At 42.3% G+C, this 57,671-nt stretch carries 46 protein-coding genes, 1 tRNA gene and 1 riboswitch (2 of these 48 only partly in view); of the genes, 13 read left to right on the top strand and 34 right to left on the bottom strand.

The features are described 5' to 3' along the window. The 3 genes in view from ACXACN_RS00375 to ACXACN_RS00365 are tightly spaced (each overlapping or abutting the next) and all read left to right on the top strand, a layout consistent with a single transcriptional unit that may run on beyond the window. A protein-coding gene (locus ACXACN_RS00375; RefSeq protein ID WP_474961416.1) for a spore germination protein crosses the window boundary here: on the top strand, positions 1-975 show its 3' portion. It extends 507 nt beyond the left edge of the window; only the last 975 of its 1,482 coding nucleotides appear in the window; the start codon falls outside the window, past its left edge; the stop codon is at positions 973-975. After that, positions 972-2,078: a GerAB/ArcD/ProY family transporter gene (locus ACXACN_RS00370; protein WP_474961415.1), complete on the top strand. Its 1,107-nt coding sequence runs from the start codon at positions 972-974 to the stop codon at positions 2,076-2,078. Before ACXACN_RS00375 ends, ACXACN_RS00370 begins: the two co-directional genes overlap by 4 nt. Further along, positions 2,075-3,205 carry a Ger(x)C family spore germination protein gene (locus ACXACN_RS00365; protein ID WP_474961414.1) on the top strand — a complete coding sequence of 377 codons (1,131 nt, stop codon included), beginning with the start codon at positions 2,075-2,077 and terminating at the stop codon, positions 3,203-3,205. Before ACXACN_RS00370 ends, ACXACN_RS00365 begins: the two co-directional genes overlap by 4 nt. Positions 3,206-3,281: 76 nt before the next feature. On the opposite strand, the gene helD is transcribed toward ACXACN_RS00365, so the two are convergent. The 4 genes from helD to ACXACN_RS00345 all read right to left on the bottom strand — a co-directional run bounded on the left by helD (position 3,282) and on the right by ACXACN_RS00345 (position 7,935). After that, positions 3,282-5,564 (bottom strand): RNA polymerase recycling motor HelD, encoded by a 2,283-nt coding sequence (gene helD, locus ACXACN_RS00360; protein WP_474961412.1) that lies wholly within the window; start codon positions 5,562-5,564, stop codon positions 3,282-3,284. A gap of 293 nt (positions 5,565-5,857) precedes the next feature. Beyond that, positions 5,858-6,211 (bottom strand): hypothetical protein, encoded by a 354-nt coding sequence (locus tag ACXACN_RS00355; protein WP_474961411.1) that lies wholly within the window; start codon positions 6,209-6,211, stop codon positions 5,858-5,860. A 5-nt stretch (positions 6,212-6,216) separates the two neighbouring features. Then, positions 6,217-6,642 carry an ATP-binding protein gene (locus ACXACN_RS00350; RefSeq protein WP_474961410.1) on the bottom strand — a complete coding sequence of 142 codons (426 nt, stop codon included), beginning with the start codon at positions 6,640-6,642 and terminating at the stop codon, positions 6,217-6,219. A gap of 216 nt (positions 6,643-6,858) precedes the next feature. After that, positions 6,859-7,935 carry an undecaprenyldiphospho-muramoylpentapeptide beta-N-acetylglucosaminyltransferase gene (locus tag ACXACN_RS00345; protein WP_474961408.1) on the bottom strand — a complete coding sequence of 359 codons (1,077 nt, stop codon included), beginning with the start codon at positions 7,933-7,935 and terminating at the stop codon, positions 6,859-6,861. 110 nt (positions 7,936-8,045) lie between these two features. On the opposite strand from ACXACN_RS00345, the gene ACXACN_RS00340 reads away from it, so the two are divergent. Beyond that, entirely contained in the window at positions 8,046-9,407 is a 1,362-nt protein-coding gene (locus tag ACXACN_RS00340; RefSeq protein ID WP_474961407.1) for an MATE family efflux transporter, read from the top strand. Between the two features lie 612 nt (positions 9,408-10,019). Here ACXACN_RS00340 and ACXACN_RS00335 read toward each other — a convergent pair. From ACXACN_RS00335 to ACXACN_RS00245, 19 genes are all read right to left on the bottom strand, one after another. Then, positions 10,020-11,444, bottom strand: coding sequence for an aldehyde dehydrogenase family protein (locus tag ACXACN_RS00335; RefSeq protein WP_474961406.1), 1,425 nt, complete (start codon positions 11,442-11,444; stop codon positions 10,020-10,022). Between the two features lie 132 nt (positions 11,445-11,576). Next, a complete protein-coding gene (locus tag ACXACN_RS00330; RefSeq protein WP_474961404.1) occupies positions 11,577-12,764 on the bottom strand; it encodes a NupC/NupG family nucleoside CNT transporter in 1,188 nt (395 codons plus the stop codon). A gap of 365 nt (positions 12,765-13,129) precedes the next feature. After that, positions 13,130-13,753, bottom strand: coding sequence for a SafA/ExsA family spore coat assembly protein (gene safA / locus ACXACN_RS00325; RefSeq protein WP_474961402.1), 624 nt, complete (start codon positions 13,751-13,753; stop codon positions 13,130-13,132). A gap of 144 nt (positions 13,754-13,897) precedes the next feature. Beyond that, positions 13,898-14,395 carry a hypothetical protein gene (locus tag ACXACN_RS00320; RefSeq protein WP_474961401.1) on the bottom strand — a complete coding sequence of 166 codons (498 nt, stop codon included), beginning with the start codon at positions 14,393-14,395 and terminating at the stop codon, positions 13,898-13,900. 82 nt (positions 14,396-14,477) lie between these two features. Next, positions 14,478-15,599 (bottom strand): Ger(x)C family spore germination protein, encoded by a 1,122-nt coding sequence (locus tag ACXACN_RS00315; protein WP_474961400.1) that lies wholly within the window; start codon positions 15,597-15,599, stop codon positions 14,478-14,480. Continuing rightward, entirely contained in the window at positions 15,596-16,756 is a 1,161-nt protein-coding gene (locus ACXACN_RS00310) for a GerAB/ArcD/ProY family transporter (protein ID WP_474966774.1), read from the bottom strand. The genes ACXACN_RS00315 and ACXACN_RS00310 overlap by 4 nt, the downstream gene beginning before the upstream one ends. Beyond that, a complete protein-coding gene (locus ACXACN_RS00305; protein ID WP_474961398.1) occupies positions 16,686-18,326 on the bottom strand; it encodes a spore germination protein in 1,641 nt (546 codons plus the stop codon). The genes ACXACN_RS00310 and ACXACN_RS00305 overlap by 71 nt, the downstream gene beginning before the upstream one ends. Positions 18,327-18,961: 635 nt before the next feature. After that, entirely contained in the window at positions 18,962-20,257 is a 1,296-nt protein-coding gene (locus ACXACN_RS00300; protein WP_474961397.1) for an NCS2 family permease, read from the bottom strand. Positions 20,258-20,384: 127 nt separating this feature from the next. Then, positions 20,385-21,881, bottom strand: coding sequence for a PH domain-containing protein (locus ACXACN_RS00295; RefSeq protein ID WP_474961395.1), 1,497 nt, complete (start codon positions 21,879-21,881; stop codon positions 20,385-20,387). Next, positions 21,871-22,350, bottom strand: coding sequence for a PH domain-containing protein (locus tag ACXACN_RS00290; RefSeq protein ID WP_474961393.1), 480 nt, complete (start codon positions 22,348-22,350; stop codon positions 21,871-21,873). The genes ACXACN_RS00295 and ACXACN_RS00290 overlap by 11 nt, the downstream gene beginning before the upstream one ends. Before the next feature lie 90 nt (positions 22,351-22,440). Next, positions 22,441-23,256: a pyrroline-5-carboxylate reductase gene (gene proC, locus ACXACN_RS00285; RefSeq protein ID WP_474961391.1), complete on the bottom strand. Its 816-nt coding sequence runs from the start codon at positions 23,254-23,256 to the stop codon at positions 22,441-22,443. A gap of 214 nt (positions 23,257-23,470) precedes the next feature. Further along, positions 23,471-24,976, bottom strand: a complete 1,506-nt coding sequence (locus ACXACN_RS00280) for a potassium/proton antiporter (protein ID WP_474961389.1) — start codon at positions 24,974-24,976, stop codon at positions 23,471-23,473. Positions 24,977-25,112: 136 nt separating this feature from the next. After that, positions 25,113-26,276 (bottom strand): sporulation protein YhbH, encoded by a 1,164-nt coding sequence (gene yhbH / locus ACXACN_RS00275; RefSeq protein ID WP_474961387.1) that lies wholly within the window; start codon positions 26,274-26,276, stop codon positions 25,113-25,115. A gap of 781 nt (positions 26,277-27,057) precedes the next feature. Then, complete coding sequence (gene odhB, locus ACXACN_RS00270; protein ID WP_474961385.1) at positions 27,058-28,374, bottom strand: 2-oxoglutarate dehydrogenase complex dihydrolipoyllysine-residue succinyltransferase; 1,317 nt, start codon at positions 28,372-28,374, stop codon at positions 27,058-27,060. Continuing rightward, positions 28,361-31,228 carry a 2-oxoglutarate dehydrogenase E1 component gene (locus ACXACN_RS00265; protein ID WP_474961383.1) on the bottom strand — a complete coding sequence of 956 codons (2,868 nt, stop codon included), beginning with the start codon at positions 31,226-31,228 and terminating at the stop codon, positions 28,361-28,363. The genes odhB and ACXACN_RS00265 overlap by 14 nt, the downstream gene beginning before the upstream one ends. Positions 31,229-31,434: 206 nt before the next feature. Next, complete coding sequence (locus ACXACN_RS00260) at positions 31,435-33,534, bottom strand: RNA degradosome polyphosphate kinase (protein WP_474961382.1); 2,100 nt, start codon at positions 33,532-33,534, stop codon at positions 31,435-31,437. Positions 33,535-33,779: 245 nt separating this feature from the next. Continuing rightward, entirely contained in the window at positions 33,780-35,315 is a 1,536-nt protein-coding gene (gene ppx / locus ACXACN_RS00255) for an exopolyphosphatase (protein WP_474961380.1), read from the bottom strand. A gap of 83 nt (positions 35,316-35,398) precedes the next feature. Continuing rightward, positions 35,399-37,294 (bottom strand): PrkA family serine protein kinase, encoded by a 1,896-nt coding sequence (locus tag ACXACN_RS00250; protein WP_474961379.1) that lies wholly within the window; start codon positions 37,292-37,294, stop codon positions 35,399-35,401. Between the two features lie 387 nt (positions 37,295-37,681). After that, positions 37,682-37,861, bottom strand: a complete 180-nt coding sequence (locus ACXACN_RS00245) for a hypothetical protein (protein ID WP_474961377.1) — start codon at positions 37,859-37,861, stop codon at positions 37,682-37,684. A gap of 192 nt (positions 37,862-38,053) precedes the next feature. Between ACXACN_RS00245 and ACXACN_RS00240 the strand changes: the two genes are divergently transcribed. After that, positions 38,054-38,869, top strand: coding sequence for a lipoate--protein ligase family protein (locus tag ACXACN_RS00240; RefSeq protein WP_474961375.1), 816 nt, complete (start codon positions 38,054-38,056; stop codon positions 38,867-38,869). Positions 38,870-38,887: 18 nt separating this feature from the next. Then, positions 38,888-39,832 (top strand): lipoyl synthase, encoded by a 945-nt coding sequence (gene lipA, locus ACXACN_RS00235; protein WP_474961374.1) that lies wholly within the window; start codon positions 38,888-38,890, stop codon positions 39,830-39,832. Positions 39,833-39,889: 57 nt separating this feature from the next. Here lipA and ACXACN_RS00230 read toward each other — a convergent pair whose 3' ends face one another. From ACXACN_RS00230 to ACXACN_RS00190, 9 genes are all read right to left on the bottom strand, one after another. After that, positions 39,890-40,198 carry a hypothetical protein gene (locus ACXACN_RS00230; protein WP_474961373.1) on the bottom strand — a complete coding sequence of 103 codons (309 nt, stop codon included), beginning with the start codon at positions 40,196-40,198 and terminating at the stop codon, positions 39,890-39,892. A gap of 500 nt (positions 40,199-40,698) precedes the next feature. Continuing rightward, complete coding sequence (locus ACXACN_RS00225) at positions 40,699-41,226, bottom strand: transposase (protein ID WP_474966773.1); 528 nt, start codon at positions 41,224-41,226, stop codon at positions 40,699-40,701. Positions 41,227-41,552: 326 nt separating this feature from the next. Beyond that, a complete protein-coding gene (gene trmL / locus ACXACN_RS00220; RefSeq protein ID WP_474961371.1) occupies positions 41,553-42,029 on the bottom strand; it encodes a tRNA (uridine(34)/cytosine(34)/5-carboxymethylaminomethyluridine(34)-2'-O)-methyltransferase TrmL in 477 nt (158 codons plus the stop codon). 51 nt (positions 42,030-42,080) lie between these two features. Beyond that, a complete protein-coding gene (locus ACXACN_RS00215; protein ID WP_474961369.1) occupies positions 42,081-42,950 on the bottom strand; it encodes an amidase domain-containing protein in 870 nt (289 codons plus the stop codon). 86 nt (positions 42,951-43,036) lie between these two features. After that, entirely contained in the window at positions 43,037-43,585 is a 549-nt protein-coding gene (locus ACXACN_RS00210; RefSeq protein WP_474961368.1) for a methylated-DNA--[protein]-cysteine S-methyltransferase, read from the bottom strand. A 72-nt stretch (positions 43,586-43,657) separates the two neighbouring features. Next, on the bottom strand, positions 43,658-44,791 hold the full coding sequence (gene queG / locus ACXACN_RS00205; RefSeq protein ID WP_474961367.1) for a tRNA epoxyqueuosine(34) reductase QueG: 1,134 nt from the start codon (positions 44,789-44,791) through the stop codon (positions 43,658-43,660). A gap of 17 nt (positions 44,792-44,808) precedes the next feature. Then, positions 44,809-46,518: an ABC-ATPase domain-containing protein gene (locus ACXACN_RS00200; RefSeq protein WP_474961366.1), complete on the bottom strand. Its 1,710-nt coding sequence runs from the start codon at positions 46,516-46,518 to the stop codon at positions 44,809-44,811. Positions 46,519-46,651: 133 nt separating this feature from the next. Beyond that, positions 46,652-46,725: transfer RNA gene (locus ACXACN_RS00195), tRNA-Gly, on the bottom strand. Between the two features lie 1,017 nt (positions 46,726-47,742). Beyond that, positions 47,743-48,195, bottom strand: coding sequence for a hypothetical protein (locus tag ACXACN_RS00190; protein ID WP_474961364.1), 453 nt, complete (start codon positions 48,193-48,195; stop codon positions 47,743-47,745). 278 nt (positions 48,196-48,473) lie between these two features. Between ACXACN_RS00190 and ACXACN_RS00185 the strand changes: the two genes are divergently transcribed. The 6 genes from ACXACN_RS00185 (at position 48,474) to ACXACN_RS00160 (ending at position 53,709) form a co-directional block, all read left to right on the top strand. Next, on the top strand, positions 48,474-49,517 hold the full coding sequence (locus tag ACXACN_RS00185) for an IS1595 family transposase (RefSeq protein WP_474966771.1): 1,044 nt from the start codon (positions 48,474-48,476) through the stop codon (positions 49,515-49,517). Positions 49,518-49,693: 176 nt separating this feature from the next. Beyond that, the gene (locus tag ACXACN_RS00180; protein ID WP_474961362.1) at positions 49,694-50,113 is read left to right on the top strand and encodes an NUDIX hydrolase; all 420 of its coding nucleotides are present in this window, start codon (positions 49,694-49,696) and stop codon (positions 50,111-50,113) included. 47 nt (positions 50,114-50,160) lie between these two features. Further along, positions 50,161-50,802 (top strand): alpha/beta family hydrolase, encoded by a 642-nt coding sequence (locus ACXACN_RS00175; RefSeq protein WP_474961360.1) that lies wholly within the window; start codon positions 50,161-50,163, stop codon positions 50,800-50,802. A 53-nt stretch (positions 50,803-50,855) separates the two neighbouring features. Beyond that, positions 50,856-51,647, top strand: a complete 792-nt coding sequence (locus tag ACXACN_RS00170) for a methyltransferase domain-containing protein (RefSeq protein ID WP_474961359.1) — start codon at positions 50,856-50,858, stop codon at positions 51,645-51,647. A gap of 264 nt (positions 51,648-51,911) precedes the next feature. Further along, on the top strand, positions 51,912-52,340 hold the full coding sequence (locus ACXACN_RS00165) for a hypothetical protein (RefSeq protein WP_474961358.1): 429 nt from the start codon (positions 51,912-51,914) through the stop codon (positions 52,338-52,340). 898 nt (positions 52,341-53,238) lie between these two features. Further along, positions 53,239-53,709 (top strand): VOC family protein, encoded by a 471-nt coding sequence (locus ACXACN_RS00160; protein WP_474961356.1) that lies wholly within the window; start codon positions 53,239-53,241, stop codon positions 53,707-53,709. 242 nt (positions 53,710-53,951) lie between these two features. Here the strand turns inward: ACXACN_RS00160 and ACXACN_RS00155 are convergent, their stop codons facing one another. Continuing rightward, complete coding sequence (locus tag ACXACN_RS00155) at positions 53,952-54,464, bottom strand: hypothetical protein (RefSeq protein ID WP_474961354.1); 513 nt, start codon at positions 54,462-54,464, stop codon at positions 53,952-53,954. A gap of 118 nt (positions 54,465-54,582) precedes the next feature. Beyond that, complete coding sequence (locus ACXACN_RS00150) at positions 54,583-55,755, bottom strand: TraB/GumN family protein (RefSeq protein ID WP_474961352.1); 1,173 nt, start codon at positions 55,753-55,755, stop codon at positions 54,583-54,585. Between the two features lie 136 nt (positions 55,756-55,891). Further along, a riboswitch (purine riboswitch) is annotated at positions 55,892-55,993 on the top strand. A gap of 51 nt (positions 55,994-56,044) precedes the next feature. Between ACXACN_RS00150 and ade the strand changes: the two genes are divergently transcribed. Next, positions 56,045-57,671, top strand: the 5' portion of a protein-coding gene (gene ade / locus ACXACN_RS00145; protein WP_474961350.1) for an adenine deaminase. 110 nt of this gene lie beyond the right edge of the window; 1,627 of the gene's 1,737 nt are visible here — the first part of the coding sequence; its start codon is at positions 56,045-56,047; its stop codon lies off the right edge, out of view.

Here is a 57,671-nt window from a genome sequence, read left to right as displayed (position 1 = left end):
CAGTCGGAAGTTCGCATCGTGTATTTGAAATCTCTCGCTAATACTGAAAATGTGGATACAATGCGACAGAGGATCAGCGATTTGGAGGTGGCAGAAGTTGAAGACACGAGTGTTCTTGGACAACTGATCGAGGACTCTTCTAGTACGGTTTTCCCACAGTTGATTTTCACAGAACTGCCGGACCGATTTTGTAATGCGATTGCTCGGGGACGTGTAGGGGTTATGGTAGATAAAAGTCCTACGATGTTGATCGGACCCATGAATCTCTTCAGTTTTTTTGAGTCGACGGAAGATATGTATATGCGTTGGAATATGGGTAGTTTTATTAGGCTGCTTCGTTTTATTTCCATGGCTTTGTCCATTATTTTGACACCGATGTATGTGGCTGCGCTCACGTTTCATTATGAGATTATCCCAAGCACTCTGCTTGTATCCTTAGGACAATCCAGATCGACCGTACCCTTTCCACCCGTGCTGGAAGCACTTTTGTTGGAAATATTAATTGAATTGCTGCGCGAAGCAGGAGCCCGTTTGCCTACGAAGGTCGGACAAACAATGGGCATCGTTGGAGGAATCGTCCTCGGCCAGGCTGCTGTAGAAGCTGGATTCACGAGTAACATCCTCATCATCATCATTGCACTCAGTGCCCTGGCTTCATTTACAGCCCCTAGTTATTTGATGGGGACAGCTATCCGGATCATCCGCTTCCCAATGATCCTTCTGGCAGGTGCATGGGGGATCATCGGAATCGTCTTTGCCCTGTCTTTCCTTGTCATTCATTTATTAAAACAAAAATCGCTGGGTCGTCCTTACTTGTCCCCCATCTACCCATTGCAATGGAGCGATTTCAATGAATCATTGTTCAGAGTCCCTTTTCAAAAAAATGCAGATCGGTCTAAAAGCATCATGTCCAAAGACAAATCTAGGTATAGTGAAGAAAAAGCGACCAAGCGGAATGACGTGGACCGTTTATGAAAACGAATATCCCTTTTCACCCGGACCGCGCTGTTCAAGCTTTTTACCTTTTCTTTATCATTCACACATCTCAAGTCGGTGTTGGATTAATGGGAGTGCCTCGAATTCTTGTCCTTGAAGCGGGTGTGGATGCCTGGATTTCAGTTTTAATCGCAGGCCTCTACCTTCATTTCATCATTTTCATCATGCTTAAAATATTAAATTGCTATGAAAATGCGGACATTCTGGGGATACATCAAGACTTGTTCGGCGTTTGGATTGGGAAAACGCTAGGAACCGTCTATGTCCTCTATTTTTTCATGATCCTATTAACGATCATAAAAAATTACATTGAAGTGGTTCAAGTGTTTGTCTTTCCAGAAATGCCGATCTGGCTCATGGCTCTCTTCTTACTCTCACTCATGGTATATAGCATATTAGGCGGGTTCAGAGTAGTCGTAGGTACAAGCGTTGTTTTTTTCTTCCTTACCATCTGGCTTGCCTTTAACATTTATAAACCCATTACCCATATGGACTGGGGACATTTCTTACCGGTGTTACAGACACCGATTCCTGGTTTATTGAAGGGCGTTCAGCAAGTTAACTATTCTGTGCTTGGACTAGAGATTCTCTTTTTTGTCTACCCATTTATCCAAAACAAAAAAAGAGCAGCCCTACCTGCTCATGCGGCTGTCTTTTTTACCACGTTCCTTATTCTTTTAGTCACTGTTGTCTCTATCGGATATTTCAGCCCTGATCAGTTAAAGTCGACCGTATGGGCCACGTTGTCCTTGTTCAAGATCATTAGTTTCTCTGTTTTAGAACGATTTGATTTTATTGCTGTTGCGTTATGGATGATGGTGGTTATTCCAAACATCGTTCTATTTGGATGGATGATTGTTCATTCCTCAAATAGACTGTTCAACCTTCCAAAGAAGCCGACACTCTATGGTTTGGCGATTCTTTTATTCATCGCCTCGATCACCGCTGAGAAAAGGGTCAATCTTAACGAATTAACCGATTTGAGTGCACAAATTGGGTTTTGGATCGTTTTTGTCTATCCTTTATTGATCTACATCCTGGTTCTCTTGAAAAAACAGTTGAAAAAGAGGAATGCCTCATGAAATGGACATCACTATTGCTTGCTTTATGCTTACTTGCAGGGTGTCTGCCAAAGTCTTATATTGAAACCTTAGGAATCATTACAGCCGTCGGATATGATTTGACAGAGAGTGAAAAGATACGGGGCACCCTCGTCATGTACCAATTCGATCCTGCTGAAACGAGTACTTCCCAGGTCGTCACAGGGGAGGCTGATACATCAAAAGGTGTTCGCTTTGCTACAAGCAGACTCACAAGCCATCAACTTGTATCCGGACAAGTACGCCTGGAAATCTTTGAGGATCAATTGGCCGAGCGGGGAATGATGAAGTACATGGACACTCTTCAAAGGGATGCCGCAGTATCGGATATGGGATATTTGGCTACCAGTGCAGTCCCTACAGAAGAATTGTTGACATCCGAAAATGACGAGGACCGCCCTAACACGGGAAATTACATTCAAGAACTGTTAAAAAAGAGTATCAACGAAGAAACCATTCCCGATGCCATTCTTACCAGTTTCCTTCATGACTATTACGATGATGGAAAAGACCCTATCCTTCCCTCTCTTACCCTTGAGGAAGGGAAAGCCGTGATCAATGGGATCAGCTTATTCCAGGATGACCGTTTCATCCTTACTACCCCCCATGAACATACATTCTATATCATGCTAATGAAACAAGAATTCAAACACGGCCAGTTCCAGATTCAGCTGGATGATAACGCCATGAAGAAATATCACAAAAAGGAAAGCATTGATCCACCTGGGGAAGGGCCTTTACATGTTTCGATTCACGAGCTAAAAACCAATCGAAAGATCCAACCTTCTAAAGGAGATCCAACGAAACAATCACTAACTTTGAAGATGGAAGGACGCCTGCTGGAAATTACCCAGGATATCGATTTGAAACAGAAGGATGCAGTAAAAGCTCTGGAAAAACAGATCGAGAAAGAAATGAAAAAACACCTGCAGGAGACTATGAAAATACTCATCGAACATCAAGTCGATCCAGTCGGCTTTGGCGCCAAATATAACACCCAAAACAGGACCAACCGGGTAACAAAAGAAAATTGGCGTGCACAGATTCCCAATCTTCAAGTCGATTTTGATGTGCAGTTCACCCTCCTCCGGTACGGCATTACAGAATAAAAAATACCCCCCCTTGTGTAGAAAGGAGCATCTCTTCAACACAAGGGGTTAGTGTGGATCATCAAAATTTCAATTTTCATTTTGAAATTTCTTCTGAATCTTTGTTTCCGTGTGTCCAATGTTTCTTCTTGTCCGTTAATAAGAAATCATCCGGGTGCTTTCCAATCATGTACAAACGATGAAGAGGTCTCGTCATAGCCACATAAAGCATCTTTACATCCAGTTCGTTCTTATTATAGGATTGGTCATTACAATAAAGAAAAACGACATCAAACTCCAGTCCCTTGGCAAGGTATGCAGGGAGAATGACCCGATCCCCTAACTCGTCCCCGTTCTCTTCCATCATTTCGAACGAAGATAGTTCTTGAGCCAGCTGCTCGGCCTCTTGCTTTGTCTTTGTAACAAAAGCAAAATTGTTCATTCCCTCTGTCACTAAATCATCAATGAGGAGTTCAATGGTCACTTTCCAATGCTCATCCCGACAAAGGAATCGGGGCTTCTCCCCATGACGTACAACAGGTTCCGCTTTCGGCAGTGCCTCAGGCATTTCGTCCAGAAGACCATTAGCTAAATTCATAATCTCGATCGTTGTTCGATATGTCTTTTGTAAGGTGAGGTAGTTCGCTGTTGGGAAGATTTCACTTTGCAGCGTCTCCCAATTCTCCAAGCCTCTATAATGATAGATCCCCTGAGCTAAGTCTCCTACTATAGTGAACAAATCTGTTTGAAAAGCCTTCCTCAAACTGAAAATTTCCATAAAACTATAATCCTGTGCTTCGTCAATAACCACTTTTTTCGCACGATCGTCAGGATCCAAGCCCGTGATAAAAGTCTTCAAATACAAGAGAGGAGCCAGATCCTCCGCACAAAGCTTCCCACTCTCGTGCACCTTTTTGGTACTCACTCTTACTTGTTCCCAATCTAGAGTTTTTTCAGTAAGAACCTTTGAAAAAGTATTTTCATCATAAAGCTGTTGATAGATGGTCCATACATCTACTTTCGGGTATTTCTTCATATAACGATGAACGGCTGTTCGGGCAGCTTTTTTTATTTCATCCAATCTTTCTTCTTTTCTCGTAATCAAAAAGCTGACGCGGATTTTCCGCTTCTCCGCATCCTTCATCCCATAAAGCGCGTCATCCAAGGCTTCATCATACTTAGCAGCCATTTTGTCCAGGATTTGCTTCTTTTTTCTTCTTAATTCACCTTGCAATACGGCTTTAATTTTTACGACACGTACTTCATATGGAAAATAACTGTATTCCTCATAAAACAAACGATTGATCGCTCTTGCACTTTTGATCTTGAAGCCTGCGAGCGTAAAGTCATCCTCTACTTGGTAGGCTTTCTTCCATTTTTGCAGGTAACGATCGAGGATTTCTTTAAATGATTTTGATCCTTTTCTTCGTGCGCTATGAATGGCAAGGTGATCCTTTGGATTTTCAACTACATGGGTGAGCACCTCATGCTGAGAGATGACAGGGAGATGAACACCTGTAGCTTTTTGAACAAAATCAAGGAATGTCGTTTGTGTTGCTCGGTCCACCCCGAGTTCTGGTAAGACTTCAGATATGTACTGAATGAACAGGCGGTTGGGGGCGAGTATGAGCATCTCTTCCGGACGAAAGATATCTTTCATTGTGTAAAGAAAATAAGAAATGCGATGAAGAGCAATCGTTGTTTTTCCACTACCTGCGGCCCCTTGCACAATAATCGGTTTTCGCAAGTCTGCACGAATGATTCTGTTCTGTTCTTCTTGAATCGTCGACACAATTTCAGTCAACCGCTTCTCTGAATTTTGAGCTAGTGAATCCTGAAGCAGTTCATCCTTTGTCGTAAGGTCAATATCCCGGTATTCAACCAGTTCTCCTTCTTCAATCTGGTACTGTCTCTTTAAGGAAACATCCCCTTCGTATCTTTCTCCAAGGGCTTCATAACTCACTTCCCCGAGGCGTCCTTCATAATAAACGTTCGCAAGCGGGGACCGCCAATCCAAAATGATAGGAAACTGGGTTTCACGATCAAATAAGGACGTTTTACCAATATAAAAAATTTCACGGTCGGGTTTTTCTTTTTGATGAAAGTCAATGCGGGCAAAGTATGGTTTGTTTCGTAGATGTTTGAGGTTCTCTAACTGTTCTTTTGACATCTTCATGAAATTAGCGTGAGAAAGCATTTCCTGATATCTCAAGCTACTGTCTTTGAAACTCAGGTTTTCAAGCGTGTCTTCCTGCCGTTTTTTCAGTGCTTCCTGACCTGTTTCCTGTGAAGCGATGAGTCTGTCCATGTAAGTTTTCGTAAATGATAGACGATCTAATTCTTTTTCAAATTCCGGATGCCGTTCTGTCAATGGAGCCATTCCTCCTTCTTTTCGTTCTGAACTGTTAACAGAACTTCCTACTGGAATGACGTGTGAGCGCTGGGCCTTCATGCAGTTCTTCAAAGCAACGAATCATTAAAATACCACAACCTCGTTGGAAGCGCAAACATTTAATGAAATTTCCAATGAAGCTCACGATAATTCAAGACTAAGTTTCAAGGACTCTACCATTCTACCCAATCATCATCACCGTTCACATGAAAAACCGTTTAGTTTAGGTGTGCGCTTGTTCTTACGCTTCCACCTCCACTAAACGGCTGTCATATAGATCCTTAGGGTCTGTTTTTGTTTTCCACATATTTAGGCAGATGCATTTCAAATATGAAGAAGGAAAGAATACGTAATAGAACAGGATATAAGGCCAGGAATCCTACCAAATCCCCGATCCCCCCAAGAAGATCGGTGAACAGAAGGACGACTGACAAAGCAAGCATTAGAAAAACGGTAACAAGTCCTACCCTTCCATTAATAGGCGTCCAAGTTCCTGCGATTGTCTTCGTATCCTGCTCCAACAGTTCAAAGCAACGGTAGTGATAAGGGCGTATTCTAAACCAGTTGGATGCTGTAACAAGCTCGTCACGGTCCTGAATTTTTTTGTAACAATACCGACAGATGTTTGTGTTCACGACATCTACTCCTGATCAAGATATTTTTTCATCAGCAAACATTCGTTGCCCTTCTCATTATATCGTATCACATCCATAACTCTAAGCATTAATGTGATTCCACGCCCACCCTCTTCCAAGTCTTCCAAACTCGGAAACCAGTGCTTCACATCGCTTGTTACCTGATAAGGCTTCCAGTCGAAACCGTCTCCATGGTCATAGATTCTAACGATCAACCGTTTATGAAGAAAGTGGATCTTCAACATGACGGGATAAGCCTTTCTTTCCCGATGCCCATGAACCCAAGCATTCCATACCGCTTCTGTAATGGATGCATCCACGAGAAGTTGGTCGTTCCCGAAATATTTGGCCAGGTAGGGGGAATATTTTCTTCGGACATCTCTCAGTTCTCTCGGATGTCTGATATTGGCTTCAATAGATGCCTTCATCATTCAGCCTCTCCTCTTCTAAGTCGATGATGTACGATCATCGCGCTCAGTAAATGGATTTGTTGCTTACTTATTCCCTTTATGCAAATCACTTAAAAGGGGAAGTGATAACTTTTTACATAAAAATGGGAAACCCTTGCCGCAAAGTTAGGATGAGAGCATTGAATATTCCTGATGAGAATCGATTCGCCTATCCTCTTTGAGTGGAAAGAGCGATTTTCACTTGTTTCTTTCATGACTCTGGATGATGTCCATCACTTTTTCTTTCGTTCGTTCACTTTGATAACTTTGCATAGATGTAAGGATCTGGTCACGTTGGTCAATGAGTTGACGAAGATCATTGACTAATGTTTCATTCGTCAGTTCTTCTTCCTCTCTCTTAAGCGCATACCCCTGTTTAACAAAAGAGTCTGCGTTCAAAATCTGGTCACCGCGGCTCGCTTTTCTTGATAAAGGAATAAGAAGCATCGGCTTCTTTAAAGCTAAGAATTCAAAGATTGCGTTTGATCCTGCTCTTGAGACAATATAGTCTGTAGCTGCAAACAAATCCTTCAACTCATCCTGAACATATTCGAACTGCGCATATCCCCGCTTGTCTATTGTCGAATCCTTGTGCCCGTGCCCACAAATGTGAACGATTTGTACTTCTTGAAGCAATTCATCCAAATTGTCGCGAATCGCGTCATTGATTTTTTTGGAGCCTGTACTTCCCCCCATGACCATAACGACAGGTTTCTGTTTGTGGAATTCACACAAGGCTAAACCTTTGGAGCGATCACCTTCAAACAGTTCCTCACGTACCACTGCTCCGATATATTCTCCCTTTCCTTCAGGCAAGTGTTTCATGGTCTCTGGAAAAGTGGCCAGAATTTTTTTCGCAAATGGAAAGGAGAGTTTATTGGCTAAACCTGGCGTATAGTCCGACTCATGAATGACGGTTGGAACGTTCTTCAGTCGCGCCGCCATAACCACAGGTACGGAGACAAATCCCCCTTTTGAGAAAATAACTTGCGGTTTCCGTTTTTGAATGATGCGAAGAGATTGGGCTAATCCTTTCAACACCTTAAAAGGATCCTTGAAGTTTTCCTTTGACATGTATCTTCTCAGCTTTCCTGTTGAAATGCCATGGTAGGTGACTCCATCTAAAGGTTCAATTAAATTTCTTTCAATTCCTTGATAGGATCCGATGTAATCGACGGTATATCCTTGTTTTTGAAATTCTGGAATAAGCGCAAGGTTTACGATTACGTGTCCCGCTGTACCTCCGCCTGTAAATAAAATTCGTTTGTCACTCATATGTTATTCAACGTCCTTTCAGAGGGCTTCTTAAGTAGGTCTGGATGTGTTACTATGCTATAATCCTCGTATTCCTCTAAAGAGAATTGTACCAGAAAAGAGTGTGGCCTATGTATGAAACAAAGACATTAAAGGAAAAAATCAAATTGTTCGGCATCATCCTCATTCCGATCTTGATTACACAAATTGGAATGTACCTTATGAACTTTTTCGATACAATCATGGCTGGTCAATCCGGTCCCGATCAACTGGCAGGGGTAGCGATAGGGTCAAGTATATGGATGCCTGTATTTACAGGTTTGAATGGGATCCTCATGGCTATTTCCCCAATCGTTGCCCAATTAAAAGGGGCAAGGAAAGAAAATGAAATTTCTTTTTCCGTCAAACAAGGAATTTATTTATCCATCGTTTTAGCTGCGGGTATAGGAACGATTGGATTCTTTTTATTGGATCCCATTCTGGCTTTATTAGACATCACTCCAGAAGTCAGGCATGTATCAAAATATTACTTAGTGACACTTGGGATTGGGATTGTCCCCCTGTTTGTCTTCAATATCCTTCGTTCATTTGTGGATGCCCTCGGACAAACGAAAGTGTCCATGGCTGTCATCCTTATGACACTGCCGATCAATGTTCTGTTCAATTATATGTTCATCTTTGGTCGCCTTGGTGCTCCGGAACTAGGAGGGATCGGAGCAGGAGTAGCCTCTGCCCTTACCTACTGGGTATCATTAGTCATGATCGTTACCATCATTCACAAACTACGCCCACTACGAACCTATAAGATTTTCCAAACATGGATTTCCCCTGAATGGAAAGAATGGTGGGCCCAACTGAAAATTGGCATTCCGATCGGTTTTGCCATCTTTTTTGAAACGAGTATTTTCGCTGCCGTCACATTTTTTATGACCGCTTACGATACAAAAACGATTGCTGCTCACCAGGCCGCTATCAATTTTGCGTCTCTGCTCTATATGGTCCCTTTGAGTATCGCCTTCGCCCTTACCATTGCCGTTGGATTCGAAGTTGGTGCAGAAAGACACAAAGAAGCGAAAACGTATTCTTATTTAGGCATTGCCTCAGCGGTTTCTATGAGCGTCTTCGCAGGGCTGATTTTATTTTTGTTCGATGATACAATTGCAAGACTTTATAGTGCCGATGAAAGAGTTATTGAATTGACGAAGAATTTCATTATCTATGCTATTTTCTTTCAGCTGTCAGATGGTTTCGGCGCGCCTTTGCAAGGGATTCTTCGTGGATATAAAGATGTGAACATTACGCTAGTCATGGCGTTCATTTCTTATTGGGGCATAGGCTTGCCAAGTGGGTATTGGCTTGCAAATTATACGTCTCTCGGACCATACGGATATTGGTTAAGCTTGACGATCGGCCTGACCGCCGGAGCCATCACCCTCCTCATCCGTATGCTGTACATCCAAAAAAGAAACACCCAACTCAGCAGCACTTCCTAAAAACTAATATTAAACAATATGACAGTATTCTTGAAGACTCAGGTTCGAGACTTTTCGGGGTTCGATTGCTACGTGAGGAGTAAGGGATGGCTGGTAAGCAACTCGCTGTCCTGTGGGGGAGTGGTGAGCTTCCTCGGGCGGTCTGCCGCACTAAGGGATCTCGCCGATCTCCTTTCTTCCACGGGAGTCTCGGAGCTTCCCATCAACCCCATACAATAATGTGAGAAACGAACCCCTATACCAAGAAAGGACCATCTTCCACCATCACTACAATAGTAAAAAAGCGCTCAATAACAAGCGGTAGGAGTTCCATTTATAATGGAAGCTTTGTGTAATAGCGCCTAGTACTGTAAGTGGTTTCGAGATACTCATATGGTCAAGGGCGGAGGGGAATGGCGAGACTCCTGCGGGAAAAAAGTGCTTGGTGAGACCCCACAGGACTCAGTCCGAGGAGGCTCACCGCGCTCCCGCGGAAAGCGAGCTATTCCCCGCAGCCCCCATCCACCCAACAAACGTCTCGAAACTGAGTCTTCCATAAAAGGGAGCTTATCTTTGAATATGAAAAGAAGCGTCCTTGGTGATGGACGCTTCTTTTTTGTTCATTTTATGTGGTTACTGGTTTAAGTTAAGGACGATTAAGCGTTCCTCTGTCATGTCTTCGATTGTGTATTTTGGACCTTCTTTGCCCCACCCACTATCTTTCACACCACCATACGGCATGAGATCGACACGGTATTGGGATGAATCATTGACCATTAAGCCCCCAACTCTCACATGTTTTGCCGCATAAAATGCGGTATTGATATTTTGAGTAAATATCCCCCCTTGGAGGCCATAAGGAGAATCATTCACTTCCTTTATACAAGAAGAAAGATCCGAGAACGGAATGATGCTCACGACAGGGGCAAATATTTCTTCGCAGACAACTTTCATTTCTGGTTTTACATTAGTTAATACAGTAGGGTGAAATAATGCCGCCTCCCTATTTCCTCCGTGGATGACTTCAGCCCCGGCTGATTTGGCTTCCTCCACCCATTGTTCAGCACGCTTGGCTTCTTCTTCACTAATCATAGGACCTACATCGGTGTTGGGATCATTCGGGTCCCCTACATTCAGCTTTTCAATCGCTCGAATGAACTTGTTTTGAAATTCTTCCCGAACATCTTGGTGTACGTATAATCGTTGGACAGAAATACACACTTGTCCGGCAAAGGCATAGCTTTTAGCGGCTACATTTTCTGCTGCTGCATCCAGGTCTGCTTCTTTATCAATAATGACTGGAGAATTGTTTCCGAGCTCCAGGACCAGCTTGTTCAAGCCAGTATTTTGTTTCAATTTCAAACCGACTTCTGCACTTCCGGTAAACGTGTACAGGTTGATTCGCTCATCCTTCATCATTTGGCTTCCTACTGTAGAGCCAGAACCAACCACCACGTTAAGAAAACCTTTCGGAAGCCCTGCTTCTTCAAACAATTCGGCTAGTTTCAGTGCGGATATCGGGGTCTTACTTGCAGGCTTCAAGACCACCGCGTTCCCTGCAGCAATAGCTGGGGCGATTTTATGTGCGACAAGGTTTACCGGGAAATTAAACGGGCTGATGGCTCCGACTACCCCTACTGGCACTTTGATCGTAAAAGCCATACGATTTTCAGAACCGGGTGCCGCTTCTACCGGTACCCCTTCCCCATGGATCCGCTTTGCTTCTTCTGCTGCTAATTCAAAAGTCTGTGCCGCTCTATCTAATTCAGTTAATGCTTGTTTAATGGGCTTTCCGGCTTCCATTGTAATGATCTTGGCCATGTTCTCTTGTTTTTCTTTTAATAGGTCACTGACCCTTTTTAATATTTCAAAGCGTTCATATGGTGACATGGCATGATTTTGATAAGCATTTGTCGCAGCTTCAATGGCTGCATCTACTTCTTTCTCAGAGGCTTTAGCTACTTGGGCAAAAGTTTCCTGTGTGTATTTGTTCTTTACGTCCAGTTGGTCATTGGTGTCTATCCATTCTCCATTAATGTAAAGCTTATGACGATCCATGAACCTCTCTCCTTTGAAATAGAATTTTACGACTTTTCCTATTTCCTTCTTCGCCGAGAGATCGACTCGAACGTTTTTAAAAACAAAAAAAGTCTGAATGGAGGAAACCCTCCATTCAGACTTTTCGGTACTTTATAGGAATAATCCTGCAATCGTTGCAGAAAGCATAGAACCTAATGTTGCACCAATAAGAAGCTTCATACCGAAACCAGATACTCGTCCACCTTTTTCAGCATCAATACCTTGTACAGTACCAGCAATGATTCCAATGGAAGAGAAGTTGGCGAAACTTGTAAGGAAGACCGTTACAATACCAACCGTTTTCTCAGAAACGCTGTCAAGCATGTTAGAGAATTCAAGCATCGCTACGAATTCGTTCGTTACGATTTTCGTACCCATAATGGCACCAGCATCGACGACCTCAGCAGCCGGAATACCCATCAGTAAGCCGATTGGTGCAATGATGTAACCAAGTAGCTGTTGAAGCGTAAAGCCGTTGAACACTGCACCGAACAACCAGTTCACAAGTTCAAGTGAAGCGATGAAAGCAATAAGCATGGATGCAACGATCAGAGCAATTTTACCACCATCAAGGGCACCATTCCCCATGGCTTCAAAGAAACTTTTCGCATTAGAAACGTCTTGAATATCAACTTTGTCCTCTTCTTTAGACACTTTAACCGGTGCGATGATGGAAGATACGATCAAAGCACTGAACATGTTTAATGGAAGTGCAACAAGGATATATTGACTTGGGAGCATACCAAGATACGCACCTACGATGGATGCAGATACAGATCCCATAGCGGAAGCACTGACAATGTACAAACGGTTATCATTTAAGTTATGGAACTGTGATTTGATAGCAATCAAAGCTTCAGACTGACCGAAGAAAATACTGTTCACTGCGTTGAAAGATTCAACCTTCGGCAAACCGGTGATCTTAGAAAGTCCCCATCCGAGATATTTAATAATGAATGGCAAGATCTTCAGATATGTCAAAACAGAAAGAATGGTTGCAAAGAAAATGATGATCAATAGAACGTTGAAGAAGAACACGCCGTTCTCTCCTACTTCTACGCCACCTAGTACAAAGTTAACACCGACCGTACCAAATTCAATTAATTTATTGAACCCGGCAGAAATCCCGTCAATGATGAGTTTTCCGATGGTCGTGTTGAACATGAATGCCGTAATCAGCAACTGAACGACAATCATAACCGCTATACCTTTGTAGTTAATATTTTTACGATCATTGGACATTAGAAAAGCGATTCCAAGAATGATCGCAACAGCAAGAATACCTAATAGAATACCCACAATAAGTCCTCCCCTAATTGTTAAATAAAGTATTTATGAAAATGCTTTCATGAAGTAATTACAATATGGATTTTATCAGGTTGTCAGACGTCATGCAAGGTTTATTTGTATGTAATAAATAACAAATCATGACATGCTAGTCACCCTAAGGTCTAATATGGCTCTATTTGTAAGGGTTTATCCCTATTAAATATTATTAATAAAAAAATTGTCATATGGGTATACACATGTAATACAAGGAAAAGGTAATTCGATACAGTTAGAACGAACGTTCTTCTCTTTATTAATTAACGCCTTCGTCTTTCTTGATCATGATGGACATAAAAGAACTGCCGCCCTGAACAGACGACAGTCCTTCCACCCATTTATTGAGTAATAAACATTTGCGTCCAATAGTGGCCGTAGCTTCCACCTTTGGCATACCCTACACCGATTTGTCTCAGGTTCGGGTCAAGAATGTTCTTTCTATGTCCTGGGCTGTTCATCCATCCATTCACCACTTCCTGTGGTGTTCGTTGACCAGCCGCAATGTTTTCTGCCGCACGATTGTAAGAGATATTGAAATCTCTCATCATATCAAATGGTGAACCGTAAGTCGGTGACGTATGGGAGAAGTAGTTTTTATTCGCCATGTCTCGAGACTTGTACCTGGCTACCCTTGATAACTGCCAGTTCGCTTTTAAGGCAGGTAAACCTTTTTTCGCTCTTTCCTGGTTCGTCAAGTCGATGACTTGGCTTTCCACTGATTTAATGTCCGTTTTAAGAGGAATTGTCACCCTGTCTCCTGGATAAATCAAATCAGGGTTGTTGAACTGAGGGTTCGCATTGATGATTTCACTCAAACCAATTTTGTATTTTTTTGAGATCTTCCATAGCGTATCCCCGCTCTTGACTGTGTAAGTATCTGTTGCTGCTTGAGTCATTTGAGGGGTCTGCACAAACAAGACAGCAGCAAAAATAATGGCGCCTAACCACATCCATACTTTCAAGTGCTTTCACTCCTTTTTTTAGTGTCAGATGTAGTGTGGCTTTAAATAATAAAATTATGTATGTAGAGGAAAAGTTTAGAAATTAAAATGCACCCACCGGTGGTCAGTCGGTGGGTGCTATACCATAGGGGAGGTATAAACATTTTATGAATGAAACGAGCGGGCCACTTCAACCAATTGTTGACGTGTCACACTTCGTTCATTACCTTCTTCAGGCGCAACACTGGCGCGGTAGGTCATTAGATACGTCACACCATCTTTTTCCCAAGTCAACTTCTGTGAAAAACGGTTATCTTCATAGACTCCATTGATGTGCTCATTGATGGACAGCTTTTCAGGATCAATCCACGGAGTATCGATATCCTCTTGGGAGAATTGGATAGTTAACAGATCATTTGTAGGCGTGTAAAAACTCAAATCCATCAACTCTGTTCCTTCATCCTGGTAAATGTCTGAAACGACACTTATCATCGGTACAGGAATATACTCAGGCAGATCAGGTTGAAAGTCCAATTGTTCAACAGCCGAGGAAACCTTTTCTACATTGTAAGAATGGTATCCATTTGGGACCGCATGGGTTTTACTACTACAAGCACTGATGATTAACAAACAGAAAAATAAGACTCCAAACCTTTTCCACACGCTTCTTTCCTCCATCATTTCTATGTTTCTACTATAGAGACGAGGTGACTTCAAAAAAGGTTTCACCTGAGAGGAAAAAAATTTAATTAATGATGCCGTGTTGAATGATTTCTACTTTCACCTTTGGTTCTATTGATATTTCCGGATAGGCTTCATTCCAGTCTAACTCTTTCCAAACTTCCGGATGATACGCTTTCACTCTTCTTCCAATACCAAACACATCACTGTTCGCTTCTTGAATTTGAGCGATAATATCCACAGACTCTTCGGTAAGTTTCTCAGAAAGCTTTTTACCGATTTCATCTAACTTCCCTTTTACGTATAAATGATCAGATGGATATTCCACGATCTTTGCCTTTATATCAAGTTTGATGTCAACTGAAATGACTCCGTCCTTATTGTTGATTTTCATTTCCCTTTTATTTTTTGCCACACTAACCGTGACATAGTTCATAATTTCGTCTTCCCCATTAACATTAATCTTTTCGGTTAAGCGGGCTACTCTCCCTTTTACACCTTGCAGCAACATAAACATGGTTGTTTGGTCCGCTTTAATTTTTTCCCCTGTGTAAGATTTCCCATGGAACAACCCCATCCCGTTGAAGTTAAGAATTTTCCCCTCATCTTCGATTTTCAATAAAGGGACAGAGAAGTCAACTCCAGATTCTAGCAACTGAGCGAAAAGCATCTGAAAATCTTCTCCATTCGAATGAGTGGAAGCAACGGTTGCTTCCAGTAAGCCTCCGATATAGTTACTGATCCTTGTCGCTCCGCTATGCTTCATACTGATGACATCTTTTGCAGTCCCTTCCTCTACAACCGCTAGATAAGCATTTAAATTGCTGCGTGGATTTCTATACATATCATCGAGGATAGGATAGATGTTTGATTTTGCTAGTTCTTCCCCTAATACGATCACTTTCACCTTTGAAGGATCGTACGTGTCGGATATCATCTGGTCAATCTTATCTCTAGCTTCCAAAGCTGTGTGTCCAGTAGTGGACAATATTTGGAGCATCTCAATCCCCGGCCCCTCCGATCCTCTGCTTACAGAAGGAATGGAGACCGTTTGTAATACCTCTCCATCTTCCCCCTGATCATAGCCAAGGGAAAGGACAAGTTTGACATTTTTAAATTGTTTTTCGTCCCAGCAACCTGTAAGGAAGAAGAGACTCACAAGAATAACCACAAAAAAATTCTTCATGTCCTGCCCGCCCCCTTACCTTTGTGCCGCCTCAAAAAGCTTAAAGGAACCATAATTAACGGAAGAGCCACAGAAAAGATATAGCCACTATAGGTCACCACTTTATTGAAAGCTTCCATTTGTGAAATATCCAAACCGATGTACATGCAAATGGAAAAAACGATAACTCCAATAATAACGATGAATGCATTATTGGACTGTTTATTAAACAAATCAGACAAACCTATGCTGGACATGTAAAGATACGTCGCAAATGAGGTTGCCACATTAACCACCCATATGGAAATGAAAAACAAATCGATTCGCTCGATGACAGGTAATGTAAAGGATTTCAACATATATAAAACAGGTTCTGGCACTAATGGCATTTCACTGGTACTGAAAAACGTGAAGGTAGAAAAAACGGTCAATAAGTAGAAGGAAGTCACAAACCAGTGCGCAAACACCATTGTCTTTAACTTTTGCTTATTCGTTCCTTCCACCTTTGGGAAAATGACCAACGTCACAATAAAGCCAAAATAAGACAGAATAGCTTTGTCGATGCCGGCAAACACTTTCCCCCAACCCGCTTCTAAGACCGGGAATAGATACATAATCTCCATTTGTTTTGCTCCGGATACCATAAGGACCAACAGAAACCCCAAAAGAAGCGAGAGGACCGTGTACAACCTGCCTAAAACAATCCAACCACCACCGACCATGTACATACAAATCGTAATCATCAAAAAGGAGAGAACCCATAACGGGGTGTTCGGTAACACCCAGATACTGATCATCCGTGTAAACAGTAAAATGATAAGCGAACCGATTCCGATAAAATACAAGGTGTATAGAAAGGTTAGGGGTCTCCCAATCCATTTTGTAAACAATCGATCATTGATTGAAAACAATGTATCCTGCGGAAAGTTCCTTGCGATCACCCATATTCCAACAAGGAGTAATTGAAGAGCCACAGCCCCTAACAAAAGGGACATCCACCCATCCTGTTTAGCTGCACGATGTAGTTCATATGGAATAGAAAGCACGCCAACACCGATCTGAGTTTGGATGATGATGAAAAAAAATTGCCTGAGGGACAACTTTTGTTTATTTTCCTGTGTCGTCTGTTGAGGAGGGCTGACTGTCGGACCCTTGCTGCTTTGGTTGGTTCTGTTCATCACGAGTTTTCCACTCCCTTGTAGGGTCCAAAGTTACGGGTTTAACTGCATGGGCATCTTTAGGTCTGAGCTTCAGCATGAACATGGGCAAACGGACAAAGGTGTCTTTTAAATCAACCAAACTTAACGGTGCAAGCGGTGCAAAGTAAGGAACACCAAAAGAATGAAGACGTGTTAAGTGAACGAGAATAAATAGCATCCCGAATACGATTCCGATAAAACCAATCGTACCAGCGAGGATGATCAATGGAAAAGTCAACAGTCTAAGCGTCGTACTTAATTCGTTAGAAGGGACGACAAAAGACGCAATGGCGGTCAATGCAACCACAATGACCATCAAATTTGAAACCAGCCCTGCACGAACGACAGCGTCACCAATAACGAGACCTCCGACAATGCCAATCGTCTGCCCGATTGGAGCAGGCAGCCGTACCCCGGATTCTCTGATCAGTTCAATAATGACAACCATAACGAGTGCTTCTAATAAGGGAGGGTAGGCGATCTCATTGATGGAGGCCTTCACCGGTATAACCAGCTCATCAGGAATGACCTCAAAATGAAAGCTGACCACTGCGATATAAAAGGCCGGCAACCCTACGGCTATGATAAAACTGAAAAGACGTATTAAACGGACAAAAGTGCTCGTGAACCAACGCATATTATAATCATCCGGAGCCTGATAAAACATAAAAAACGTTGCGGGTACAATGAGAGTGGTAGGGCTCCCTTCCGACATGATGGCAACTCTTCCCTCGACTAAATTGGCAGCGACTCGATCTGGCCGTTCTGTATTTAACATTTGAGGGAACGGAGAATTTGACTGATCCTCAATAAACTCTTCTACATGTCCAGGACTATGGATCATATCCGAATCAACAGAATGTAGTCGCGTCTCAACCTCCTGAACAAGCGTAGGATCCGCGATCCCATCCATATAGATGACAGACACATTCGTGTTCGTCTTTTTCCCAAGCTTAAAATACTTGATGGTTAAATCCCTGTGTTCCACCCTTTTACGAACTAAGTTGATGTTTGTCATCATGTTTTCAATAAAACCGTCGTGTGATCCGCGGACCACTCTTTCGTTCTGGGGTTCTTCAGGTGATCGTCCAAATGAAGAGGTCACGCTGAACTGGGCAATCTCCCTTTTCCCTTCTTCCATATAAAGCGCATGTCCACGCAGCAGGGTACGTACAGCTTCTTCCAGGTCATTTGTTTGTTTTGCATTAGGGAGATCAAAAACGTCGTCTATATGCCCGATTTCGATTGGTGCAAAGATTTTTTCTTGAATTTTTTCGTGCTCAGCTAAAGATTCAAAATATAAAAGGGCCGCGTCTCCTTTTTTCAAGACGCGGATTTTTAAATCATTCGTTTGGTGAAAAGCATCCAAGAGATACTTAACATTCTCTGTCAGCCTCTTTGAGCTTGGCATTTCTTTCTCGTTTGAAGGTTCCGACATATGCCTGTCATGAAGCTTATGGCGGTTATTCTTGAATAATCGCGTAAAGATTCCCATTTTCGCATCACCTAACCTTAATTTGCCACGGATAAAAAGGAATATACCAACCAATTCTTCTCCTCCCAAAATCCCACTTCCACTAACGCTCCCTATAGTGGAAGACTCAGCTTCGAGATGTTCCCGGGGTTCGTTTGCCGTATTGGGCGTCAGGGTTGGTTGGGAAGCAACTCGCTTTACTGTGGGGGAGCGCCGAGCTTCCTCGGACTGCGTCCTGCGGGATCTCGCCTATCTCCTTCTCCCACGGGAGTCTCGCAGCTTCCCAACCAACCCTTTCATAGTAAGGAGAAACGAACCCCTATGCCAGGAAGGAGATTCTTCCACCACCACTACCTATAGTAAGAAAACGCTCTATAACAAGCGGTTATGATCACTATTCATACGATGGAGATATGTGTTATAGCTCCCAATACGTATAGGAAGCGCCTAATTCTGGAAGTGGTTTCGAGACACTTATATGGTAAAGGGGCGGAGGGGAATGGTGAGACTCCTGCGGGAAAAAAGTGCATGGTGAGACCCCACAGGACGAAGTCCGAGGAGGCTCACCGCGCTCCCGCGGAAAGCGAGCTATTCCCCGCAGCCCCTATCCACAGCACAAAAGTCTCGAAATCAAGTCTTATAGAAACCTGCCAGTTTGTTAAAGAACAAAAAAAAGTCCTATGGCTGGGTAGCCATAGGACTGGGTGGGGTTAGTGGCCTGGGAAGAAGACCATTTGTAATATGAAAATAATGGCGAACATATACAAGATCCAGTGCACTTCTTTTCCTTTTCCAGTTACAAGCTTTAATAGCGGATACGTAATAAAGCCGAAAGAGATTCCTGTTGCGATACTGGATGTTAATGGCATGGAAAGAATGATGATGAAAGCTGGGAAGGCATCGTCAAATGACCCCCAATTCACTTTCGCAAGTCCACCCATCATGAAGCATCCTACAATTATTAACACAGGAGCTGTAATGGCTGGTAAACCGGAAACCGCTCCTACCACGGGGGCAAAGAACATGGATAGAATGAACAGTAGCGCAACGACCAACGTCGTTAACCCCGTTCTCCCTCCAGCCGCTACCCCTGAAGACGATTCAATATAGGCTGAAGAAGGGCTTGTTCCGAACATGGCACCAATAGTAGTTGCCGATGCATCAGCCATCAGGGCAGCACGTGCTCTCGGAAGACTTCCGTCTTTACGGATGAATCCTGCTTGTTCTGCCACACCGATCATCGTCCCTGTCGTGTCAAAAATCGTGACAAGAAGGAAAGCGAAGATGACGGTATAGAGACCGTTACTAAACACAGCTCCAAGATCCATGTCCCAGAAAACAGGAGCTGGTGGTGTATCCATAAGACCGTTAAGTTGAAGTTGTCCTGTAAAGAAACCGATAACTCCCGTCACGAACATGCCGATAAATAAACCGCCGGTCACGTTTCTCGCGATAAGAACTAATGTGAAGAAAAGTCCAAATACAGTCAACAATGGACCTTTGGCAGTCAAGTCGCCAAGCGTCACGAGCGTTTCTTCACTAGGTACAATGATTCCTGACATTCTTAAACCAAGAAAAGCTATAAATAAACCGATTCCTGAAGTGATTCCATATTTCAATGATGGCGGAATGGCTGTGATTAACGTTTTACGCAAACTTGTCAAACTAAGAAGTACAAATAAGATACCTGAAATAAAGACTGTTCCAAGAATAACAGGATAGCTGACATCCTGTTGGACAACTTCTGTTACGAAGTACGCGTTGAGCCCCATCCCAGGAGCAATAGCGATGGGATAATTCGCAGCAAATGCCATGATCAAGGTACCCGCTACTGCTGCGATAATTGTTGCCATAAATACTTGTTCAAAAGGCACGCCTGCGCTTGATAAGATTGCTGGATTAACGACGACGATATAGACCATTGTCAAAAATGTCGTCACTCCTGCAAGCAACTCTGTTTTAACATCCGTATGATTTTCATTTAATCGGAACCATTTGTTTAACATTTGGAGACACCAAACTTTCAATAAGAATTACAACGTGTTTTATAATATTATTTTCACGAACAAAAATCAATAGAAACAATAAAAATGTTCGTTTTTGTTGTACTTACATAAAAAACCGCCTGAGAAATCACTCCTCAGACGGTTTTTCACCTACTCGCTTGACTCTATACCATTCCATGATTTCTTCTGTATCCTGTTTCTCCAAGTAGTAGCAGGAAGCAAGCGATCTGCCTCCTCCCGATGTCAACATGACCTCTACGCTTGAAAGATTCGCCCTTTTTTGAAAATAGGTCTGTTTCGCATAAGACGCTTGGATGCGATACTTTTTCATAAAGTACGTCTGCTTGATAATCCCTCTCGAACGTAAAGTCAACTGATCCTCAAGGATATTCCAACCTGCGTCATGATAGGCAAGCCAGCCGAGCACAGCTAAAAAGACCCCCGCAAGAATGGAAAAAAGCCCGTACGGAAAAAAGAAGATGCTAACAGGAATCGATACTAGAAAACCAAACCATGAATGACGCAGGATATATCGGAATAGTGACCGTTTAGGTGGTTGATCAAAATTATCCACCACATCGTAATCAGGCAGCACCCTTTTCACAATTTCACTAACATCAGCTTTTTTAATCATTGGCAAGAGTCGCAGCTGATGCTCATCATTTTTTAACACCGATCCTCCTGCACTGATTAGCGTGACAGAAGCATATCCTAAAGGCTGTCGAATCAAGTTTTCTTCCATCCTCACACCTTGAATTCGGTTCAAAGGGATGGTCATCTGCTTTTTCTCAAGCCACCCGCGGGTAATAATTAAATCATCCGCGTCAAGATATACCGAAAAATTTGCATACCTTAGCATCGTCATGACAATTGAAATACCATATGCAACGAGTAAGATGAGAAGAGCCGTAAAAGCGACAACGAGCACACCAATTTGAATCCAATCCAAAATTTCTTTGTAGATCGTACCTACAGGGAGAAGATCCATGAATTGTGAGAAGAAAACAGCTACCCCGGAGATAACTACCCCTGCCCCTCCAGAAGTTAAGGCCATGATGACAATTTCCTTCATAGACATACCATAAACTTTTTCACGTTTTGATTCCGCCATCTCTAGATGGAGTTCTTCCGTTTCCCAGTCTTCGCCATTTCTGTCGGTTTTTCGCTGCTTCTCTTGGAAAATGGCCTTTTCCAAGGTGTCTGCTTCTTCTCGGCGAATGGCTGTCAGTTCAGCTTCTGCTTTTTCGTTGCCCGTTGAACCTGCTGTTTCCACCGAAACTTTAACAAGATTCAGGGGCCTGTGAAAGATCCCCTCTGAAAAATCGAGGCTTTGAATACGATCGATAGGAATATATCTCTTTTTACGAAAGATCAGTCCGTATTCAATTCTCAGCTCTCCCTCTTCCATACGGTAGGTAAAGCGCAGCCAACGAATGATTCCTGACCCCAGCACAAGGAGCAGGACCCCCAGCCAAATGAGTAAAGGAATCCATTCTATTTCTCCACTGAATATGTTTCCATTTAAAAAAATGACAATAATTAATGGCAAAGCAGCATCTTTTAAAGTTTTAATAAAATTGATGATCGCTGAGATCGGGTGTAATCTTTTCGGTTCAAACATCATCTTCCGCCACCCTTGCTAAGGAAGAGATGGACTGACGTAAACGCTCAGCTTCCTGCTCATCTAGTGCAGGTATTTTATGTACCGTTGCAGCGGTAGAAATGCTAATGGTTGATAAGCGGAATTTTCTTAATAATGGCCCCTGTTCTGTATCCACATGTTGAACTCTGACCATCGGTACCAGTGTACGTGTGACAATAAAAAGTCCGTACTGTAAATCGATTTCCTGTTCGGTGACTTCATACCGCCACCGTTTCCATCTCAAATTTGGTACGACCCAGACAAATGTAAGTGCTTCTAACAAAGCAAGGCCGATACCAATGAACACAATCCACCACGGCCATTCCCAAAAGTAAACCGCTACGGAGAGTCCGATTGTTACTAAAAGAATGATTCCAACTTGGATCCAACCATAGATACGCCATAATGTCAGTGCTCGCTGTGATATTCTTTGTGTCGGTTGCTTTTCCATCCTTCCACCCCCTATGTATGTTTACGATTGAATGGTCGATCCGTTTCATTATTTATAAAAGAAGCCGGACATGACAGCCCGGCCACCTTTTTATTTTTTTCCTTCTGATAAAGCTTTGGACTTCTCTGTACAAGCCGTCATGCCTTGAATGATCGCACTTCTGAAACCAGCTTCTTCAAGCTTCGTTACTCCTGCAATGGTCGTACCCCCTGGGGTGCAGACGGCATCCTTTAATTCACCAGGATGACGCCCGGTCTCTTTGACCATTTGAGCCGCTCCCTGGACAGACTGAGATACCATTTTGTAGGCTTTGTCTCTAGGAAAGCCTTGTTGCACAGCTGTATCTGCCATCGCCTCAATAAGCATGTAAATAAAAGCTGGAGAAGACCCGCTGACAGCAGGAACAGCATCCATCAATTTCTCTTCTACAATTTCCGCTTCACCGAAGCTTTCAAACACTTCCATCACTTCAGCTAACTCCTCTTTGGTCACGAAATCGTTGGGGCATAAAACGCTCATGCCCGCTCCCACAAGAGAAGGAGTGTTTGGCATGGAACGAATCACTTTCACATTGCGACCAAAGGCTTCTTTCATTGCGTCAAGTGTAATCCCAGCAGCAATCGTGACAACCACTGTATTCTCGGATACTTCATCTTTGATTTCTTGAACGACTCCCTGGTACACATAAGGTTTGACCGCTAAGAAAAGCAGGTCGCTCTCTCTTGCCACTCGTTTATTTTCATTGGAAATATTAATTCCGTATTCATCCGTCACAAAATCAATTGTTTCATCGGATAATGCTGTTGCAGCGATGTCTCGTGCCTTTACAAGGCCTGAATCAATCATGCCCTGAATCATCGCCTGCCCCATTTGACCACAGCCGATAAAACCTATACGTTTATTCACCGTACATCCCTCCTTGGTGATTCTTATTGTATAGGAAGATTGTCGAACGTACAATTCCATAATGGAGTTCCCTTGATTCTCTAGTAAAAATTACATGTTTTTTGTAGAAAAGGTTTACAAACCCGCATGTCTTACCTATAATAATAACTGTATTCTTCATATCATAGTGAAACGCCCAAAATATCATAGCTGCTACGAAAAAAGCCGAGCTGCCTTAAGCTCGGCTTTTTTCGTGTTCAGCTTCCTCCTCTTTAACAGCTTCCAGCAGCTTCTTCACTTCTTTTTTATTTTTTCTCGCTACAAGGATATACAACGTATCCCCAGCCTTGATTTCTGTTTGACCATATGGGGTAATCACATCACCGTCACGAATGATTGCATTAATAAGTGCTCGATCCGGCAACTCCATATTTTCCAATGTCTGACCAACGACGACATTTCGATCCGTTACATCAAACTCAATCATTTCAACGTTCGCTTTCCCAATGGAAATCAACTCCAGGGAATGAATCGGATTACCAAGCTTTTCTGATACCAGCTTGAAACGTTCAGCGATCCACGTAATGGAAGAACCTTGTACGAGTGCTGAAGTAAGAACGATAAAGAAAACGACATTAAAGATAAGCTGACTATTCTGGATTCCAGCAAGCATTGGGAAAATCGCCAGAACGATTGGGACAGCTCCACGCAATCCAGCCCAGGATAAAAAGGACTTTTCCTTCATCGTAAAAGAAAAACCAGCCAAACTTAACAGTGTAGCTATAGGCCTCGCTATGAAAATGAGTACGAGGGCGATCAGCAGACCATCCACCATAACAGGCCATGTGAAGACCTCAGTAGGAGAAACGAATAGTCCGAGGATGATGAACATAAGAATTTGGGCCATCCAACCAAACCCCTCATGAAAACGCAAAATGGAATACCTGTATGCCAGTTCAGCATTTCCAATGACAACCGCTGTCACATACACGGCTAAAAGACCACTTGCCTGAAGCAAAGAACTTGAACTGTAGGATAAAAAGGCGAAACCTAAGGCGAACAAAGGATAGAGTCCACTGGAGTCGAGATTAATCCGATTGAGCGATAAACTTGCCAAGTAACCAATGCCTGCCCCCACAGCGAGTCCTGCACCCATCTGCCAAAAGAAAGATCCTATCATGCTGAATAGGTTGACTTGATCAATTGTGAGCAATTGAATGAATGAAATGGTTAAAAACACAGCCATCGGATCGTTCGTACCGGACTCTGCTTCAAGCGTAGCCTCAAGCTTAGGACGAACGTTCTTGCCTTTAAGAACGGCAAATACGGCAGCCGCATCGGTAGACCCCACAATGGAACCGACAAGAAAAGCTTCAAACCATCCAATATGTAAAATGAACTTAGCAGCTAGAGCTACGATGGATGAAGTCAATACAACCCCTAAAGTAGCTAAAACAATCGAAGGGGCTAACACCGGTCTGATATCTTTCCACTTCGTCAGCATACCACCTTCGAACAAAATGACGATCAACGCAATGACACCAATCAATTGAGCAATTTCCGGATTGTCGAAGTAAATGAACCCAAGCCCATCATTCCCTACAAGCATTCCCACCGCAATAAATAGAACAAGGGAAGGAACCCCGAGTCTCGAGGAGAATTTTGTAACGATAATACTTACAATAAGTAATAGAGCCATGAGCATGATGAATTGATTGGACTCTAAAATTTCCTGAATCATAAATAGATACTCCTTTTATCTTTTATATAAGGACATTATAACAAGGAAAGATCAGGTGCAAATAAAAATACTCGTCCATTCTTTTAAAACACAAAAAAAGCCAAGCAACAAGATGTTACTTGACTTCTCTGCAACATCAGCTTAGCATCTCTTCTACTTGTTCACTGAAGAATTGTTTCATTGCATGAAACACATCTGCTTTTCTTCTTAGAATGTAATAGCGAAACTTCGGATGATCGATCGATTTATAGGCCTGCATCAAACTGGAAGAACGATTGTACTGATTCACTTCTCCATAACCGAACATTTGTGATACTTCAATGAGTTGTTCGATCAAGGCCAAGCAACGTTTATTATCAGATGTTAAATTGTCCCCATCTGAGAAGTGGAACGGATAAATGTTATAACGCTCCGGCGAGTACTTCGTTTCAATCAATTCTAATGCCTTACGATAAGCTGACGAGCAAATGGTTCCTCCACTCTCACCTTTGGAAAAGAAGTCATCCTCACTTACGACTTTTGCCTGTGTGTGGTGGGCGACAAATTCAATTTCCACGGTTTCATAATTCCGGTTCAGGAACCTGGTCATCCAGAAAAAGAAACTTCTGGCCATATATTTTTCCCATTGTCCCATGGAACCACTGGTATCCATCATAGCAATAACAACAGCTTTTGACTCTGGTTTGGTTTTTTCATTCCATGTTTTGAAACGAATATCCTCAGGATAAATAGGTGCAAATGAAGCTTCACCGCCCAGGGCGTTTCGTTTGTATGCTTCAAGCATCGTCCTCTTCTTGTCAATGTTCCCAGTCAATCCTGTCTTGCGGATATCGCTGAACTCGATATCTGTATGAATGATATTGTCTTTTTCCTTTTCATCCAAATTCGGCAAGGTCAATTCCTTAAACAAGGCTTCCTCTAACTCTGCTAATGAGATCTCTGCCTCATAATAATCTTCGCCGGCTTGATCACCAGCTCCATCTCCATCGCCCGGCTTACCTTTCGATTGTTGCGGCGCTTGAGCAACGACATCTCCTACTTCACTATCTCCTTCACCTTGTCCTGCATGTTTATTCTTCTCGTGATTATAACGAATCTTATATTCATCAAGTGAACGTATTGGAATCTTAACGACACGCTTTCCATTCGACATCACAATATTTTCTTCAGTAATGAGATCAGGTAACTGCTTGCTCATCGCATCCTTTACTTTTTCTTGATGTCGCCGCTGATCGTCGTAGCCTTTCCGATGGAGGGACCAGTCGTCTTCGGCGATTACGAAACTCATCTCTTCATCCATGTAATTCCCTCCTAATCGAGTATTACTCTATCGTATGCAGGTCCACGGTAAGGGATGAAAGATATTGAGATATACATGGATTATTTGTTGCATTCGCCTACCATTGTCTACCTTTTCACAATCAAAATGATAGTTCATGATGGTACAAGTTGTTTTAAAGAGTTATTGTACAATATGGCAGGATTGTTGAAGACTCGATTTCGAGGCTTGTGTTGAGTGGATGGGGCTGCGGGGAATAGCTCGCTTTCCGCGGGAGCGCGGTGAGCCTCCTCGGACTGCGTCCTGTGGGGTCTCACCAAGCACTCTTTTCCCGCAGGAGTCTCGCCATTCCCCTCCGCCCCTTTGCCATGGAAGATTCTCGAAATCACTTCTCGAACAATCAGCCTGAATGACTGAGGAAAGTGGATCATATAACCTCTCCACAGCAGGCATTCAGAATTTATAAGCTTGATACAGAGCGCTTTATGCCAATCTTAGTAGGGGAAATGGGAGACACTTCCCCTAGGTAGGGGTTCGTTTCTCCTTACTATGAAAGGGGTGGTTGGGAAGCTGCGAAACTCCCGTGGGAGAAAGGAGATCGGCGAGATCCCGCAGGGCATTAGCCCGAGGAAGCTCGCCACTCCCCCACAGGAAAGCGAGTTGCTTCCCAGCCACCCCTGACGCTCAACCTGGCAACGAACCCCGAGAACATCTCGAAACTGAGTCTTCAAGAAAAGGGAGCGTTTGTGGATTTGGAGCAAAGAAAATCCCCTTCCACGGAGATCGTGGAAGGGGATTGGTTTTAGCCTTCAAGCAATAAATCGAATGGATCTTCGATCATTTCTTTAATTCTACGCAAGAACTGTACCGCTTCTTTTCCATCTACAATACGGTGATCGTATGAAAGAGCAATGTACATCATTGGACGAGCTTCAATCGTGTCGTCCGGCATGACTTTCGCGCGTTTTTCAATGTTGTGCAAGCCCAGGATTCCTACTTGGGGTGCATTTAGAATCGGTGTAGAAAGCATAGATCCAAATATGCCACCGTTTGTAATCGTGAATGAACCGCCCTGCAAGTCCTCAAGTCCCAACTCTTTGTTTCTGGCTTTTGTAGCAAGGTCAGCTATGCCTTTTTCAATTCCAGCAAAGTCCAGACGGTCGGCATCACGGACCACTGGAACGACAAGACCTTCATCTGTAGACACAGCCATTCCGATATCATAGAACTGCTTCTTGATGATTTCGTTCCCTTGAATTTCCGCATTGATTAATGGGAATTCTTTCAACGCAGCAACCGCCGCTTTTGTGAAGAAGGACATGAATCCTAGTTTGATGTCATGCTTTTTCATGAATGATTCCTTACGTTCACTTCTAAGCTTCATCACATTCGTCATATCCACTTCGTTGAACGTTGTGAGCATCGCGGATTCCTGTTGGGCCTCAACAAGTCTCTTCGCAATCGTCTGGCGTCTGCGGGACATTTTCACTCGTTCAACCGGTTTATCGAATTCTGTTTTCTTCGTTTCTTCTTTCTTCTTCTCTTGTTTCTTAGGTTTGTCGTCAGAAGAAGCCTTAGAAGAACCTTGTGATTCTTGCTTGCTCTCTCCTTTAGCAGCTGCATCAACATCTTCCGGTCGGATGCGGCCAAGTGGGTCACGAGCAGAAATCTCGCTTAAATCAATTCCAAGTTCACGGGCGCGTTTGCGAGCGGCAGGAGTCGCAATCACATCTTTTGTATCCTTATTGGAAGTTTCTTTATTCTCTTCTGAAGACTGTTGTTGTTCTGCTTCTTGTTTAGATGCTTCCTCTTGTTTTGCTTCTGGTTGTGGTTCAGATTCTTCCTCATCAGAGGATGTGTCTTCTTCTGAACCTCCCCCTTTTCCGTTTTCATCGACTTTAGCAATGACATCGCCGACTTCTACGTCGTCTCCTGCTTCTCTTAACAACTCAGCAATAACTCCGCTAGCATCAGCATTCACTTCAACGTTTACTTTATCTGTCTCAAGCTCGAGGATTGGATCGCCTTTTTCCACTTGATCCCCTTTTTTAACGAGCCATTCTGATATTGTACCTTCTGTTATGGATTCAGCTAATTCAGGAACCTTAATTTCCTTCATTTGTTTCTCCTCCTTTAGACATCTGTAGCGCTTCATGAATGATTCGATTCTGCTCCGTTTTATGGATGTTTGGTTCGCCGACGGAAGGTGAAGCACGATGAGGTCGACCGACAAAGCGGTGAATCTGCCCTTCTTTCAAGAGCTTGTGCAAAATCCCTTCAACGAAATACCAGCTACCCATGTTCTGCGGTTCTTCTTGGACCCATACTAACTCTTCTAAATTCGGATAGGATTCCAACATCTTTGCTAATCGCTGTTCAGGGAACGGATAAATTTGTTCGACTCTTACAGCGTCAATCGTTTCAAAGGTTTGATCGGTACCATCTACCGTATCCTCGATATCAACCATAATCTTACCGCTTCCGAGCAGGAGTGTTTTTACCTTTTCTTTATCCTTGTTCTCAGATAAAATCGGTTGTTTCATAATCGGTTGGAATCGCCCTGTGCTGAACTGTTCTCCGGACACCGCTACGCGCTGATTTCTCAACAAGCTCTTCGGAGTCATTAAAACAAGAGGACGGGCTTCTTCTTGATTACTAATTGCCGCCTGTCTTCTCAACAAGTGGAAATATTGAGCGGATGAAGTGACATTCGCAACCGTCCAGTTGTTTTCTGCAGCAAGCTGTAAGAAACGCTCAAGGCGTGCGCTGGAGTGCTCCGGCCCTTGACCTTCATATCCGTGAGGAAGTAAGAAGACCATATTGGACATCTCTCCCCACTTGGCCCGACCTGCCGAAATAAACTGGTCAAAGATGACTTGTCCAGCATTAGCGAAATCACCGAATTGTGCTTCCCAGAGCACGAGGGATTCAGGTGCCTGCACACTGTATCCATACTCAAATCCAATGACCCCCGCTTCAGACAGGGGACTGTTATAAATATCAAAGGAGGCGTTCGCCTGTTCTAATCCGTGAAGAGGACAATACGTTTCTCCTGTTTCTACATCGTGAAGCACAAGGTGACGATGGGCAAACGTCCCGCGCTCCGTATCTTGACCTGTAATTCGAATTGGACGCCCATCTTCAAGGATAGACGCAAAGGCCAGAGCTTCAGCTGTCGCCCAGTCAACCTTCTGTCCATCATCAAGCATTTTACTGCGTCTTTGAAGAATTTTTTCAAGTTTTTTGAAACCATTAAACCCTTCTGGACGTTTCAGCATCCCCTCATTTAAACCTTTAAGACGATCTATGTCGATGGCTGTATCAATTTCATCAAGGTTTCGTTCGACACCACTCGGACGATCTTTCACATCTGGAGAGGATGTTTCATGCTCGTTCATGTTGTTATAGATATCACGGAGTTTCTGTTCCACTTCCGCTTTCATATCTTTAAGAGCACCATCACCTACGACAGATTCTTCCTGCAGCTGCTTTTCAAACACAGCAGCAGCTGTCGGATGTTCATCGATCTCTTTATAGAGTTTCGGTTGTGTAGAGCGAGGTTCATCCATTTCATTGTGACCAAAACGGCGATAACCTACGAGATCGATCAAGAAATCTTTATGGAATTTTTGGCGGTATTCATAAGCAAGCGCCATCGCTGATAAACAAGCAAGCGGATCATCGGCATTCACGTGAACGACAGGAATTTCAAAACCTTTAGCAAGGTCACTCGCATAACGTGTGGAGCGTCCATCTTTGCGGTTCGTTGTAAACCCGACAAGGTTGTTTGCAATGATGTGAACCGTCCCACCTGTTCGATAGCCTGGAAGGTCACTCATATTTAAGGTTTCTGCTACAACACCTTCACCGATAAATGCAGCATCACCGTGAATCAAAAGGCCGAATGCCTCATCTTCATCCATCTTAGCGTAGCCTGGTTCTGAACGATCATCCTGAGCAGCACGAGTGAATCCTTCAACTACAGGGTTGACGTATTCCAGGTGTGAAGGGTTATGGCTAAGGGTCACACGAGTAGCGGACTGCTCGCCGTTCTCAATCTCTCTTCTCGCACCAAAGTGATATTTCACATCACCTGTCCAGCCGTAATTGATTCCCATGGAACCTTCGGATGGAACGAGCTCCTTATCTGGAGAAAGGTGGAATTCAGAAAAGATGCGATCATAAGGTTTGCCAAGGATATGAGCCAGTACATTCAATCGTCCACGGTGGGCCATGCCCATCATGATGTGTTTAATTTTGTCTCCCGAAGCTGATTGAATGATATGATCAAGCATCGGCACCATAATATCCAGGCCTTCAATAGAAAATCTCTTCTGTGCAACAAAGGTCTTGGCTAGAAAGTTTTCAAAGCCTTCGACTTCAGCCAGGCGATAGAGCAATTGTTTTTTCTCTTCATCTGTCAGTGAAACCGTATACGATCCTGTGTCGACTTTATCTTGGAGCCACTTTCTTTCATCTTCGTTATTCACATGACCGAATTCAAACGAAATGGTCCCTGCATAACGTTCTTTTAATATATTGACAACTTGCAGTGCGTTATCCAGTTTCATTGGGGCATCAGGCCACACCCAATCGGCAGGAATTTCTTTTAAATCCTTTTCTTTCAGTCCGTATGTTTCTAATTCAAGCAAATTTGTTTTAGGTCGCTCATCACTGCCTACAGCGTATATATTCGCTTGTAGGTGACCGTGACGACGAATAGCCTCAACAAGTTTCAGCGCTGAGGTGATCTTAGCTATGTCCCTTTCAGAAGGTGAAGCAGATCCATTGGTTGCAGTAACCGCCTCGCTTCCCATCCATTCAGGAGCCCCGTGCTCATCAAAGATTTCCTTCAAGGAAGGATCGACAGCACCAGGATCGTTTTCATATTGTTCGAATTGTTCTTCGATGTACCCCATGTTGGGGCCATGGAAATTTTCCCAAAAGTTTTGAGTGGAGCCTTGTTTAGACACGTAGAATACCCCCAAGTAGTTGTTGGCTAATGTTTCCTCGAAAACGTTTCCAAGTCCATGTACTATTATAGAATTGAAACGCTTCCGTATTCAACAAATTTCGCTTAATTTTTTAATTAGTCACCAAATCCATTCCATTATAACAAGAAAGACGCACCGATGGGTACGCCTTTTTCACTTTTTGCCACTAAAGTGATATGTCGTTGTTATTCTTCATCTTCCAAAACACGGTAGGCCATGTCATAAAGTTTCATTTGGCTGTTGATCGGTTGCGCGTTCGGCTCACGTTTGACGTGCTGATAGGATCCATCGTTCTTTTGCTCCCTAGCTTTCACATTGTCACTCAACATGACGGATAAAATCTTTTGTAATCGGCTTTTAATCATCGGTTCATAGATGGGGAATAAAAGCTCGACACGCTTCACCATGTTTCTTGTCATCATGTCAGCAGAGGATAAAAAGACGCGATCGTCACCGTTATGGTGGAAATAATAAATCCGGCTGTGCTCTAAGAAACGTCCGACAATACTTATCACACGGATATTATCACTGAATCCTTGGATCCCCGGACGTAAGCAACAAATTCCACGCACGATCAAATCAATCTGTACGCCTGCCTGAGAGGCTTCGTAAAGCTTCATAATTAAATTTTTATCCGTTAGGGAATTCATCTTTGCTATAATGCGCCCGTTGCCATGTTGTTTTTGAAACCGAATTTCATTGTTAATATAACGAATGAAGTCATTTCGAATATCAAACGGTGCCATCGATAAGTGATGGAATTGCGGCTTCTCGGTAAATCCGCTTAGATAATTGAAAAAGTCTGTGGCATCAATCCCGAATTTTCGTTTGGCTGTGATGATTCCCATATCTGTATAAAGCGATGCTGTCTGGTCATTATAATTCCCTGTTCCGAGGTGGACAAAACGTTCAATTTTCTCATTCTTCTTCCTGACTACGAGGGTGATTTTGCTGTGGGTTTTTAAATAGGTCATGCCATAGATGACGTGACAGCCCGCTTTTTCGAGTTCTTTTGCCCATTGTACATTGTTTTCCTCATCAAATCGGGCTTTCAGTTCTACAAGTACGGTCACCTGCTTCCCTTTCTCCGCTGCACGCTTGAGTGCCTCAATGATCGGTGAATCTCCACTAACGCGGTATAAGGTCTGTTTAATGGCTAACACATGTGGATCATCAGCCGCTTCTGCTACGAAATCAACGACAGGTTCAAACGATTCAAACGGATGGTGTAGAAAAACATCCTGATCCATCACCTGTTCGAAGATATTTTCATCACTACTTAGATCTCGAGGAGGTTGAGGCATCAACGTTTCGTAATAAAGATGATCTTTGATGTCTTCAAACGTTTTGTGGAACTTAAATAAGAAAGTTAGGTCCAGCGGTCCATTGGTGATGTACAAATCATCTTGATGGATTTCGAGGACTTTCAATAAAAAGTGGACCAATTTCTCATCATATTTCCCATCACGGACTTCTAAACGGACAGCTGCTCCCCACTTCCGTTTTTTTAATTCTTTCTCAATCTCTTTCAATAAATCACGGGCACCCTCTTCATGAATGGTCATATCGGCGTTTCTTGTAATTCTGAACTCCGTGATCGATTCAACTTCATACCCTTTGAACAATTTGCTAATGAAATGGCCAATGATTTCTTCCAAAAGAACATATTGGTATTTACCTTCATGACCCACAGTTACGAAACGATCCAATACAGAAGGGACCTGGACAATCGCTGTTTTGGTGGCACCTTCCCTGTCAAGTTCATCCCGGATGACAACAGCAAGGTTGATGGATTTATTTAATAGCATAGGAAATGGGCGATAAGCATCCACCGCCATCGGAGTCAATACAGGAAAGATCTCTTCATCAAAATAAGTTTCAAACCGTTCAATCTCTTCTTTCGTCAAATCATCAATCGACAAGATGGAAATTCCCTCTTTTTCCAACTCTGGTTTCATTGACTGATACGCCGCATATTGTTTTTCAACATTTTTATGGTTGATCTCGGCGATTTTATTCAGTTGTTGTTTCGGGGTTAAGCCCGCTTTGTTCTCCGGTTTATTGAAACCAGCTTTGACTTGATCTTTCAATCCCGCGACACGCACCATGAAAAATTCATCGAGATTGGAAGAGACGATAGCTAAAAACTTCAACCGTTCGAGCAAAGGGTTGTCCATATCAAGAGCTTCATCCAACACCCGTTCGTTGAAGCCAAGCCAGCTGAGCTCTCGATTATTATAAAAAAGCGGGTTGTCTAATTCTTTCGTTTTTTGTTCAGTTGACATAAACGCACACCCTTTACACATGTATTCACATTTAGGTTAGTACATCAATATATTCCACATATTAATGATGAATTAACTTTTTGTAAAAAAATGATTAAAATTGTCGAAAATGTAGACAGCAGCCAAGATGTAATTTACTGATTAGCGCGTGTCCGAACATCGTGAAACACATCCTCCAGGGCAGGCTGTCCAACGTGTAGAATTTTATTATTTCCGATATGACAAAAAAAGCAGCCCGGAACGGACTACTTTTTATTTTCCACAAAAGAGAGCTCAATAGTCTTCTTTAAGGATTTTTCTAAGTGTTTTTTCTGTTTCTCTGCCTGATATTCTTCCGGCATATAAGCACCTTTACAATAGAGGGTGACGCGGAGTTCTTCCCCTTCATTGGAAAGTTCAATCTTTTCGACCGTCTGCCTCCGAGTACTGTCCAGACTATAGCAGAATTTCAACATCGACCCGAGAAGGCGGATCTTTTTCCGTTCATCTTTCAAGAACCACTGTTTGTAAGGATCGAGGAATTGCTTAAAGATCGTCTTGTTTTTGAAAGAGGCCATTAAAGCCATTCGAAGTCTTTCCATGTGCATCAGCCCGTCAATCGTCCGGTTCGCCAGGAGGTAAAAGGTATGCTGGGAGCTTGATTCATTATCAATATATTCACCGAGATTGAACACATAGCTTGCCCTTTTCACTTCCTGCCAATCCTTTTTCCTCAAAGAGCCGATTCCACGATCGTGAAGCTGGTGGAACAAATCATGAGCCAGGTGCTGAACATGTTGAATATGCTTTACATTCAACTCATAATCACTAATCAACTCCTGGATACTCTCCTCTAAAACATTTGGAAACAGGGCTGTCCCCATATCACTCGTCAGCTGTTCATAAAAAACGCCATCACGCAATCCTTTTCTGCTTAAAATAAACCCTGAAGCATGAACTGTATCATACAAGGAATGAAAGACTTCTGTCGCTGGAAGGATGATATCCGCCCGATCCTTCGATAACCCCTCAACCTTCTGGAGCTTCTTCATATTCAGGGTGAAAAGATAGTTCTTGATAAAAGCAAAATCACTATCTTTCATTTTGTATTGGTGCAGTCCAGCGAGTGGGTATTCTTTCAAGTTCTGATCAATTTGAACGAGGTTACGCGCCCCTCCTCCAATTCCGATCAATGGAATGTTCTTTTTCTTCAACCAAGGGAGGGATTGAAATTGTTCAATCAAATAATGCCGAAGTTCTGACATTTCCTCCTCAGTTGGAAGATCTTTTTTAAAGAAATCTTGCTTAAGCGTTAGCGCTCCGAAAGGGAAGCTATGTGACTCAATCAATTCCCTGTTCTTGAAATATGTAACTTCTGTACTTCCTCCACCAATATCTACCGTAATTCCTTCTGTGACAGGCGTTGAATTCACAACGGCCAGATAACCATAGTAAGCCTCTTCATGATCGGAAAGAATGCGCATATCGAATCCTGTATGTTCCGATACTTGGTGAATAATCTCAGCTTGGTTTTGTGCTTGTCTGATCGTAGCGGTGGCTACACAAACCATTTCTTCCAATGGATAGGACTCCGCTACTTGCTTGAAGCTTTTTAATGTGGTCAGAAGAATTTGAATCCCTTCTGTCGACAATAAGCCATCGTCCATGAGGTGATTCCTCAGTCTGGCAACAGCTTTCACATTCTCCACTTCACGAAGACGTCCACCCTTTTCCCTCAAATAAATGACCAGACGCATTGTATTCGATCCGACATCAATAATGGCATAATATTTTTTGGACATCGTCTCACCACACTTCATTTTTGCCCATTATACCATAAGAAGCCGCTCTCTTAATATGAATAAGAGAGCGGCTGGTTGTTTGATTATCTATTCAATAAGCTGCCGACGTACTTCAATAATTCATTCGCGGAACTCGAATTGTACCCATGCTCATCAATGAGTGTTGCGACAACTTCATTGATTTTCTTGAGTTGCTGTTCATCCGGCGTTTTCGTAGACGTTGTAATCTTAACAACATCTTTCAAGTCTGCGAACAGCTTCTTCTGAATCGCTTCGCGTAACCGCTCATGAGACTGATAATCGAACTTCTTGCCTTTACGTGCATAAGCGGAAATACGGATTAAGATCTCTTCACGGAACGCCTTCTTCGCGTTTTCCGATACACCGATCTGTTCTTCAATCGAACGCATAAGGCGCTCATCCGGGTTCAGTTCTTCTCCTGTCAACGGATCTCTTAGCTTCGCTTTGTTACAATAAGCCTCTACGTTATCCAAGTAGTTATCCATTAATGTGACAGCTGACTCTTCATATGAATAGACAAAAGCTTTTTGAACTTCTTTCTTCGCAATCTCATCGTACTCTTTTCTAGCAAGGGATATGAAGTCAAGATAACGTTCTTTATCTTCACTGGAAATGGAAGCATGACTTCCGAGGCCATCTTTTAATGAACGCAGTACATCCAGCGCATTGATTGAGGTCAGCTCTTTCTTAATGATGGTAGAGGAGATACGGTTAATCACATAACGAGGGTCAATCCCACTCATTCCTTCATCCGCATGCTCTTTTTTCAATTCCTCCACATCTACATCACTGAACCCTTCCAGAATTTCTCCATCATACAAACGCATTTTCTTAAGTACATCGATCGACGCTTTCTTTGACTCTTTCAGACGAGTCAAAATTGTAAACATCGCAGCAACCCTCAGTGTATGCGGAGCGATGTGGACATCCCTGATGTCACTCTCACGAATCATTTTTTCATAGATTCTTTCTTCCTGGCTGACCTTCAAGTTGTAAGGGACCGGCATGACAATCATACGGGAATGCAAAGCCTCATTCTTCTTGTTGGCAATGAAAGAACGATATTCCGCTTCGTTCGTATGGGCAATAATCAACTCATCTGCAGAAATGAGGGCAAACCGTCCAGCCTTGAAGTTCCCTTCCTGAGTCAAGCTGAGCAAGTGCCATAAAAACTTCTCATCACACTTCAGCATCTCCTGGAACTCCATAACTCCCCTGTTCGCTTTATTCAACTCGCCGTCAAAACGATAGGCCCTGGGATCTGATTCCGAACCATATTGAGCAATCGTAGAGAAGTCTATAGAACCGGTCAAGTCTGCGATATCCTGCGACTTCGGATCTGAAGGGCTGAACGTACCAATGCCTGTACGCTTATCCTCTGAGAAAAAGATACGTTCCACTAAAACATCTTCAATCCTACCTCCATACTCCGTTTCCACTCTCATCGTGTTCAATGGAGATAGACTGCCTTCAATCCGAATCCCGTACTCTTCCTGGAAATCTTTACGGAGATGCATCGGAACAAGATGTAAAGGGTCCTCATGCATCGGACAACCCTTAATAGCAAAGACAGCCCCTTCATCCGTATGCGTGTACTTCTCCATCCCTCGCTTCAAAAGGTTAACGAGGGTTGATTTACCTCCGCTGACAGGCCCCATTAGTAAAAGAATACGCTTTCGAACATCCAGCCTTCTGGCAGCAGGATGGAAATATTCTTCAACAAGTTTCTCCATCGCTTCATCCAGCCCATAAATATCCTCATCAAAAAACTTGTAACGCTTATGATCGTGCTCCTCGGCAACGCCCGCACTTTTAATCATATTGTAAACGCGGGAATGGGCGGATTGAGCAAGATACGGACGCTCTTTCAATAGTTCCAAATATTCTGCGAATGTACCTTCCCATTTCAGTTCCTCTTCATGTTCCCGGTGATCTTGTATTTTCTTTAAAATGTCCACTTCGCGACCTCCCCCGTCGTAAGAGACGAATTTTAATACATCCTATGCCTGGCTACTGTAAAACATGTGTAAATGACTTCGAAATGCGGAGGCATCCTGATAGACGCGACTAGCATAAGACAAACGGTGCAGTGGTGCGTTCTTTCACCACGGAAGCGGTTGCCTTATGTCTCGAGTGTCCGGCGCTTATAACTGGCTATGACGTCAATAAATTCAACATTACTGGAAGAGAAGGCTGCCTGTTGATGGCAGACCCTACTCTAGAAAAAGAAACCTTACACCCACTTCCATAAAAAAACAGTCAAATAGCGGAGGGAAAAGCCCTCTTATCCACCCTATGGCCTCTTATAGGCTTTCATGACATAAAAAAGAGGACCAACATAAATGTCAGTCCTCTTCGTAGTCCTTCTCTTGAATATACCTGCGTCTTTTCGACAATCCCATGACAAGAAAAGCAATAAACAGAAACAAATTGAGCCACCGAAAGTCATCATAAAAAATAGCTAATAATGCCCAAATGGCCGCACTGATTAAGAAAAGGATGCTAGAAATCAACGTTTGGTTCACGATCATCCCTCCTTCCCTTATTATAAATCAACTCAACCAAAATGTATGTCCATTTTTTTGCAATAAGCAAGTAGTCCTAAAGAGTGGAAAAAAATCCTTTAGTAAATTTTGACACGTACATATACCCTTGTTAGAATTATTAAGAATATTTTAATAGGATAAAGTGCTACTCAACAGAAAGAAGGATTGCAAATGGAAACATGGTACTTTGTCGATTCAGGTCATTGCACCCCTGCTATGAATATGGCATTGGATGAAGCCTTGATGAATTGGCACCGCAATGGAGACATTCCTCCCGTGCTGCGTTTTTATGGATGGGAGCCTGCGGGATTATCTGTAGGGTATTTTCAGAAAGTCAAAGGAAAGATCGATTTAGATGGTGTTCAAAACCATGGATACGAACTTGTTCGTCGTCAAACGGGAGGACGAGCTGTCCTACATGACAATGAACTCACATATAGTGTTATTGTTTCAGAACATCACCCCGACATGCCCGACTCTGTTAAAGAAGCCTACCTTGTTATTTCCAAAGGTTTGCTTGAAGGATTCACAAATCTCGGAATCCAGGCAGAGTTTGCTGTTCCTGAAGGGAAATTAGATGTCGCAGGATCCGCGGTTTGTTTTGAAGAACCGTCCTGGTATGAATTGATTGTCGAAGGTAAAAAAGCAGCCGGTAGTGCACAGACGAGAAAGAAAGGGATTATCCTCCAACATGGATCCATCCCCATCGATGTTGATGACGTTAAACTATTTGATATGTTTATCTATAAGAATGAACGAATAAAAGAACGCGCTCGAAAGGCGTTCGGCGACAAAGCTGTAGCCATCAACCAAATCGTTGATCAACCTGTAACATTCGAAGAGACTAAAGATGCATTCAAAAATGGATTTGAAAAAGGACTAGGTATTAAGCTAGAGCCTTTTCAGCTTACAGAAGCACAGTGGAAGGAAGTCAGAAAGATTGCCGAAGAACGTTATGAAACAGACGAGTGGAATTACGCTAGATAACGAAGAGGAGTGAAAAAATTGGCCAAAAACCAAGAGTACATAAGAAAACCAGAATGGCTGAAGATTAAAATCAACACGAACAAATCTTACACTGGCTTGAAAAAACTGATGCGTGATAAAAAACTCAACACCGTTTGTGAAGAAGCTCGTTGTCCAAACATTCATGAGTGCTGGAGTGAACGAAAAACGGCAACATTCATGATTCTTGGAGATACTTGTACACGAGGGTGCCGTTTCTGTGCGGTTAAAACAGGTCTTCCTAATGAACTGGATTGGGGCGAGCCAGAACGTGTTGCTGATTCTGTAGAGATCATGGGGCTTAAGCACGTGGTCGTGACCGCTGTAGCACGTGACGACTTAAATGATGGAGGTGCAGCTGTTTTTGCTGAAACAGTAAAAGCCATCCGCCGCCGCGTCCCAGGGTGTACCGTTGAAATCCTTCCTTCTGATATGAAAGGAGACTACGAAAGTCTTCATACACTTATGGATGGGGAACCGGACATATTTAACCATAACATTGAAACCGTACGTCGCCTGACTAAAAAAGTGCGTGCCCGCGCAATGTATGATCGCTCACTTGAGTTGTTAAAACGCGTAAAGGAAATCCGTCCAAATACACCAACCAAATCCAGCATCATGGTCGGACTAGGAGAAACGAAAGAAGAAATCGTCGAAGCTATGGATGACCTACTCGCACACAATGTGGACATCATGACAATCGGTCAATATTTACAACCGACGAAAAAGCACTTGAACGTTGAACGTTATTACCACCCAGATGAATTTGAAGAGCTTAAGGAAATCGCTCTTGAAAAAGGATTCAAACACTGTGAAGCAGGTCCTATGGTGCGTTCTTCTTATCACGCTGATGAGCAAGTAAATGCCACATCTGCTCAGCGTCGTATCAAGTATATGCAGGGATACGAATCTCAAGGAAAAGAACTAGATACGACAAACTTCTAAAAAAACTGCCCCTCGTGACATGGTTCATGAGGGGCTTTTATTTCACCAATATTCTCCTTAATACGGAGGTCGGTTATATCCATAGGGTCCTGGTCCACCTGGGCCTCCTGGGCCTCCTGGACCTCCTGGGCCTCCAGGTCCGCCATAACCTCCGTAACCACCATAACCTCCATAGCCACCATAATAAGGTGGGGGTGGAGGCGGTGGACCACCAAATCCTCCATAAAAACCTGGCGCAAGTGCTCCACCTATAAAACCACCGAGCAATCCACCAGCAAAAGGACCTAAAAAGAAGAAACGTTCATCTTCAAATCGGAGATCATCTTCTACTTGGTAAGGATCATAATAATATGGGTAATGGTTCATTCATGCTCCTCCAATCCATCCTTGGTTATTCACCTACCCTTCACTCTATGTAAACGCCCGCCCTGACGTATAGGCATGTGTCACCTAGCAAAGGATAATTTTAACTGGACAAACAATTCACATCTACCCATAATTAGGGTATAATATGAATTAATCATGCTTGTCTGGCTACATAAAGGAGGACCACTCATGAATCTTACATTGATTATTCTTGTCTGTGTCGCATTTCTTACCGCTATCTTCAGTGCCGGATATGACACAAAACCAGGTACGCCAAAAAAATAAGCAGCAAAAACGCATCCGACAGGGATGCGTTTTTTTGTGTGTTTTGATTGTTGGGGCTTCTATTTTCGGTTCCATTTTTTTGGTTCCTGGTACGGAGAACTACCTTATGGTTCCAGGTACAAAAAAAGTAAGGATAGTGCCAGGTTTGCTGTTCACTATTTCACATTACCATGGTAAATAAAAAGCCGAATAGAGTCATTCAGCTTTTTAGACCTTTATTGGCTTTTCATATATCTAAGTTGCAAAAGCTCTAAAAGTTCAGTCGTTATGAAACCCTCTTCGCCTTCTTGACGAAGGTGAAAGCAATAAGAAGTCCATAACGGGTGTTCCGTGAACCGACTTAAATTCGCACGCTCTGGATTCCTATGAACATAATTGCATGCTGCAACAAAATAATGATGGTTTAGTATGATTTCGGCATGGTATCTGCCCTGAAAAAGATGACCTTGAAGTTCGTATTTCCTATTGAAATACTTGGAGTACATAAGGTGAAGTCTATGAAGGATTTTACTTGGAGGGTGATCGATCGTCTCGATAAGTAAGTGTACGTGGTTATTCATTAAACAATAAGCGTGGAGATTAAATGGTGACGTGACTTTTGTTCTCTTTAACATATCTAAATACGTTGATCGGTCTGAATCATTTAAGAATATATTTTGTCTTCTGTTTCCCCTCGCAGTAATGTGGAAAATTGCTCCGGGGAACCAATACCGTTTTTTTCGAACGTCATTTCCTCCTTCCATTTGCTTTTTGTTACTATTCGATAAAAACTTACAAAATCCTCTTTTCATAGTTCTAATACCATCCATGAAACTAAAATTCTAAACCCGGTACACTCTCGTTCCAATCCGGTACCAGGTACCAGATTGGAAATTCCCGTACCTGGTACCATACCAATGAAGGCCTGTACCTGGTACCAGATAAATGAAGGCCTGTACCTGGTACCAGATAAATGAAGGCCTGTACCTGGAACCAGATACAAAGGCCTGTGCCTGGAACCAGATACAGTAGTGCCTGACACCGAAAAGATGAAACCAAAAAAAGACGACCTGTAAGGCCGCCCTTCGCTTCATTTGATTAAATTCGGATGTCCCTGCTGTCTTAATGCTTCAAAAAGAATGATAGAGGCTGTATTGGATAAGTTCAGCGACCTCACTTGGTCTGTCATTGGGATTCTCAAACAACGATCCTCTAATCCTTCTAATAAGTCTTTAGGAATCCCGTCGCTTTCACGTCCGAAAACGAACAACAAATCCTGTTCTACATCGCTAAAATCAAAATCTACATAGGATTTCGTGCCGAAATTCTCGATATAGTAAAAATCGCCTTCTGGAAATGCCTCATAAAGTTCCTGAATCGAGTCATAGTAATTGATTTGAACTTTATGCCAATAATCCAGCCCTGCACGGCGCACCATCTTATCGTCTGTGGAAAAGCCGAGGGGACGAATTAGATGAAGTACAGAATTGGTAGCAAGACATGTACGAGCGATATTCCCGGTATTCGCTGGGATTTCCGGCTGAAAGAGTACAATATGGTTAGGCATACGTTTCACCTCAGTCTAATCTTAGTCAACTAGGCTATTATACCATACTCTTCAGCCGCCGATTTTATAAAATTTGTATTGGATGTCAGGGGTGTAAGCCGTTGAGTCTTCATACGCCCAGTAGCGATGACGACTGTTGGAGGTATGAGCATTCACAAGAGGCATGCCATTGGCGTCTTTTTTTACGACGAATGTGTTGTGATCAAATCTCCCATCCCCCTGAAAGTCGTAGCATATGATGTCACCAGGTGAAAGTTGATCGGCAGAAGAAACTTCTGTTGCCGTCAACCCTTTCCTTGCTCCACCCAAATACCACCGGAGCGCGTGAGCCACTGTCCAGCTGTAACTCCAGCTCCCGCTTCCCATCCACCAGCCTCTCGTACGATTCGGCGCCCCCCATGTTGGCGCCCCGCCTGCCCGTATGCATTGGGATACATAGTTCGTACAATCGACATCAAAGCTCTTATAAGCAGGGTTGTAGCTGTTCCACCAACGATCTGCATAGCGGACAGCTTCTCTTCGGTTGTAAGTGAACCTGGATTGTTCACGGTCTTGGTCACTTGAAAACTCTAATGGTAAAGACTTGGAAGTTTGTTCCCCTCCCCGCCTCTCTGTCACTACATGGTTACGGACCAATTCTTCACCCATAAACCGTGCGTCCCCATGGTAGATACCTTCCTCTAAGAAGTCATACCTCCCAGATTTAATGAGCAGGGATAAGGTCAATATATATTGGAGATGCGTTTGATCTTCATAAGCGACGCGGTGATAAGGATGTATAGTTAAAGTCAGCCGCTGCAGGCGTTGTCCTCGCTCTTCGATCCCATTCACTTTTTTCTTCAACCAAGAATGGTCCTCCTGCTCGAACAGACGATCCATGATTCTTTCCCAGTACACTTGCAATTGATATGTACAGCTCATGCCTCTCCCCTCCTTTCTACATCTTATGAAAAGTAGAGAAGGACATGAACATCAAAAAAAGCAGCCTCCATTTGCTGGAGCCTGCTTTATTGATTTTGTTTTATCGTTTGATGTTCTTTTTCAAATTCAAGTAATTTCTGCTTTTTATCCAAACCGCCGGCATAACCGACCAGCTTGCCGTTACTCCCGATGATCCGGTGGCAAGGGACGATGATGGAAAAGGGGTTTTGGTTCACTGCTCCTCCTACAGCTCTGATGGCTTTTGGAGCGTGCATGGAAGAGGCGACATCCTTGTAGGACCTAGTCTCCCCGTAAGGGACGTGGTGGAGGAGCGTCCTCCAAACTTGCCGTTGAAAATCAGTGCCGTAGCAATTCAATGGCACATGAAATTCGTGGCGATGTCCTTCAAAGTAGTCGGACAGTTCTTGCTTCGTTTGTGCCACATATTTGTGTTCGGGGTCATACACCAGTTCACCTTTGAGAAAATGTTTCTTTTTCCAAGATTGATAGACCGAGAGCCGGTCATCATAATGACCAAAGTCGATTCGGCAGACGCCTTCATCATTTGTTAGTACAGTCATTGGCCCCAAAGGAGTTTCGAATGTGTCATAGTATAAGAACGATTGATGGTTCATATTCAACCCCTTCTTCTTTAACAGTTTTTTCTATTATACAAGAGCTTTCTAATGTTGAAAAGGTACATTTGGTTACTGTTCTTGAAATTGGACGCCCTTTTTCATTTCATAAAGCACTTGTTCATCCTCTTCTTTACCCTTGGCTTCTTCAATGGCTTCAAAGCATTCGGGTGTTCCAATCTTCCCAAGTCCCCATGCAGCCGTTCCACGAATGACGGGACGCGGATCCTTCTTCATCAAACGAATCAACTCATCAATCGCTGTCTCATCACGGTAATGAGCAAGAGCAAGAATCGCGTTTCGTTGGATGGGTTTTTTCCCACGCCATGAACCTGAGATGAACCCGAATTTCTCCTTGAATTGACGGTTGGATATCGAAAGCAATGGCGTCAGCTTCGGTTTGACGATTTCCGGATCCGGTTCGAACTCTTCATGATTATGAAAGTCCTTCTTGCGGTTTTTCGGGCAAACGGTCTGGCATGTATCACAGCCATACAAACGGTTTCCGATCTTTGTCCGGAACTCATCCGGAAGGAAATCCTTCGTTTGTGTTAAAAATGCGATGCATCGATTGGCATTCAACTGACCGCCCTGAACGAGTGCATCCGTCGGGCACGCATCGACACAGATGTTGCAGTCTCCGCAACTGTCGTCGACCGGTTCATCCGGGGCAAATGGGATGTTCGTAACCAGCTCCCCAAGATATACATATGAACCAAATTCGGGTGTGATCACGGCACAATTTTTCCCACTAAAACCAATACCTGCTCGCTCTGCTACCGCCCGATCAGACAACTCGCCGGTGTCCACCATTGATTTCAATTCCACATCCGGGAATTTTTCCTGTAAAAAAGCCCCTAAACGGTTGAGGCGATCACGAACCACATCATGATAATCCTGCCCCCAGGAAGCCCGGCAGAAAATTCCACGCCGGTCCCCTTTTTTACTTTTAGGCGCATCATGCATTTTGGAAGGATAAGCCAGGGCGATGGAAATAATGGATTGAGCTCCGGGAAGCAGCCGACCAGGCTCTGTCCGCTCTTGTACAGAGCCTTTTTCAAAGCCGGACTGATATCCAAGCTCCTGTTGCCGTTTCAATCGCGCTTTTAATTCACCGAAGACATCTGCGGAAGCGAACCCAATTTTATCAATCCCGATTTCTTTACTATGAGCAATGACTTCCTCTTTGAACTGATGAAAATCCACCCTGACGCACCTCCTTTCTACCTTATATCTTTCACTTTCGCTGTCCGTATTCGGTTCAGCGTTGCTGCTATTTCAAAACGTCTCGGTCTAGCCAGTTCACCAGGGTGCTGGTCTTTAAATGGAGCAAAGGAAGCGAGTCCTTCTTCGTCCAATTGCCGCTCAATGTTATCGAGCAGTTCATGTAAAGAATCGCCACGCTTCAGTACTCCTTTTTTATCTAAATGCAGAAGTAAATCAGCGATCAGTCTTGTTTGGGATGAATCGACGAGCTGTTCGACATGATCTAACGCAACATCATGACTGCCCATTAGAATCTTGTGCATACCTTTGGCCTGAACTTTCTCTTTCTTCCCTTTCCGTGTTTGCAAGCTTTGAGGTAAGAAAGAACGTTTAGGTACTTCTCCGAAAGAATCATCATCGGATTCCATGCGGTTATTGGGATACTTACTCGCAATGTGCTTCGCTTTTTCCGTGACATTATGAGGAATATACTGATCCATCATAATCACATCATCAGCGACATGAAAGTAATCCCCAGACCCACCCATAACAAGAATGGTAGAAACATTTCGATCCTCACGCATCTGTCTAATTTTATCGATGAACGGGGTGATCGGTTCCTTCTCTTTTACAACAAGTTCCTGCATGCGTTCATCCCTGATCATGAAGTTTGTCGCACTCGTATCTTCATCAATCAGCAATGTCGAGGCGCCCGCTTCTAAGGATTCAACAACATTTGCCGCTTGTGAAGTACTGCCACTGGCGTTCTCTGTTGAAAATCTCGTCGTATCTGTCCCATGAGGAAGGTTTTTAATGAACGGAGAAATGTCTACGGTCGATACTTGACGGCCGTCTTCCGCTCTCACTTTTACAGCAGAAGGATCCGTCAGTACATACTCCCGACCATCGCCTTCCACATGAGGATACACCCCGCGCTCCATGGCATTCAACAGGGTACTTTTACCATGATAACCGCCACCGACAATTAAAACAATTCCACGCTTCAAAGCCATTCCTGTAATCGGCTCTTCCTTATGCGGAAGGTCAATCGTCACACGGTTCGATTCAGGACTTTCAAAAGGTACAGCGTCTCGCATTGGTTTCTGACTGATGCCACTCTCCCTTGGAAGAATCGCCCCATCAGCAACAAAAGAAATCCAGTCATTATTCTTCATTTCATCGAGAATCGTTTGGTGCTGATCTGCGAGTTGGCACACCGATTCAATTTCTTTATCTTTTATTGCAAAAATGGATTGGTTCATGATCTCAGGTAAAATGGAAAAGAAAAGCTTTTCTGCCTGTTTCCCATTGATCCTTCTGCCATTAGCGGGAAGCCCTACTGTAAGGCAAACCGTCGTATCCTCAGGGTTCAAAGTGACCGACGTCCGTTCCAATATTTCCTGTCCTGGTTGGTCTATGGCAATCATTCCACTCTTCCCAGAACCTTTAACACTTGTTTGAGTTTTATTTATAGTCTTCGCGACTGCTCTTGTGATCTTATCTTCAGCATAATACTTCCGGCGAACATCCTTCTTCCATTCAGGGGACATTCTTCGTTCGGAATCCGGAATTCGGATGCGGATTTTAGATGGAGCCGCAAAGGGGTCTCCTTGAACATAATCAATCATCAAATCATATCTCTCGAAAGAATACGTTCCTTGAACTTGCTTATAAGCCTTGTAGCTTTTTCCATCGATTTGTTTCAAATGCTGCTCTAATTTTCTCATCACGGAGTCCTCCCTTAAACGAATAGATCTATTATAGGGTTTATCCAAATTTCATCAATAAAAAACGCAATGCTTCGTTACCCATTTAACGAAACACTGCGTTGGTTCACATAAGTATAAAAAATAATAGCATTGGAGCGGGTGAAGGGAATCGAACCCTCGTCATCAGCTTGGAAGGCTGAGGTTTTACCATTAAACTACACCCGCATAATTAAAGTTCATTGTTCTTGTCTTGTTCAGGTCCAAATCATGCCCCTTCCTCTTCCCGGTTATTCGAGGAAGTTAGATCCGTCGGGGCAACTCGTAGCATATTCGGTGGAAGCTCAGCTCGTGGCTGAGGTTTTACCATTAAACTACACCCGCATCATTTGAATCATTGTTATATTATTCCTATTTTGTTGAGGTTCATTACTCATCCGAGTTGTTCGGACAACTCTTATCGTTTACATTTGTAATCATAACATTCGAAATCTAGCGACGCAACAAGAAATTTACGTTTTTTTGTCGAAAAATTTACTTTCACTTTACTCTTGTAGTTTCATAATTTCGTTTTCACATAGTATCCCCATAACCTCAAGCACCTAAACAAAAGATTCCTTTTGTGAGAATTTATATGTGAATTGGCACATCCTTTATGCATTAAATTACGTCCATGCAATGGATTGAATCTCCCTGTTGTTATCCGTACGTTCTGGTCTGAGCAGTCACTATTTTACGAGCAGTTTTATTTGGTATGGTGGGTGGAAATCAGGGAGGATCCATACAGGGACTCGACCCCTTAAATGGATATTATTTTTCCACCCACTCCCTTCTTCGCTACGATGTACTAAAATTTACATCCTTCAACTTTTCTTAGACTGATAAACAAAGATTAAGGAGAATACAAGAAACGCAATAAAGTGTAAGGAATCAATGAATAGTTTGAAGAGTTCGACAAGCATAGAGGAATCCATAACCATCACCCCCAACAAGCAATTTAGCTGTGGATCTGAACACATATGGCTGTAAACAATACAAAAGCTTGAGTGAGTGTACTAGTTTTAAGAGATAGTAAGAAGATGCTTTCCCTTATAATCCCTCTTATTCTCAATTTTATACAGTCCATACTGCGGTATAAAATACTATGGAAACCCTTCAAGTGCTAATCCCCCTCTTTTTAACAACAAAAAGAAACCGAGGGGCAAGCTGCCTCGGTTTCTCCAATGTTTTCAATCTTCATTTCTTTTATAAGATAACTGTACTCTTCAATGCAGCGATCAAATTTTCAAAGTCTTCTTCGACTTGCCTTACAACATCATCCCGTTGGTAATCTTTGTTTTGTTCTTTGGAACTTTCTGGTTCAATCAATAAGGTACGTCCCTCCATAAAGGTAATTTCAATCTTACGCGGAGGGGTATTTTCTGACAAACTGTAATCTTCAAAGTATTCCTTCATGGAAATGATTCGATCTGTTAACAAGGTTTCTTTTTTCAAAGCCATGTCCTGGGAGAGGCTGAGCACAGTTAACGTCCGGTCGTTACGATTGACAATGAACAATTGTTGTTGATCTGAATCGATAACTTCTAATAAACGGTATTGATCTGATTCAAACAACTCTTCCGTAAATTCAAGAATTGCGGCTGTCTTCAAATGACTTAACTCTTCCATACCCAATCTTTCTTTTAAATGAATGGACATGCTAATGGAACCTCCTTAAGATTTTATTCATTGTACACATCCCCCTTTTTCCGAAAGAAAAAACGTAAAAAAAGGAAAATAAACAATTTTTACCATACAGGAAAGGAGGTGGGGTTTCGAATGTCTGATACATTCGACAAACCTCCCTTTTTTCATATGTATAGGTTATGGATAGTCACTTTTTAAACTTAAGGCTCTGTTAAAGCTTGTTGTTGATATTTGAACAATTCGAACAAATGTTCTATAATGAAGTTATCAAATACAAGCGGGTGACGACTGTGAGAGCAACCGATATCCTTAAAGCCATTCAAACATTGAACCCGGCGGAAAAACATCGCTTACGTGAATACTTAATTGACGCTCTCACTGCGTCATCCTCGACAGGAACGGCTCTGGAAGAGATTTCAGAACGCAAGCACAAGGACGGCTATCATTGTCCTGATTGCGAGTCGGAACATATTGTTCGATTCGGGAAATACTCCACCATCGTAGACGGTGAAGAAGTGAAGAAACAGCGTTATCGCTGCAAAGCTTGTCGTAAGACGTTCACCGACCTCACCAATACCGCTTTATACCGCACGCGGCATCTTCATCGGTGGATGAAGTTTATCGAATGTATGATAGAAGGGTATTCGCTCAGAAAATCAGCAAAGTTGATTGGAAACGTGACACACGTGACCTTGTTTTATTGGAGGCACAAGCTCCTATCGGCATTAAAACAAATGGAAAGTTCAACGTTCCAAGGTATCGTCGAAATGGACGAGACCTATTTCCTGTACTCTGAAAAGGGGCAAAGAAAGATTGACGGTAGAAAAGCACGCAAACGTGGTGGTTCCGCAAAGAAACGCGGCATCAGCAACGAACAGGTATGTGTCTTGGTCGCAAGAGACCGTGACAAGGTGACCTTCTCTCAGACATTAGGGATGGGGCGTTTGACGAAAGAACAGTTAGATAAAGCCATCGGTCATAAACTTACGAGTGAGAATGTGTTATGCACCGATGCTTGGCGTGCCTTCAAAACCTATGCGTTTGATAACGGGATGGACATCTTTCAGTTCAAATCAGACGGTAAAATCCGCACCAAGGGGCTTTATCACATTCAGAACGTCAATAACTACCACCGAAGGCTGAAAGCGTGGATACAGCGCTTTAACGGCGTGGCAACGAAGTATCTCAATCATTACCTAACTTGGTTCCAGGTATTAGAGAGTATCCATCATCAGCGGAATGAAGTGACGATGAATGATATGATTGTAAAAGGGAATTTATTTCCAAGTGTCGAAACCTATGATACCCTTAGATTATCTACTTTCACGATTTGACAATTGAATATTGTTTCCCGAATCGGATATTTATCTTGAAATCGAGTCTTCCAGTAAAGGGCAGGTTAGTTGAAGACTCAGTTTCGAGATATTCACCTTGTAGTGACATATTAATACAATAAATGTAAAATTAAGAATACGGTTATTTCCCGAAACTATGGGAGGAGAAGATGTCTATGGCTCCTGTTAAAAAAGCGTATGGATATGTAATACGTTATAGGGATGGAAATCCTCAAGTATTAGTATTTCAACATCCTATTAAGGAAGCAGGAATTCAAATTCCTAAAGGTACAGTAAAGGTCGGAGAAGATACTTATGATGCGGTTATTCGAGAAACTAAAGAGGAGACTGGTTTAAAAAACTTTATTGTTGAAGAATTAATAGCTAATGATCTATGGAGAAATGACGACGGGGTAATACATAATCGAATTTTTTACAAAATAATAACCACAGAAGACAGGGATCAGTGGTTTTACAAACCAACTGGGGGTGGAGAAGAAGAAGGTCTTAAGTTCAATTTCTTTTGGATATCTTCTATAGATGAAATCAATCTAATAAGAGGGCACGGAGACTATCTAGGCTTAATATTCGATTAGTTTTATTTCTTTACTTAAGGGTTAGCCATAAAGGGGTGGATTTTATTATGAGAGTAGATGAAAAAGTAAAGTTAAACGGCGGCAAAGAATTGAGATATACTCATATACAAAATAATTCTAAAAAAGTTTGCTTTATGCTCTCTGGAGCAGGTTATACATATGACAAACCGTTATTTTATTATTCAACTATGAAATTATTAGAAGAAAATACCGACATAATCCATCTCCATTACAACTACAGTAAAGATGAATTAGACCTTCCTATCTCAAAATTATCCCAACTCATAACCTGTGACGTGAAACAAATAATTAAAGATGTGCTAAAAAATAACGATTATGAAGAGAAAATATTTTTGGGTAAGTCTCTAGGCACTATACCAATAATAGATCAATTACTTACTGAATACCGAGAATCAAAGTTCGTTTTGCTGACCCCGTTGCTAAAATATGATGTTTTTATGGAACCACTACTTGAAACCCACTGTAATCTTCTGATCATTGTAGGGGAAAAGGACCATCATTTTTTTGTGGACAAGGTAGAAGCATTGAATAGGAGAGAGAACATTACGGTAAAGAAATTGCAAGGAGTTAACCATTCATTGGAGTTGGAACCATTTAACACTTTAGAATCCATTGCAGTATTAAGGGAAACTATTCACAGTATCAATAACTACTTATCTTGGAGCTGAATCTTCTGTTATTAGAGTAGAGTATGATGTGATTTATTGGGGAGGGAACTGATTTGAACAAGTATGGGACATATTTATTTAAGGGTTCAGCAAGTTATTATTCAAAATATAGACCACTGTATCCGTCATCACTTATAAGGTTTTTAGTGGAAAAGTTTTCTCTGAATGGAGAGCAAAACCTCCTGGATTTAGGGTGTGGACCTGGTCAACTTACACTAAGGTTCTCGGATTGGTGTAATAAAATAGTTGGAATAGATACGGAGCCAGAAATGATTGAAGAAGCTAAACGTCTTCATCAAGATATAAGGTTTGGTCAAATCCAATGGTTTAATGGAACACTAGAGCAATATAAAGTAGAACATACTGAACAATTCAATCTCGTAACAATAGCAAAAGCATTTCATTGGATGAATAGATCCAAGGTTTTAGATGAGTTATACGACTTGATTCCTGACGGCGGCGGAGTGGCTATCATCGATAATTATGATCCAAATAAACCGCTAAAACCTTGGCAAGTAAAACTGAATGAACTCATAGAAAAATGGTATGGAAAAGAACGGAGAGCTGGTAAATCCATCTATACCCATCCAGTTATTAGTCACGAAGAAATCCTATCAAATTCAAAATTTGAAGTTGAAGTACACACTTTACCTACATATGAGATCAATTGGACGATTGAGTCAATTCTAGGAAACTTATACTCCACTTCCTACGGGGCAAAACGGTTTTTGGGCAGTAAAATTGAGGAGTTTGAAAAGGAGGTCAAAGAAGAATTGAGGGGTTCTTCTGACACTAATGAGTTTAAAGAAACATTAAACGTATCTGTGAAGCTCGGTATAAAGTAGAACGTTTCGGTATTTATCTTGATTTCAAATCTTCATGTAAAGGGGGCTTATCTTTAACAAAGGTAAGTCCTTTTTGTTTGTAAAAAGAATTGAGTTCTTGTTTTCTTTTTGAAATAATTGGAATTGGAAGTGTCTTTGATCTAGAGCAAGAACTAGAAGACTGTAGCATCTGAAATAGCTGGTTGATTTTTTTCTTCATTATCACTATTGCATTTCTGGATGGTTTGACCGCCTATTTAAAAAGTGTTTAGTGGAGGTGATGGAATGAAGCAGATTGTACACGCATGGGTTCCGCATGAAGCATGTACCCATTACATTTCGTTAGATAAATGCATACTGCTGCCTTACTGGATAGAATTGAAGTTTACGCTTCTTTTCAGCAATGATAACGGTGGGCTTTGTGATTCAGGAAAAAAGATCACTTTTACGTTCGAATCCCCCGTTGCCGTGCGGTACTCAGAGGAGGCAGATCGGGAAGACTTAATTCATGCAGATTTTGTTGATGAGTTTTCTGTTGCCCAAGGCCGTGTTTGGCCTTACTTCAAAGTGGGAAATTCACAATTCATGCAATGGCAACTCGATCTTAATGCAGCTATTGGGGACCCTAGTGAGCTAACGTGTTTTGGTTTTACCGAAGAGCAATATTTATTTGAAATTCTAAGTAGTAAGGACCCTGTCGTGAAAGTGGATTGATTTAGTAATTGAAATAGTCTAACCATGATACTTAAAACAAGGAGAATCTTTATTGATGGGAGTTAGTTGAAAACTTGAAAAAATATTTTATAGCCATAGACGAAGAGGTAGATAAAAGAATTGACAACATTCTAACTTTCATCGGGATTTTTTCAGTTTTGATTGGTTCCAAAATACTTAACAAACATTTTGGATACGGGATAATTCTTGTAACGCTACTTCTTCTAATAAGAATTGTGTGGGACCTGGTTAATCCAAAGTCAAGAGTACAAAAACGGTATAAGCAAACTTTAAGTATCGCGGTATTTTTTATATTCTTGGCTTCGATTATTTGGATTGTCATACGGCTATTATTGCCGTACCCATATGGAATTCTTTATGGGTCATAACGATTTCCTCAACACTTAGTCTTATGGGGGCAAAGTATAAAATTAATTCAACCATGTTACATAAGGTCTTTGTGCGGAATTATAGGAGGATGGAAGAAATTCTTTTAAGGAGGGAGGAAACATTGAAAGGACTTAAAATAGTGAATTTCATCTTAGCTATCATTGCTATGGTACTGGGGCTCTCTCATCTATTTGTTAATAATGTTCGAATACTATCAGTTATATTTCTCCCTTTTTTGTTCATCTTCTTTTTTCTAATAGGAGTTGAACAGGTTAAGACCAAGCGAAAGAGAAGAGGGTATCTATATATTGTTGCAGCTATCCTTTTTATTTTTCCAGTGATAAAAGTATTAGCTGTCTACTTATAATCTATCATGATGCATATGTGATTACATAAGTTGTTTAGAAGTGCTTTAATATCTTGATATCGAGTCTTCAGGTAACGGGGGCTTTTCTTTAATAACATGCTTTGAAGCAATTGAAGATAAAAAATATAGGAGGTGTTTTCATTGATTAAGGGTCTATACGAAGCACATTTGCCGGTAAGTGACTTGAATAAGTCGATTGAATTCTATGAAGGGCTAGGGTTGAAGTTTGACCATAAAGTGGAAGATAGATTAGCTTTCTTATGGATTGTGAAAGACCAAAGTTGGATTGGCTTATGGAAAACCGATAAAGTTGAGGTAGAGTATCATCCTTCAATTAGACATATAGCTTTTGAAGTATCTTTAGATGGTCTGAAAAACTCGATTAACTGGCTAACAACTAAAGGTTATAAACCGAGAAAAGCTTTTGGTTTTGAGCCTACTGAACCATTTGTGATGCCAAATCCTAATGAAGAGTTTGGTCATGCAAAGATACATTTTAATGACCCGGATGGAAATAGTTTAGAGTTCATTTGTAAAATTGGTAATCCTAACAATTTGACAGAGAAAATGTATCTAAGTGAATGGGAAGAATTAAATAAATTAACGAAGTAGTATGGAGCATAGACGATACAAATGGAGACTAAAGTAAAAGAAAAGCTAAGATATATCTCAAATTCGAGTCTTTCTGTATTGGGGGCTTTAGTTGAATAAGGCAAATATAAGAACGAGGAACTTCCAATTTTATGGAAGTTCCTTTTTTGTAGTAATATCAACACTGAACTTTAACAGAGCCAAACTTAAAGAAGGTTCTCAATGGTTACGGGGTTGACTATGAAATGAATACCACATAGGATCTATAGCTGATCAGAAAGGGCTTTGAAAGAGGCCACGGCTTCTTTATAATAAGCCAACTGTCGATTTTGAATCGTTTGTTCTAAATTGTTGAAGGCTTTAGAGGCTAATCGCTTTAAATCATCATGATTTGTAATTTCCAGTAACTCTTTAATCATCAGCTGCTTTTCTTTTGTATCTTTCTCTAAAGTTTTCCACTCTTCCTCTGTATCTATCTGATCTTTTTTCAAGTCTTCCTCTACGCTTCGCCCGAGTCCGTAAATCAGTTGCTTCATTTCTTCATTCTCCTGAATGGATTGAAGGGTCGTGTCATCAACGAATTCCTCTATAGTGGACACTTCCATCTCTTCAGGCTCTGTTTGATCAATAATTACTGTTGCATAGGATTGTTGACCTTCGTTTGACGAGGCTTGAACATCGACACTCTCCTGCTGATCTATTTTGGTGAGCTGCCACACTCCAAATCCGAGCGCCAGTACACCTAGAATAGACGTCCCTTTTATGAACTTACTCATTATGCATCCCTTTCTTATCAATTATCGGTCAATATATTTGTAACAAGATTGTAACATTACAAGAAATAACTGTAAATAAAAAGGAGAAGCTAGATAAGCTTCTCCTTTTTCGGGGTTCCTATAAGTTTTCCAAGAATAATCGAATGACATCGGCACCGCCTATAAACGTTCCTAACGAACTCCCGATATTCGCAAGAACGACAACAAGAAGGATCCGCGTCACTTTATTGTTCCAGAACCCTTTTATACTTGTTACATCATCTGACAACGTTTCAAAGTCCGCTACATTTGGACGACGGAAGTAGGCTTGTACAATCCCAGCAAACCATCCTGCCGCAATCAATGGGTTTAACGATGTAATCGGAGCCATAATAAATGCTGATACAACCGCTAAAGGATGAGCAAGAGCTGCTGCTGCTCCCAACGCTGAGAAAGAACCATTCCAAAGCACCCAGCTGATCGTTTGCTGTGTACCCGCTGCCGGATTCGAAAAGAAAGTGTAAAGAATAATGGACACAATCAACACCGGAATACTCCATCCGATGATTTTCGGCACCTTCGACTTTGGCGGTCTTTGTTTTAGCTTTTTCAAGTCTTGTTCTTTGTGAATTTCTTCCTTAATTCCAGGCACATGAGCCGCTCCGAGTATAGCAACTATTTTTTCTCCTGGTGCGTCCTTAATTTTCTGTGCGAGGTATTGGTCCCGTTCATCAATGAGAGGTTTCTTCAATTTCGGAAAGTTATCCGTCAAGTCCTGGAGCATACCGTCAAGCATATCTTGGGATTTCATCTTTTCCAACTCTTCTTCAGAAATTTTTTCATTACTGAAGATGCCATAAAAGATAGACAATAAAAGTTTCATTTTGCCACCGAATCCAATGTTGCCCCATATCCTTGAGAAAGTGATTTGAATATTGCGGTCAGCTAAAACAAGTTCTGCTCCGACTTTTTCCGCTGATTCAATTCCCTGGATCATTTCCTGTCCTGCTTGAATTCCAAACTGCTTTGCCATACGTCTTTGAAAAGATGAAATCGCCAAATTGACGAGCAGCAAAGTCGCTTTTTTATTCTTGATGACTTCAAAGATATCTGTGTTTTTCCAACGGTCTCCATCTTGGATGGATTGAAATCTTTGTTCATCCAGCTCAACACAAACCGAATCCGGCTGCTCTTTCTCAATAACAGCTTTTACTTGTTCAGCACTTGCCTTTGAAACGTGAGCCGTGCCAACAAGCACATATTCCTTATTATCTATGTGAATTCTTGTAATGTTTTCTTCCAATGCAGACATCTGAACCTTCCTTTTTTGCTTCCCGTTTATTTTCTCTCTCTCCTCATATTAAACTAGATGAGCTCAAATGAGAATCCTTTCGCCTAAAAACATGTCATTGACAAGCACTTGTAGGAAGGATAAAATCTCCTTTAATCATAGAACACATTAAACCTTGCGTATAAATTTGGAAATAAGGTCCAAATGTCTCTACCGAACCACCGTAAATGGTTTGACTACGAGAGGGATCATCTCATCCTTCTCTTGATTTTTATACACGATATACTTCTTAAGGAGGAGGAACAGGAAGATGAACATTGAAACACTAACAAAAAGAATAAAGGTAGCAAACAAAAAACAGCCCGCGGATCAAGTTATTAAGAATGTGCAAATCGTCGATGTATTTAATGGAGAAATCATCATTCATAAAGATGTAGCGATTGTCGATGGATACTTCGCAGGGATGGGTGATTATGAAGGAAGAGAAGTCATTGATGCTCAAGGACAGTACATGGCTCCTTCATTCATAGATTCTCATGTACACATTGAATCCTCCATGGTCCCGCCCTCCGAGTTCGCTAAAGTCGTTATTCCTCATGGTGTGACCACAGTGATTACAGACCCTCATGAAATTGGAAACGTCCTTGGGGTAGAAGGCCTCCAGTTCATGCTCGACGATACGAAAGACATTCCCATGGACTTTCATTTTATGCTTCCTTCCAGTGTGCCAGCCACCCCTTTTGAAACATCTGGTGCTGAATTACAGGCATCTGACCTTCACCCTTTTCTAAGTGACCCACAGGTTCTTGGACTCGGGGAAGTGATGGACTATGCATCACTCAGAAACGCCGATCCTGAGTTATTGAAAAAAATAACACAAACTCTAAAATCAGGTGGTTACATCGACGGTCACCTCGCAGGACTAGATGATCATGCTGTCAATCTATACTCAAGTGCAGAGGTTCAGACCGATCATGAATGTAATACAACAGAAGAAGCCCTTGCACGGCTCCAGCGAGGCATGTATGTCAGTATCCGTGAAGGATCTGCCGCCAAAGACCTGAAAGCCCTATTGTCCGTAGTGAACGAAAAGAACGCCAGACGTTGCCTATTTTGTACAGATGACAAACACATCGATGATCTTTTAACGGAAGGAAGCATCGACCATCACATCCGTTTGGCTACAACTCAAGGGCTCGATCCCATCACCGCTATCCAAATGGCTACATTAAATGCAGCCGAATGCTATGGTCTACATCATAAGGGAGCGATTGCGCCAGGTTATATGGCCGACTTCGTATTTTTTGAGGACTTACAGGCACTAGAAGTCACACAAGTGTTCAAAGCAGGGAAAAAGGTGGCTTCTCAAGGAAGCTTTTTGAATGAAGGCCCTCCCCAAATCCCAAAAAATCATAAAATCAAGAACAGCATGCGCTTTCCCGAACTATCAAAGGAAAATTTGCGTATACCGATGAACACCTCACAAAAAGGAAACATCATTAAAATAAATAAAAACCAAATTAAAACGGACCACCTGGTTGAAGAGGTGGAAACAGAATCAGGATACTTTCTACCATCTGTGAGGAAAGACCAATTAAAATTAGTGGTTGTAGAGAGACATCATTATACAGGGAATATTGGACTCGGGATTGTAAAAGGGATGGGGCTTCAAAAAGGAGCTATAGCTACAACCATTGCTCATGATTCTCACAATATCGTAGCCGTAGGCACAAACGATGAAGATCTCGTAAAAGCTATCTCGCATTTGTATGAAATTGGCGGGGGAATGACATTATTCCATGAAGGAGTCTCCCTCTCATCACTTCCTCTTCCAATAGCCGGATTGATGTCGGATCAAAAGTACGAAGAAGTTGCTCGACGTTTGGTAGACGTTCACAAAGATCTGTCCACCCTTGGCTTTGCCAATGACTTCAACC

It is taken from the genome of Halobacillus sp. AWM4_238, from assembly GCF_056158265.1.
This window is presented reverse-complemented; position numbering and strand designations above follow the sequence as displayed.

Bases quoted from the DNA above. Each gene is read 5' to 3' on its own strand.
- odhB (WP_474961385.1), bottom strand. From the start codon at position 28,374: ATGAAGGAAATTAAGGTTCCTGAATTAGCTGAATCCATAACAGAAGGT.
- ACXACN_RS00155 (WP_474961354.1), bottom strand. From the start codon at position 54,464: ATGAGTAAGTTCATAAAAGGGACGTCTATTCTAGGTGTACTGGCGCTC.
- ACXACN_RS00175 (WP_474961360.1), top strand. From the start codon at position 50,161: ATGAGAGTAGATGAAAAAGTAAAGTTAAACGGCGGCAAAGAATTGAGA.
- ACXACN_RS00295 (WP_474961395.1), bottom strand. From the start codon at position 21,881: ATGATGTTTGAACCGAAAAGATTACACCCGATCTCAGCGATCATCAAT.
- ACXACN_RS00230 (WP_474961373.1), bottom strand. From the start codon at position 40,198: ATGAACCATTACCCATATTATTATGATCCTTACCAAGTAGAAGATGAT.
- ACXACN_RS00260 (WP_474961382.1), bottom strand. From the start codon at position 33,534: ATGTCAACTGAACAAAAAACGAAAGAATTAGACAACCCGCTTTTTTAT.
- ACXACN_RS00370 (WP_474961415.1), top strand. From the start codon at position 972: ATGAAAACGAATATCCCTTTTCACCCGGACCGCGCTGTTCAAGCTTTT.
- ACXACN_RS00150 (WP_474961352.1), bottom strand. From the start codon at position 55,755: ATGTCTGCATTGGAAGAAAACATTACAAGAATTCACATAGATAATAAG.
- ACXACN_RS00315 (WP_474961400.1), bottom strand. From the start codon at position 15,599: ATGAAGAATTTTTTTGTGGTTATTCTTGTGAGTCTCTTCTTCCTTACA.
- ACXACN_RS00300 (WP_474961397.1), bottom strand. From the start codon at position 20,257: ATGTTAAACAAATGGTTCCGATTAAATGAAAATCATACGGATGTTAAA.
- ACXACN_RS00190 (WP_474961364.1), bottom strand. From the start codon at position 48,195: ATGTCCATTCATTTAAAAGAAAGATTGGGTATGGAAGAGTTAAGTCAT.
- ACXACN_RS00215 (WP_474961369.1), bottom strand. From the start codon at position 42,950: ATGAGCTGTACATATCAATTGCAAGTGTACTGGGAAAGAATCATGGAT.
- ACXACN_RS00365 (WP_474961414.1), top strand. From the start codon at position 2,075: ATGAAATGGACATCACTATTGCTTGCTTTATGCTTACTTGCAGGGTGT.
- ACXACN_RS00180 (WP_474961362.1), top strand. From the start codon at position 49,694: ATGGCTCCTGTTAAAAAAGCGTATGGATATGTAATACGTTATAGGGAT.
- ACXACN_RS00225 (WP_474966773.1), bottom strand. From the start codon at position 41,226: ATGGAAGGAGGAAATGACGTTCGAAAAAAACGGTATTGGTTCCCCGGA.
- ACXACN_RS00350 (WP_474961410.1), bottom strand. From the start codon at position 6,642: ATGATGAAGGCATCTATTGAAGCCAATATCAGACATCCGAGAGAACTG.
- yhbH (WP_474961387.1), bottom strand. From the start codon at position 26,276: ATGGATGAAGAGATGAGTTTCGTAATCGCCGAAGACGACTGGTCCCTC.
- ACXACN_RS00310 (WP_474966774.1), bottom strand. From the start codon at position 16,756: ATGAACAGAACCAACCAAAGCAGCAAGGGTCCGACAGTCAGCCCTCCT.
- ACXACN_RS00335 (WP_474961406.1), bottom strand. From the start codon at position 11,444: ATGGATCGTCATAAGCTTTACATTAATGGAGAATGGATAGACACCAAT.
- ACXACN_RS00165 (WP_474961358.1), top strand. From the start codon at position 51,912: ATGAAGCAGATTGTACACGCATGGGTTCCGCATGAAGCATGTACCCAT.
- ppx (WP_474961380.1), bottom strand. From the start codon at position 35,315: ATGTCCAAAAAATATTATGCCATTATTGATGTCGGATCGAATACAATG.
- ACXACN_RS00345 (WP_474961408.1), bottom strand. From the start codon at position 7,935: ATGAGTGACAAACGAATTTTATTTACAGGCGGAGGTACAGCGGGACAC.
- trmL (WP_474961371.1), bottom strand. From the start codon at position 42,029: ATGCCTAACCATATTGTACTCTTTCAGCCGGAAATCCCAGCGAATACC.
- helD (WP_474961412.1), bottom strand. From the start codon at position 5,564: ATGGCTCCATTGACAGAACGGCATCCGGAATTTGAAAAAGAATTAGAT.
- ACXACN_RS00340 (WP_474961407.1), top strand. From the start codon at position 8,046: ATGTATGAAACAAAGACATTAAAGGAAAAAATCAAATTGTTCGGCATC.
- ACXACN_RS00240 (WP_474961375.1), top strand. From the start codon at position 38,054: ATGGAAACATGGTACTTTGTCGATTCAGGTCATTGCACCCCTGCTATG.
- ACXACN_RS00200 (WP_474961366.1), bottom strand. From the start codon at position 46,518: ATGAGAAAATTAGAGCAGCATTTGAAACAAATCGATGGAAAAAGCTAC.
- ACXACN_RS00280 (WP_474961389.1), bottom strand. From the start codon at position 24,976: ATGATTCAGGAAATTTTAGAGTCCAATCAATTCATCATGCTCATGGCT.
- ACXACN_RS00290 (WP_474961393.1), bottom strand. From the start codon at position 22,350: ATGGAAAAGCAACCGACACAAAGAATATCACAGCGAGCACTGACATTA.
- ACXACN_RS00210 (WP_474961368.1), bottom strand. From the start codon at position 43,585: ATGAACCATCAATCGTTCTTATACTATGACACATTCGAAACTCCTTTG.